51 protein-coding genes and 3 pseudogenes (1 of these 54 only partly in view) are annotated in these 55,437 nt (G+C 67.6%); 29 read left to right on the top strand and 25 right to left on the bottom strand.

Features of this window, described 5'->3' with window-relative positions; translation table 11 throughout:
• On the top strand, positions 1-876 hold an 876-nt coding region (locus CLG85_RS13150; RefSeq protein ID WP_260349059.1), incomplete at its 5' end, for a heparinase II/III family protein.
• Positions 877-895: 19 nt separating this feature from the next.
• The gene (gene purH, locus CLG85_RS13155; RefSeq protein WP_095880562.1) at positions 896-2,485 is read left to right on the top strand and encodes a bifunctional phosphoribosylaminoimidazolecarboxamide formyltransferase/IMP cyclohydrolase; all 1,590 of its coding nucleotides are present in this window, start codon (positions 896-898) and stop codon (positions 2,483-2,485) included.
• 86 nt (positions 2,486-2,571) lie between these two features.
• Here purH and CLG85_RS13160 read toward each other — a convergent pair whose 3' ends face one another.
• Both CLG85_RS13160 and CLG85_RS13165 read right to left on the bottom strand, forming a co-directional pair.
• On the bottom strand, positions 2,572-4,593 hold the full coding sequence (locus CLG85_RS13160; protein WP_260349061.1) for a pyrroloquinoline quinone-dependent dehydrogenase: 2,022 nt from the start codon (positions 4,591-4,593) through the stop codon (positions 2,572-2,574).
• A gap of 58 nt (positions 4,594-4,651) precedes the next feature.
• The gene (locus CLG85_RS13165) at positions 4,652-5,023 is read right to left on the bottom strand and encodes a glucose dehydrogenase (protein ID WP_095882755.1); all 372 of its coding nucleotides are present in this window, start codon (positions 5,021-5,023) and stop codon (positions 4,652-4,654) included.
• 354 nt (positions 5,024-5,377) lie between these two features.
• On the opposite strand from CLG85_RS13165, the gene CLG85_RS13170 reads away from it, so the two are divergent.
• The 5 genes from CLG85_RS13170 to CLG85_RS13190 all read left to right on the top strand — a co-directional run bounded on the left by CLG85_RS13170 (position 5,378) and on the right by CLG85_RS13190 (position 10,541).
• Positions 5,378-6,544 carry a serine hydrolase gene (locus tag CLG85_RS13170; protein ID WP_260349063.1) on the top strand — a complete coding sequence of 389 codons (1,167 nt, stop codon included), beginning with the start codon at positions 5,378-5,380 and terminating at the stop codon, positions 6,542-6,544.
• Between the two features lie 82 nt (positions 6,545-6,626).
• A complete protein-coding gene (gene lspA / locus CLG85_RS13175; protein ID WP_224842957.1) occupies positions 6,627-7,118 on the top strand; it encodes a signal peptidase II in 492 nt (163 codons plus the stop codon).
• Positions 7,119-7,173: 55 nt separating this feature from the next.
• Entirely contained in the window at positions 7,174-7,689 is a 516-nt protein-coding gene (locus CLG85_RS13180) for a DUF3035 domain-containing protein (protein ID WP_311734997.1), read from the top strand.
• Positions 7,690-7,791: 102 nt separating this feature from the next.
• A complete protein-coding gene (locus CLG85_RS13185) occupies positions 7,792-9,210 on the top strand; it encodes a M16 family metallopeptidase (protein ID WP_260349066.1) in 1,419 nt (472 codons plus the stop codon).
• Complete coding sequence (locus tag CLG85_RS13190) at positions 9,207-10,541, top strand: M16 family metallopeptidase (RefSeq protein ID WP_095881951.1); 1,335 nt, start codon at positions 9,207-9,209, stop codon at positions 10,539-10,541. The genes CLG85_RS13185 and CLG85_RS13190 overlap by 4 nt, the downstream gene beginning before the upstream one ends.
• Positions 10,542-10,682: 141 nt before the next feature.
• Here CLG85_RS13190 and dapA read toward each other — a convergent pair whose 3' ends face one another.
• Positions 10,683-11,558: a 4-hydroxy-tetrahydrodipicolinate synthase gene (dapA, locus tag CLG85_RS13195; RefSeq protein WP_095881950.1), complete on the bottom strand. Its 876-nt coding sequence runs from the start codon at positions 11,556-11,558 to the stop codon at positions 10,683-10,685.
• 140 nt (positions 11,559-11,698) lie between these two features.
• On the opposite strand from dapA, the gene CLG85_RS13200 reads away from it, so the two are divergent.
• Positions 11,699-13,648, top strand: a complete 1,950-nt coding sequence (locus CLG85_RS13200; RefSeq protein ID WP_095881949.1) for a lytic transglycosylase domain-containing protein — start codon at positions 11,699-11,701, stop codon at positions 13,646-13,648.
• A 33-nt stretch (positions 13,649-13,681) separates the two neighbouring features.
• On the opposite strand, the pseudogene CLG85_RS13205 reads toward CLG85_RS13200, so the two are convergent.
• The 3 genes and pseudogenes from CLG85_RS13205 to CLG85_RS13215 all read right to left on the bottom strand — a co-directional run bounded on the left by CLG85_RS13205 (position 13,682) and on the right by CLG85_RS13215 (position 15,903).
• Positions 13,682-14,877: pseudogene (locus CLG85_RS13205) on the bottom strand (UbiH/UbiF family hydroxylase).
• Positions 14,878-14,933: 56 nt separating this feature from the next.
• Positions 14,934-15,149 (bottom strand): hypothetical protein, encoded by a 216-nt coding sequence (locus CLG85_RS13210; protein ID WP_095881947.1) that lies wholly within the window; start codon positions 15,147-15,149, stop codon positions 14,934-14,936.
• Positions 15,150-15,258: 109 nt separating this feature from the next.
• Complete coding sequence (locus CLG85_RS13215) at positions 15,259-15,903, bottom strand: pyrimidine 5'-nucleotidase (RefSeq protein ID WP_095881946.1); 645 nt, start codon at positions 15,901-15,903, stop codon at positions 15,259-15,261.
• A 146-nt stretch (positions 15,904-16,049) separates the two neighbouring features.
• Between CLG85_RS13215 and CLG85_RS13220 the strand changes: the two genes are divergently transcribed.
• Positions 16,050-16,694, top strand: coding sequence for a GntR family transcriptional regulator (locus CLG85_RS13220; RefSeq protein ID WP_095881945.1), 645 nt, complete (start codon positions 16,050-16,052; stop codon positions 16,692-16,694).
• 19 nt (positions 16,695-16,713) lie between these two features.
• On the opposite strand, the gene CLG85_RS13225 is transcribed toward CLG85_RS13220, so the two are convergent.
• Both CLG85_RS13225 and carA read right to left on the bottom strand, forming a co-directional pair.
• Positions 16,714-18,504, bottom strand: coding sequence for a glycosyltransferase family 2 protein (locus CLG85_RS13225; protein WP_260349094.1), 1,791 nt, complete (start codon positions 18,502-18,504; stop codon positions 16,714-16,716).
• 204 nt (positions 18,505-18,708) lie between these two features.
• A pseudogene (carA, locus tag CLG85_RS13230) lies at positions 18,709-19,839 on the bottom strand (glutamine-hydrolyzing carbamoyl-phosphate synthase small subunit); the annotation flags it as partial.
• Between the two features lie 212 nt (positions 19,840-20,051).
• On the opposite strand from carA, the gene CLG85_RS13235 reads away from it, so the two are divergent.
• Positions 20,052-20,519, top strand: coding sequence for a GatB/YqeY domain-containing protein (locus CLG85_RS13235; RefSeq protein WP_095884249.1), 468 nt, complete (start codon positions 20,052-20,054; stop codon positions 20,517-20,519).
• Positions 20,520-20,574: 55 nt separating this feature from the next.
• On the opposite strand, the gene CLG85_RS13240 is transcribed toward CLG85_RS13235, so the two are convergent.
• From CLG85_RS13240 to gatC, 9 genes and pseudogenes are all read right to left on the bottom strand, one after another.
• Positions 20,575-21,486 carry a hypothetical protein gene (locus tag CLG85_RS13240; protein WP_260349068.1) on the bottom strand — a complete coding sequence of 304 codons (912 nt, stop codon included), beginning with the start codon at positions 21,484-21,486 and terminating at the stop codon, positions 20,575-20,577.
• Between the two features lie 17 nt (positions 21,487-21,503).
• A complete protein-coding gene (locus CLG85_RS13245; protein WP_224842976.1) occupies positions 21,504-21,998 on the bottom strand; it encodes a DUF2244 domain-containing protein in 495 nt (164 codons plus the stop codon).
• A 47-nt stretch (positions 21,999-22,045) separates the two neighbouring features.
• Entirely contained in the window at positions 22,046-22,351 is a 306-nt protein-coding gene (locus tag CLG85_RS13250) for a metallophosphoesterase family protein (protein WP_260349069.1), read from the bottom strand.
• On the bottom strand, positions 22,300-22,794 hold the full coding sequence (locus tag CLG85_RS13255) for a metallophosphoesterase family protein (protein ID WP_260349070.1): 495 nt from the start codon (positions 22,792-22,794) through the stop codon (positions 22,300-22,302). The genes CLG85_RS13250 and CLG85_RS13255 overlap by 52 nt, the downstream gene beginning before the upstream one ends.
• Before the next feature lie 93 nt (positions 22,795-22,887).
• Positions 22,888-24,561, bottom strand: coding sequence for a cytochrome c oxidase subunit I (gene ctaD / locus CLG85_RS13260; RefSeq protein ID WP_224842981.1), 1,674 nt, complete (start codon positions 24,559-24,561; stop codon positions 22,888-22,890).
• A 251-nt stretch (positions 24,562-24,812) separates the two neighbouring features.
• Positions 24,813-25,473, bottom strand: a pseudogene (locus CLG85_RS13265) (N-acetylmuramoyl-L-alanine amidase).
• A gap of 8 nt (positions 25,474-25,481) precedes the next feature.
• Positions 25,482-26,165: a hypothetical protein gene (locus tag CLG85_RS13270; RefSeq protein WP_095883956.1), complete on the bottom strand. Its 684-nt coding sequence runs from the start codon at positions 26,163-26,165 to the stop codon at positions 25,482-25,484.
• A gap of 46 nt (positions 26,166-26,211) precedes the next feature.
• Entirely contained in the window at positions 26,212-27,699 is a 1,488-nt protein-coding gene (gene gatA / locus CLG85_RS13275; RefSeq protein ID WP_095883955.1) for an Asp-tRNA(Asn)/Glu-tRNA(Gln) amidotransferase subunit GatA, read from the bottom strand.
• The gene (gene gatC / locus CLG85_RS13280; protein ID WP_095883954.1) at positions 27,696-27,983 is read right to left on the bottom strand and encodes an Asp-tRNA(Asn)/Glu-tRNA(Gln) amidotransferase subunit GatC; all 288 of its coding nucleotides are present in this window, start codon (positions 27,981-27,983) and stop codon (positions 27,696-27,698) included. Before gatC ends, gatA begins: the two co-directional genes overlap by 4 nt.
• Before the next feature lie 209 nt (positions 27,984-28,192).
• Here gatC and CLG85_RS13285 point away from each other — a divergent pair, with 209 nt between their 5' ends.
• On the top strand, positions 28,193-28,774 hold the full coding sequence (locus CLG85_RS13285; protein WP_095883953.1) for a hypothetical protein: 582 nt from the start codon (positions 28,193-28,195) through the stop codon (positions 28,772-28,774).
• Positions 28,775-28,777: 3 nt separating this feature from the next.
• Here the strand turns inward: CLG85_RS13285 and CLG85_RS13290 are convergent, their stop codons facing one another.
• Together CLG85_RS13290 and CLG85_RS13295 are read right to left on the bottom strand one after the other, a co-directional pair.
• On the bottom strand, positions 28,778-30,181 hold the full coding sequence (locus CLG85_RS13290) for a helix-turn-helix domain-containing protein (RefSeq protein ID WP_095883952.1): 1,404 nt from the start codon (positions 30,179-30,181) through the stop codon (positions 28,778-28,780).
• A gap of 40 nt (positions 30,182-30,221) precedes the next feature.
• Complete coding sequence (locus tag CLG85_RS13295) at positions 30,222-31,451, bottom strand: multidrug effflux MFS transporter (RefSeq protein WP_095883951.1); 1,230 nt, start codon at positions 31,449-31,451, stop codon at positions 30,222-30,224.
• Between the two features lie 175 nt (positions 31,452-31,626).
• Here CLG85_RS13295 and CLG85_RS13300 point away from each other — a divergent pair, with 175 nt between their 5' ends.
• The 7 genes from CLG85_RS13300 (at position 31,627) to CLG85_RS13330 (ending at position 37,605) form a co-directional block, all read left to right on the top strand.
• Positions 31,627-33,159, top strand: a complete 1,533-nt coding sequence (locus CLG85_RS13300; RefSeq protein WP_095883950.1) for an acyl-CoA carboxylase subunit beta — start codon at positions 31,627-31,629, stop codon at positions 33,157-33,159.
• Positions 33,160-33,172: 13 nt separating this feature from the next.
• Positions 33,173-33,511: a hypothetical protein gene (locus CLG85_RS13305; RefSeq protein WP_095882089.1), complete on the top strand. Its 339-nt coding sequence runs from the start codon at positions 33,173-33,175 to the stop codon at positions 33,509-33,511.
• 90 nt (positions 33,512-33,601) lie between these two features.
• Positions 33,602-33,961, top strand: coding sequence for a DUF6497 family protein (locus CLG85_RS13310; protein ID WP_095882090.1), 360 nt, complete (start codon positions 33,602-33,604; stop codon positions 33,959-33,961).
• Positions 33,962-34,175: 214 nt separating this feature from the next.
• Positions 34,176-34,319 (top strand): hypothetical protein, encoded by a 144-nt coding sequence (locus CLG85_RS13315; protein ID WP_176476574.1) that lies wholly within the window; start codon positions 34,176-34,178, stop codon positions 34,317-34,319.
• 102 nt (positions 34,320-34,421) lie between these two features.
• Entirely contained in the window at positions 34,422-34,784 is a 363-nt protein-coding gene (locus tag CLG85_RS13320) for a hypothetical protein (protein WP_095882091.1), read from the top strand.
• Between the two features lie 451 nt (positions 34,785-35,235).
• Positions 35,236-35,442, top strand: coding sequence for a YMGG-like glycine zipper-containing protein (locus tag CLG85_RS13325; RefSeq protein WP_095882092.1), 207 nt, complete (start codon positions 35,236-35,238; stop codon positions 35,440-35,442).
• Positions 35,443-35,604: 162 nt separating this feature from the next.
• On the top strand, positions 35,605-37,605 hold the full coding sequence (locus CLG85_RS13330) for an acetyl-CoA carboxylase biotin carboxylase subunit (protein WP_260349076.1): 2,001 nt from the start codon (positions 35,605-35,607) through the stop codon (positions 37,603-37,605).
• 90 nt (positions 37,606-37,695) lie between these two features.
• Here CLG85_RS13330 and CLG85_RS13335 read toward each other — a convergent pair whose 3' ends face one another.
• Complete coding sequence (locus tag CLG85_RS13335) at positions 37,696-38,166, bottom strand: DUF4174 domain-containing protein (RefSeq protein WP_260349077.1); 471 nt, start codon at positions 38,164-38,166, stop codon at positions 37,696-37,698.
• A gap of 208 nt (positions 38,167-38,374) precedes the next feature.
• On the opposite strand from CLG85_RS13335, the gene scpA reads away from it, so the two are divergent.
• From scpA to CLG85_RS13365, 6 genes are all read left to right on the top strand, one after another.
• Positions 38,375-40,510, top strand: coding sequence for a methylmalonyl-CoA mutase (scpA, locus tag CLG85_RS13340; protein ID WP_095884182.1), 2,136 nt, complete (start codon positions 38,375-38,377; stop codon positions 40,508-40,510).
• Between the two features lie 346 nt (positions 40,511-40,856).
• Entirely contained in the window at positions 40,857-41,471 is a 615-nt protein-coding gene (locus CLG85_RS13345) for a VOC family protein (RefSeq protein ID WP_224842999.1), read from the top strand.
• A complete protein-coding gene (locus CLG85_RS13350; protein WP_260349078.1) occupies positions 41,468-41,947 on the top strand; it encodes a GNAT family N-acetyltransferase in 480 nt (159 codons plus the stop codon). The genes CLG85_RS13345 and CLG85_RS13350 overlap by 4 nt, the downstream gene beginning before the upstream one ends.
• 98 nt (positions 41,948-42,045) lie before the next feature.
• On the top strand, positions 42,046-42,729 hold the full coding sequence (locus CLG85_RS13355; protein ID WP_095884123.1) for a molecular chaperone DjiA: 684 nt from the start codon (positions 42,046-42,048) through the stop codon (positions 42,727-42,729).
• 4 nt (positions 42,730-42,733) lie between these two features.
• Entirely contained in the window at positions 42,734-43,735 is a 1,002-nt protein-coding gene (locus tag CLG85_RS13360) for an endonuclease/exonuclease/phosphatase family protein (RefSeq protein WP_095884122.1), read from the top strand.
• 55 nt (positions 43,736-43,790) lie between these two features.
• Positions 43,791-44,228, top strand: coding sequence for a hypothetical protein (locus tag CLG85_RS13365; protein WP_095884121.1), 438 nt, complete (start codon positions 43,791-43,793; stop codon positions 44,226-44,228).
• 1 nt (position 44,229) lies between these two features.
• Here CLG85_RS13365 and CLG85_RS13370 read toward each other — a convergent pair whose 3' ends face one another.
• The 4 genes from CLG85_RS13370 to CLG85_RS13385 form a co-directional block, all read right to left on the bottom strand.
• Positions 44,230-45,804 (bottom strand): Ppx/GppA family phosphatase, encoded by a 1,575-nt coding sequence (locus tag CLG85_RS13370; RefSeq protein ID WP_095884124.1) that lies wholly within the window; start codon positions 45,802-45,804, stop codon positions 44,230-44,232.
• Between the two features lie 204 nt (positions 45,805-46,008).
• Entirely contained in the window at positions 46,009-48,183 is a 2,175-nt protein-coding gene (locus tag CLG85_RS13375; protein ID WP_260349079.1) for an RNA degradosome polyphosphate kinase, read from the bottom strand.
• A gap of 80 nt (positions 48,184-48,263) precedes the next feature.
• On the bottom strand, positions 48,264-48,944 hold the full coding sequence (locus CLG85_RS13380; protein ID WP_224843011.1) for a P-loop NTPase family protein: 681 nt from the start codon (positions 48,942-48,944) through the stop codon (positions 48,264-48,266).
• Between the two features lie 2 nt (positions 48,945-48,946).
• Positions 48,947-50,047, bottom strand: coding sequence for an AI-2E family transporter (locus CLG85_RS13385; protein ID WP_095882230.1), 1,101 nt, complete (start codon positions 50,045-50,047; stop codon positions 48,947-48,949).
• A 284-nt stretch (positions 50,048-50,331) separates the two neighbouring features.
• Between CLG85_RS13385 and proS the strand changes: the two genes are divergently transcribed.
• Positions 50,332-51,678, top strand: coding sequence for a proline--tRNA ligase (proS, locus tag CLG85_RS13390; protein WP_095882229.1), 1,347 nt, complete (start codon positions 50,332-50,334; stop codon positions 51,676-51,678).
• A gap of 202 nt (positions 51,679-51,880) precedes the next feature.
• Positions 51,881-52,951: a tRNA epoxyqueuosine(34) reductase QueG gene (gene queG, locus CLG85_RS13395; protein ID WP_095882228.1), complete on the top strand. Its 1,071-nt coding sequence runs from the start codon at positions 51,881-51,883 to the stop codon at positions 52,949-52,951.
• A 338-nt stretch (positions 52,952-53,289) separates the two neighbouring features.
• Here queG and CLG85_RS13400 read toward each other — a convergent pair whose 3' ends face one another.
• Positions 53,290-53,832 (bottom strand): hypothetical protein, encoded by a 543-nt coding sequence (locus CLG85_RS13400; RefSeq protein WP_095882227.1) that lies wholly within the window; start codon positions 53,830-53,832, stop codon positions 53,290-53,292.
• A gap of 314 nt (positions 53,833-54,146) precedes the next feature.
• Between CLG85_RS13400 and msrB the strand changes: the two genes are divergently transcribed.
• The 3 genes from msrB to CLG85_RS13415 form a co-directional block, all read left to right on the top strand.
• Positions 54,147-54,596, top strand: coding sequence for a peptide-methionine (R)-S-oxide reductase MsrB (gene msrB, locus CLG85_RS13405; RefSeq protein ID WP_095882226.1), 450 nt, complete (start codon positions 54,147-54,149; stop codon positions 54,594-54,596).
• Entirely contained in the window at positions 54,593-55,102 is a 510-nt protein-coding gene (gene msrA, locus CLG85_RS13410) for a peptide-methionine (S)-S-oxide reductase MsrA (protein WP_095882225.1), read from the top strand. Before msrB ends, msrA begins: the two co-directional genes overlap by 4 nt.
• Before the next feature lie 144 nt (positions 55,103-55,246).
• Positions 55,247-55,437, top strand: the start of a protein-coding gene (locus CLG85_RS13415) for an exopolysaccharide biosynthesis protein (protein ID WP_095882224.1). 430 nt of this gene lie beyond the right edge of the window; the window shows 191 of its 621 coding nt (coding positions 1-191); it begins with the start codon at positions 55,247-55,249; its stop codon lies off the right edge, out of view.

The following is a 55,437-nucleotide window of genomic DNA, read 5'->3' on the forward strand; positions in this document are numbered from 1 at the left end:
CTGGCGGCTTCGGGGGTGCGCCGACGCCCGGTCGAGGGGCTGGCCATGGGCTGCGCGCGGCTGGCGGGCGGACGCAGCACGGTGATCGTCGACGCCGCGCCGCCGCCGCAGGGGCGGGCCTCGGCGGGGGCGCATGCCTCGACGCTGGCCTTCGAGCTGACCTCGGGGCGCCGCCCCCTGATCGTCAGCTGCGGCGCCGGTTCGGTCTTCGGCGAAGAATGGCGGCGCGCGGCACGGGCCACGCCCTCGCATTCCACGCTCTGCCTTGATGGCACGTCGAGCGCCCGGCTCGGGGAACGCAGGCGCATCGCCGGCATCGAGCGGGAGCTGATCGTCGACGGGCCGCGGGAGGTGCCGGTGGAGCTGGCACAGGAGGCGGCGGGCTGGCGCTTCGAGGCGGCGCACGACGGTTACAAGCGCAGCCACGGGCTGACCCATGCGCGCAGGCTCGAACTGAGCCTCGACGGGCGGGCTCTGGAAGGCGAGGACATGCTCTTCGCGCTCGATGCCAAGGATCGCAAGACCTTCGACAGGCGGCTTGATCGGGGCGGGCTCGAAGGGTTCCCTTACGAGATTCGCTTTCACCTGCATCCCGACGTCGATGCCGAGCTCGACATGGCTGGTGCGGCGGTCTCGCTGGGGCTTCGGTCGGGCGAGATCTGGGTGTTCCGAACCGAGCAGGGGGTGAAAATGTCCTTGGAAGACTCGGTTTACCTGGAAAATGGCCGGCTTCGGCCCCGCGGGGCGCAACAGGTCGTTTTATCCGGCCGCGTGATGGAGTATGCGACGCGCATCCGCTGGTCGCTGGCCAAGGCGCAGGACACCGCCATCGCGATCCGAGACCTTGGGCAGGACGAGCCGGATGTGACGCTCTGAACCATCTGGGACTCTCCTCATGCCTGATCTCTCCCCCGTCGCCCGCGCCCTCATTTCCGTTTCGGACAAGACCGGTCTCATCGACCTGGCCAAGGCGCTGAGCGCAAGGGGTGTCGAGCTGCTCTCGACCGGCGGCTCTGCCAAGGCGATCCGCGAGGCGGGCCTCAAGGTGCGCGATGTGTCGGACGTGACCGAGTTCCCCGAGATGATGGACGGCCGCGTCAAGACGCTGCACCCGCGCGTCCACGGCGGCCTGCTGGCGCTGCGCGACAACCCCGCGCACGTCGAGGCGATGAAGGCGCATGGCATCACCGGGATCGACCTGCTGGTGGTCAACCTCTACCCGTTCGAGGAAACCGTCGCCAAGGGTGCCGACTACGACACCTGCATCGAGAACATCGACATCGGCGGCCCGGCGATGATCCGCGCCGCGGCCAAGAACCACGCCTTTGTCAACGTGGTGACCGATGTGGCCGACTACGAGGCGCTGCTGGCCGAGCTCGACGCCAACGACGGCGCCACCAGCTACGCCTTCCGCCAGAAGCTGGCGCAGGTCGCCTATGCCCGCACCGGTGCCTATGACGCCGCCGTGTCGACTTGGATGGCCGGCGCGCTGAGTGACGATGCCCCGCGCCGCCGCGTCTTCTCGGGCGAGATCGCCCAGACCCTGCGCTACGGCGAGAACCCGCACCAGAAGGCCGCCTTCTACCGCGACGGTTCGGATCGTCCGGGCGTCGCCACCGCCGTGCAGCACCAGGGCAAGGAGCTGTCCTACAACAACATCAACGACACCGACGCCGCCTTCGAGCTGGTCTCGGAGTTCCTGCCCGCCGACGGCCCGGCCTGCGCGATCATCAAGCACGCCAACCCCTGCGGTGTGGCCAAGGGCGCGACCCTGCTCGAGGCCTACCAGAAGGCGTTCGACTGCGACCGCACCTCGGCCTTCGGCGGCATCGTCGCGCTGAACATGCCGCTCGACGCCGCGACCGCCGAGGCGATCACCGAGATCTTCACCGAGGTTGTGATCGCGCCGGGTGCCGATGACGCGGCCAAGGAGATCTTCGCCAAGAAGAAGAACCTGCGCCTGCTGACCACCGACGGTCTTGCCGACACCTCCGAGCCGGGCCTTGCCTACCGTCAGGTCTCGGGCGGGATGCTGGTGCAGGACAAGGACAACGGCACGATCACGCTGGATGACCTGAAGGTGGTGACCAAGAAGCAGCCGTCCGAGGCGGAACTGCTCGACCTGCTCTTCGCGTGGAAGGTCGCCAAGCATGTGAAGTCCAACGCCATCGTCTACGTCAAGGACGGCGCCACCGTCGGCGTTGGCGCGGGTCAGATGAGCCGCGTGGACTCGGCGCTGATTGCCGCCAAGAAGGCCGAGCGCATGGCCGAGGCCCTTGGCCTCGACACGCCGCTGACCCAGGGCTCCGCTGTGGCCTCCGACGCCTTCTTCCCCTTCCCCGACGGTCTGATGGAAGCGGCGGCTGCCGGCGCGACCACGGTGATCCAGCCGGGCGGCTCGATGCGGGACAACGAGGTGATCGCCGCGGCCGACGAGGCGGGCCTCGCCATGGTCTTCACGGGCATGCGCCACTTCCGCCACTGATCCAACTCAGAATGCGGGAATAATTGGGGGAGTCGGGCCGCGGCCCGACTCCCTTTTTCATGCCTGGAATGATGCCCGGGGCGGGTTCAGTCCGGCAGCCGGTAGGCGATGATCGCGTCGCTGACCCCGGTTTCCATCGCGTGATGGCCGGTAGCGGCGATCAGCACGTATTGCCGGCCGTCGACCTCGTAGCTGATCGGATTGGCCTGGCCGCCAGCGGGCAGCGCGTCAGTCCAGAGCGTCTCGCCGGTTTCGATGTCGATGGCGCGGAAGAGGTTGTCGACCGCCGCCCCGATGAAGATCAGCCCCGAGCCGGTGAGCACCGCGCCACCATTGTTCGGCGTGCCGATCTTCAGGGGCAGCCGCGATGGCAGGCCGAAGGGACCGTTGCGTAGTGCCGTGCCGAGCGGCGTGTCCCAGACCGTGTCGCCCGTCGCGAGGTCGATGGCGGTGATCCCGCCATAGGGTGGCTGGGTGCAGGGCAATTCGGTGAGGCCCGATCGCCAGCCCGCGTTGGTCGTCACCCCGTAGGGCGCGCCAACCTGCGGCTGGCCGCGCCCGGCGCGGCCCTCGGGGCTGCCGACGGGGCGCATGCCTTCGGCGTCGGCTTCGGCGCGGGGCACCAGCCGGGTGAGATTGGGGATGTCGTTGTAATTGGCGATGAGCAACCCACGGGACGTGTCCACCGCCACCGAACCCCAGTCGTTGCCACCATAATAGCCCGGGTACTGGATGTAGTTCCGGGTCGAGGGCGGGGTCAGGTAGCCGTCGTAGACCATCTGCCGGAAGCGGATGCGGCAATAGAGCTGATCGATGGGGGTCATGCCCCACATGCGCTTCTCGGTCAGCGGCGGCTTGCGCAGCGTCGCCCAGAGCGACACCGGCTGGCTGTCGGCGACATACTCCGGCTCGATGTCTCCCTGGGGCAGGTCCGTGAGCTCGCCCACCGGGGTCAGCGGCGCGCCGGTCTCGCGGTTGAGGATGAAGAGATCCCCCTGTTTCGAGGACAGCAGGATCGCCGGCTCGCCCTTGTAGTCCAGCAGCGTCGGTTGCGAGCCGAGGTCATAATCCCATAGATCGTGCCGCACGGTCTGGAAGTGCCAGAGCTCCTCGCCCGTCGCGGCGTCGAGCGCGACCAGCGAGGTCGCATACGCATTCTCGGCCTCCGAGCGGTTGGAGCCGTAGTAATCCACCGCGGAATTGCCGAGCGGCAGGTAGACGATGCCGCGCGCCTCGTCGGCGGTGGCGGTGGTCCACATGTTGGGCGTTCCGCGGGTGTAGGTCTTGCCCTCGGGCGGGCCGCTGCGCATCTCCTCGGGCGCGGCGAGATCCCAGGCCCAGACCAGCGCGCCGGTCACTGCGTCGAAGCCGCGGATCACGCCCGAGGGCGCGTCCTCTGCCTGGCCGTCCTTGACCTGTGCGCCGGTGACCACGACGCCGCCGACCACGGTCGGCGCGGCGGTGACCGCGTAGAAGCCGGGCACCTTGTCGCCGATCCCCTCCCAGAGATCGACCTGCCCGCCGTTGCCGAACTCCGTGCAGGGCTCGCCGGTCGAGAGATCGAGCGCGATCAGACGGGCGTCGAGCGTGGCCTCGATCACCCGCACCTTGCAGGGCTTGCCCTCGGCCCTCTCCGGATCGGTATAGGCGGCCACGCCGCGGCAGGTGGCGCCGTAGGGGATCGCCTCGCGCGGGACCTCGGGATCGAAGCGCCACCGCTCTGCGCCGGTCGCCGCGTCGATCGAGATCAACCTGTTCATCGCGGTGCACATGACGAGACTGTCGCCGATCTTCAGCGGAGTGGTCTCGGCGGCGTATTTCCCGGCGCTGCCGCCCGGCGGCAGGTCGCCGGTGTGGTAGACGAAGGCGCGCTCGAGCTGCCTGACGTTGGCGGGGGTGATCTGGCTCAGTGGCGAAAAGCGCTGCGCGGTGCCGTCGCCGCCGTAATAGGGCCAGTCCGCGCCGACAGGGATCGGCATCGCCTTCCGAGATAAGGGCTCTGTCGTGCCGCCGCCCTGGCCCAGGGCAGACAGCGCCGGGACGCAGAGCAGGGCGCCTGCCAGAGCGAGAAGCTGCCGGCGCAGGCGGATGTGGAGAAAGAGGTTCATCGGCTTGTTCCTCGCGCAGAGATCGACGCCCGGGGGAGGCGGGGGCTCGGCCGGACCATCAAGACGGGCGGCGCCCATTTCGGGAAAGGGTGGGGATGCAAGCCAGCATGAGCAGGAGGATCACGGTCGGGGACAGCATCCGCGGCAGCTGCGCCCACCAGTCGCTGCCGCTTTCCCACCACGCCCAGCCGAGCGTTCCGGTCCAGACCAGCAGGTAGAGCCACAGCGCCATCATGCTACCGCGATTGAGCAATGTGCCGGTGAGGATCAGGCCGAGCCCCGCGAGCGCGTAATACCAGCTTCCGCCAAGGAAGATCAGCCAGAGACCGCCGGCCAGCAACACCAGACCGAGGAGAACGCAGACCCATCCAAGGAGTTTGACGCACCAGCCTACAGATGATGGCCGAGAGGGAGAGGAAATGCGTGTCACAATTGGCGCTCGCTAATCGGAACATGAAAAAGGAAAGGCCAAATCGAAGGGCTCGAGAAAATGATATTCAGTCACTGGAATATCGACAAGTATCATGATGCCGCAGGTGCGAAAAAAAATCGCTCCTCGGTAGAGTTGAGGATTTCCGAAGCAACTGTGAAAGATATGGCCCATATGGCCTGCTTTTCCATTGGCGGAGTGGTTTCGCGCTGTGCGCTATCGAGCGGAGCCACCTATCCCCCGGGTTAGGGCGAGTGGGACCCGCCAATTCCGCGCAATTCACCCCGGCGCCGATTCGTGGAAAGATGGGGCCGGCGGCGGCGGAGCGCTGCGTTATTTCAGGGAGTGATTGGCGTGAAAGTTTTCTTCGGGGCTGCCCTTGCGGCGGTCGTGACCGTCTGCCTGCCAGGACCTGCGGCGGCTCAGGAGGCGGAACGCGCGGTTCTGAAAGCTCTGCTGTCGGGTGACACCAGGAATGTCGAGGTCACCGAGGAGTTCGCCCGGGCCGTGCCCGAAGCCCAGCTTGACGGCCTGCTTGAGACCCTGCGGGCGCAGATCGGCCCGGTCGAGGAGATCGAGCTCGAGGGCGGCAGCGGCATACTGCGCAGTGCCACCTACCAGGTGCCGGTGAAGATCACTCTCGATCCCGCGGGGCGGATCGCTGGGCTCCGCCTCGGCGCCCCCGAGCCGCTGGTCGCCGACCTGCGCGCGGCGGTTGCAGGACTGGCTGGACTGGGCGCCGAGGTCTCCTGGCTGGTGACGCGCGAGGGCGAGGTGCTGGCGGCAGGCGGGGCGGCGCATCCGCTGGCGGTCGGCTCGGCTTTCAAGCTGGGGATCCTGTCGGTGCTGGCGCGTGACGTGCGCGCGGGCAAGACCGATTGGGACCGGGTGCTGCGGCTTGGCGAAAGCCATAGGTCGCTGCCCTCGGGGCGGCTTCAGGACTTCCCCGACGAGGCGCCGGTGACGCTGCACACCGCCGCGCTGCTGATGATCGCCGAGAGCGACAATACCGCCACCGACCTGCTGCTCGACCTCTTGGGGCGCGACACCGTGGCCGAGGAACTTGAGATTGCGCCGGAGGCGCTGCTCTCGACCCGCGAGTTCTTTGCGCTCAAGAGCGATCCCGCCGCGGCTCAGGCCTGGCTCGACGCAGAACCCCAAGACCGCCCCGCCATCGCCGCCGAGGCCGCATTGATGCCGCCCGATCCGGCCGCCGCCGCTGCGCGGTCCGTGCCCGGGATCGAATGGTACCTGCCGCTCGAGCGGCTCTGCGCGCTGCTGGTGCCCATGGCCGAGCTGCCGATGCTGCAGCTCAATCCCGGACCCGCCTACGGGCTGGGCCCCGCCGCCTATAAGGGCGGCTCGGAGCCGGGGGTGCTGAATTTCACCGTGGCGCTCCGCGACGCCGAGGAGCGCCCGCTCTGCGCCGCGCTGACGGTGAACGATCCGGGGGTGATCGACGAGCAGGCGGCCACCGGCGCTTTCCGCGCGCTGCTGCGCCGGGCGCTCGCGCAACCCTGAGCCGGGCAGGGCTTTCCCTCGCGGCGCGCAGCCTGTAGACCGGGCGGAAACCCGGGGTGCGGCCCCGGCGCAAGGAGACTTCATGCGGCTGGTACTGGTGACGGCGGCGATCACCTTCGTGGTGGATCAGCTTTCGAAATGGCTCGTGGTGCACGTGATGGGACTGGCGCAGCGCCTGTCGATCGACGTTCTGCCGCCGGTTCTCAACTTCCGCATGGCATGGAACCGCGGCATGAACTTCGGCCTCTTTGCCGATGATGCCGCCGCCGCGCGCTGGACGCTGATCGCCGTGGCGCTGGGAATCGTGCTCTTCGTTTCGGTCTGGCTGCGCCGCGATCCGCCGGGGCGGCTCGGGCTGATCTCGGGTGGCCTGCTGATCGGCGGCGCGCTCGGCAACGTCATCGACCGGCTGCTCTACGGTGCGGTGGCGGATTTCCTCAACATGTCCTGCTGCGGGCTGAACAACCCCTTCGCCTTCAATGTCGCCGATATCGCGATCTTCGCGGGGGCGATCGGGCTGGTGCTCTTCTCCGGCGGGACCGAGACGGGCAAGCGCAGGAAAAAGGCCCCGTGACGGGGCGGGCCGGATCGTATAGATCCGGGCGAAAGGCAAGAACCGGAGAATGGCCATGAAGCTGCCGCATCTCGTGCTGATGCTCGGAATGACCGGGCTCGTCGCCTGTACGACGAGTGATCGCACGCTGCACCAAATGCGCAACAACCGCGGCACCCCCGAGGAGTTCGCCATCGTGCCGAACAAGCCGTTGGAGATGCCGCAGAGCTTCGCCGAGCTGCCGGTGCCGACGCCGGGCAGCGGCAACCGCACCGACCAGACGCCGCTCTCCGACGCCGTCGCGGCGCTTGGCGGCAACCCGGCGCAGCTGGCGGTGGGCGAGGTGCCCTCCCGCGATGCCGCGCTGGTGAACCGCGCCTCGCGCTACGGCCGCGACGGCAACATCCGCACGCGGCTTGCCGTGGAGGACGCCCAGTTCCGCCGCGACAAGTCGGTGTACAACTGGAAGCTCTTCAAGGACGACGAGTACAACAAGGTCTACCGCGACCAGATTCTCGACCCCTATGCGGCGCTGACAGCCTACCGCAAGGCTGGCGCCCGCACCCCCTCTGCGCCGCCCACCGCCGACTGAACGCGCGGCCCATCACGAAAACGCAAGCCCAGCTTGGAATGACTGCCCCCGCCCCGTAGGTTGGGGGCAGATGTCGTTTCAGCGAAGGAATGGGGCTTGCAGATGAAGTCATGGAGCGCGGCGCTGGCCGTGATGGTGCTGACGGCGATGCCGCTGCAGGCGGAGACGGTGGCGGATGCCACCGACAAGACGCCGGTCACCACCTTCTCGCTCGACAACGGTATGGACGTCGTCGTGGTCGAGGATCACCGTGCGCCGGTCGTCGTGCACATGGTCTGGTACAAGGCGGGCTCCGCCGACGAGACTGCGGGCAGTTCGGGCGTCGCGCATTTCCTCGAGCACCTGCTGTTCAAGGGCACCGACACGCTGGCGCCCGGCGAGTTCTCCAAGATCGTGGCCCGCAATGGCGGCACCGACAACGCCTTCACCTCCTATGACCAGACCGCCTACCACCAGCGCGTCGCCGCCGACCGGCTCGGGCTGATGATGGAGATGGAAGCCGACCGCATGGTCAACCTGCAGCTCGACGAAGAGGACATCCTCACCGAGCGCGACGTGATCATCGAAGAGCGCAACATGCGCACCGAGAATGATCCGGGCGCGCTGCTGCGCGAGCAGATGGGCGCGGCGCTCTACCTCAACCACCGCTACGGCGTGCCGGTGATCGGCTGGCGCGAGGAGATGGAGCAGCTTGATCTCGACGACGCGCTGGCCTTCTACCACCGCAATTACGCCCCCAACAACGCGGTCCTCGTGGTCGCTGGCGACACCACCCCGGACGAGGTGCGCAAGTTGGCCGAGGAGACCTACGGCAAGCTGCCCGCCAACCCCGAGGTCGGCGCCCCGCGCGAGCGCCCGCAGGAGCCGCGGCAGATGGCCGAGCGCCGGCTGCGCTTCGAGGACCCGCGCGTCGCGCAGCCCTACGTGATGCGCCGCTACCTCGCGCCCGAGCGCGATCCCGGTGACCAGGAAGAGGCCGCGGCGCTCACCCTGCTGGCCGAGGTCCTCGGCGGCGGGCAGACTTCGGTGCTGAACCAGAAGCTGCAGTTCGAGCAGCACAAGGCGATCTACGTGGGCGCCTTCTACGACGGCACCTCCTATGACGACGGCAGCTTCGGTTTCGGCATCGTGCCGGCGCCCGGCGTTACGCTGGAAGAGGCCGAAGCGGCGCTCGACGCCGAGCTGGCGGCCTTCCTGGAAACCGGCTGCGACGCCGAGCAGCTCGAGCGGATCAAGTTCCAGGCCCGCGCCTCGGAGATCTACGACCGCGACGACGTGGCCAGCGTGGCGCAGCGCTACGGCAATGCGCTGACTTCGGGCCTGACGGTCGAGGACGTGCAGGCCTGGCCCGAAATCCTGCAGGGCGTGACCAACGAGCAGATCGTCGCCGCCGCGCGCAAGGTCTTCGACAAGCGCCATTCTGTCACCGGCTACCTGACCACGCCCGCCGACGCCGCCCCCGAGGCCGCACCCGCCCCCATGTCGCTGCCGCAGACCGATGCCGAAGAGGTGACCCAATGAATTTCCGCATCGTGACCGGCCCGCTCATCGCCGCGGCGGCCTCGCTCTGGCTGGCGCTGCCCGCCGCCGCCGAGATCGACATCCAGCAGATCGAGACGCCGATGGGCTTCAAGGCCTGGCTGGTCGAGGAACCCTCGATCCCCTTCACCGCGCTGGAGCTCCGCTTTAAGGGTGGCGCGGCGCTGGATGCTCCGGGAAAGCGTGGCGCGACCAACCTGATGGTCGGCCTGCTCGAAGAGGGCGCCGGGGCCTATGACGCGCAGGGTTTCGCGGCGGAATCCGAGTCGCTCGCCGCCAGCTTCGGCTACGATTCGAACCAAGACGCGGTCTCGGTCTCGGCGCGCTTTCTCACCGAGAACCGCGACGACGCGGTCGAACTGCTGCGCCAGAGCCTGATCGAGCCGAGCTTCTCCGAGGCCGCCATGACGCGGGTCCGGGCGCAGGTGATCTCGGGGATCCGCAGCGATGCCAAGGATCCAGACAGCATCGCCAATGCAACCTTCGACGCCGAGGTCTTCGGCGATCACCCTTATGGCAGCGATGCCTCGGGCACGGTCGAGAGCGTCAGCGCGCTGACCCGCGACGACATCGTCGCCGCCTGGAAGGGCGCCCTGGCCAAGGACCGGGTCTATATCGCCGCCACCGGCGACATCTCTCCCGAGGAGCTCTCGGCGCTGATCGACAATCTCCTGGGCGACCTGCCCGAGACCGGCGCGCCGATGCCGCAGGATGTCGACGTGCAGACTTCGGCGGGGATCACTGTGGTGCCCTTCGAGACCCCGCAGTCGGTGGCGCTTTTCGGCCAGAAGGGTCTGAAGCGCGACGACCCGGACTTCTTCGCCGCTTACGTGATGAACACCATCCTCGGCGGTGGCGGCTTCGAGGCCCGGCTGATGAACGAGGTGCGCGAAAAGCGCGGCCTGACCTACGGCGTCTATTCCTACATCGTGCCGATGGACCACGCCGAGCTCTACCTCGGCCGTGTCGCCTCGGCCAATGACCGCATCGGCGAGGCCATCGGTGTGATCAGGGACGAATGGGCCAAGCTCGCCGAGAACGGCGTCACCGAGGCGGAGCTCGATCAGGCCAAGACCTATCTCACCGGTGCCTACCCGCTGCGCTTCGACGGCAACGGGCCGATCGCGGATATTCTGGTGGGCATGCAGATGGACGGGCTGACCCCCGACTATATCGCCACGCGCAACGACAATATCGAGGCGGTTACCCTGGACGACGTCAAGCGCGTTGCTGCGAGCCTGCTCAAGCCCGAGGCGCTGCGCTTCATCGTCGTCGGCGAGCCCGTGGGCGTGGAAAGCACCGAAGCCGAGTGAGCCTTTTGCGCACGGCAAGGAAAAAGGCGGGCCCGATCTCGGGCCCGCCTTTCTTCATCTGATCGCCGCCCGGCTCTTTCTTCTAGGGGGAAATATCCCGGGGGTGCGGGGGCAGAGCCCCCGCGCTATCGGTCCTGGAAATCAGTCCAGCAGCCCGGCGTGGCGCAGCGCTGCGTCGATGCGGGCGCGCACCGGTTCGGTCACCGGAACCAACGGCAGGCGCACGTCCTCGTTGCAAAGGCCAAGGCGGCTCATCGCGTATTTCGCGCCGCAGACGCCCGGCTCGGCAAAGATCGCCTGGTGCAGCGGCATCAGCTTGTCCTGCAGGTCCAGCGCCTTGGCGTAGTCGCCCGCCAGGGTGGCGGCCTGCATCTGCGCGCAGAGCGCCGGGGCGACGTTCGCGGTCACCGAGATGCAGCCGACGCCGCCCTGGGCGTTGAACCCGTGCGCCGTGGCATCTTCGCCAGAGATCTGCAGGAAGTCCGTGCCGCAGGTGATGCGCTGCGCGCAGACCCGCGCCAGATCGCCGGTGGCGTCCTTGACGCCGACGATGCGCGGCAGCTTGGCCAGCTCGCCCATGGTGGCGGGGGACATGTCGACCACCGAGCGGCCGGGGATGTTGTAGATGATGATCGGCAGGTTCGCGGCATCATGCACGGCGGTGAAATGCGCGATCAGCCCGGCCTGGGTCGGCTTGTTGTAATAGGGGGTCACCACCAGCGCCGCCTGGGCGCCGACCTTCTCGGCGAACTGGATGAAGTGGATCGCCTCGGCGGTCGAGTTCGAGCCCGCGCCGGCGATCACCGGCACGCGGCCCGCGGCGGTCTTGACCACGCAGTCGATGACCGCTTCGTGTTCCTCGTAGCTGAGGGTCGGGCTCTCGCCGGTCGTCCCCACCGGCACCAGTGCCGAGCTGCCCTCGGCCACGTGCCAATCGACGAGTTTCTTGAGCGCGTCGAAATCCACGACGCCGTCCTTGAACGGCGTGACCAGTGCTGGCATCGAACCTTTGAACATGACACGCTCCTTGAATGTTTATGTGTTCGCTTCGTAGCTGCGCGGCCCCGGGCTGGAGGGAATGTGAATTGGATCGCCCCCAACCACGCGGTAATCTCCGCGGCGTGTCTATTCCTTTTCGTCAAGGAAATTGCAAGCTCATGTCGCGCCTCCGCGCCGCTCTCTTCGTGCTTCTTGCCCTGATTGCCACGCCTGCCCTGCCCGACGAGCGCCCGCTCGCCAAGGCCATGGGGGACATGCGTTCAGGCAACTGGGCCTCCGCTCTCATCGAGTCGCGTGGCGACGGCCAGGCCGCGCTCGACGTTGTGCTCTGGCATTACCTGCGTGCCAGCCGGGGCAATGCCGCCCAGGTGATGGATTTCATTCAGCGCAACCCGGACTGGCCGGGCATGCCCTACCTGCGCGAAAAATCCGAGATTGCGATTTCCGAATCTGATCTCGGCACCATCCGCGCGTTCTTCTCGGGTTACCTGCCGCAGACCGGCGCCGGGGCGCTGGCGCTGGCGCGCGCGCATCTGGCCGAGGGGGAACGCGGCGCGGCCGAGGCCGATATCGTCATGGCCTGGCGCACCCTGCCGCTGAGTGCCGAGGAACGTGCGACCTTCCTGCGCGACTGGTCCGACCTGCTCAAGCCGCACCACCAGGCACGGCTCGACATGGCGCTCTGGCAGGGCTGGGAAGACAATGCGCGCTCGCTGTTGCCGCTGGTCTCGGACGGCTGGCGCAAGCTGGCTGAGGCGCGTCTGGCGCTGCGTGCGATGGATCCGGGTGTCGATACCCGGATCGCGGCGGTGCCCGCTGCCTTGGCGAACGATCCGGGGCTGGCCTACGAGCGCTATCTCTGGCGCATCCGCAAGGGCCGCGACGAGGATGCCATCTCGCTGCTGCTGGAGCGCTCGAGCAGCGCCGAGGCGCTCGGTGAGCCCTGGGCCTGGGCCGGGCGGCGGGACGATCTTGCGCATCAGAAGATGCGCCGGGGCGATGCTGAGACCGCCTATGCCATCGCCTCGCGCCACGGGCTGACCGAGGGCGACCAATACGCCGCGCTGGAATGGCTTTCCGGCTTCATCGCGCTGCGCTTCCTCGAGGATCCGCAGACCGCGCTGCGCCATTTCCGCAACCACGACGGGGCGGTGACCTCGCCGATTTCCAAGGGCCGCTCCGGCTACTGGATGGGCCGCGCGCTGGAAGAGCTGGGGGATACCGAGGGGGCCAAGCAGGCCTATGCGCAGGGCGCGCGCTACCAGACCTCCTTCTACGGGCTGCTGGCGGCCGAGCGTGGGGGCGTCGCACCGGATCCCAAGCTGGCAGGCACCGAGAGCTTCCCCGACTGGCGCGAGGCGCCCTTCACCAAGAGCAGCGTCTACAGCGCCGCGATCCTTCTGCTGGCCTCGGGCGAGACCTCGCTGGGCGAGCGCTTCCTCACCCACCTCGCCGAGGGGCTCGACCGGCAGCAGATCGGCCAGCTCGGGCAGATGCTGGCGCAGATGCAGCGCCCGCATGTCGAGGTCATGGTCGGCAAGCGCGCGGCGCAATACGGGCTGGAACTGGCCGGGCCCTATTACGCGCTGCACCCTGACCTGCTGAAGGTGGATTTCCCGGTCCCGCGCGAAATGGTGCTGTCGATCGCGCGGCGCGAATCCGAGTTCGATCCGCGCGTGGTCTCCGGTGCCGGGGCGCGCGGGCTCATGCAGCTTATGCCCGGCACCGCCAAGGAGGTCGCGGGCTGGCTGGGCGTGCCCTACAGCTTCGAGGGCCTGCTGGACAATCCGGGTTACAACGCCAAGCTCGGTGCGCGCTACCTGCAGAGCCTGTCGGAGCAGTTCGACGGCAACCCGGTGATGATGGCGGCGGGCTACAACGCCGGTCCGTCGCGGCCGCTGAGCTGGATGGGGATCTTCGGCAACCCGCTGAAGGGTGACATCGACATGGTGGACTGGATCGAGATGATCCCCTTCACCGAGACTCGCAACTACGTGATGCGGGTGACCGAGAGCCTGCCGATCTACCGCGCGCGGCTGGGGCTCGATCCGCACCCGGTGCCCTTCAGCGAGGAGCTGACCGGGCACACGCTGCGGGTGGGGCAGTAGGGTTATCCCCCGGCGCGATCCGGGCGAAGGGCTTCAGCCCTTCGCGCCGAGGCCCATCTGCATCAGCGTCTTGCGCACCGACTTCACCCCGTAGAGCGCGTCCAGCGCCGTGGCGCGGGCATCGCGCAGCAGCGGGGTCGACAGCATCGAGGCGCGGTTCAGCGCGGTGATCCCGGCGACGCGGGCACGGATGTCGGGCATGCGCTTGCGGGCGTAGGCGTCGAGCATGGGGGCCTCGCCAAGCGCCTCGGGGCGCGCCACCGCCAGATCGTGCAGCACCTTCATGTCGGCCAGAGACATGTTCAGCCCCTGCGCGCCGATGGGGGGGCACCACATGCGCCGCCTCGGCCACAAGCGCAAGGCGCTGGCCGGTCAGGCTCTCGGCGTGCTGCGCGATGATCGGCCAGATGGTGCGGCGCGAGGCCAGCTTGAGCGGCCCGAAGAGGTGGCAGGAGCGCTCGGACATGGCGGCCTCAAAGGCCTCGGGTTCCAGCGCCATCAGCGCCTCGGCCTTGGGGCCTTCCTCCATCCAGACCACCGCCGAGGAAGGCGAGCCGTCGAAATCGGGCAGGGGGACCAGCGTGAACGGCCCGCCGGTGCGGTGGATTTCCGTCGACACATTGCCATGCGGGATCGGGTGGGTGGTGGCAAAGGCCAGCGCCTTCTGGCCGAAGCGGGTGGTCTTCACGCCGATCCCCGCCGCCTCGCGCATCGGCGAATTGCGTCCGTCGGCGGCGATCACCAGCCGCGTGCGGATGCGGCGACCGTCGCTGAGCGTGACGCGGGCCTCGGCCTCGCGGGTGAAGAGCGCGGTGGTGGCGGTGCCGGGCAGGAAGGTGACCCGCTCCATCCCGTGCAGGTGGTCCGACAGCTCGCGCCGCAGCAGCCAGTTGGGAAGGTTCCAGCCGAAGGGCAACTCGGAGATCTCGGCGCTGTCGAAATCCTTGACGATGCGCGGCTCGGGCAGCTCGCCGCCGGCGTCGACGATGCGCATCACCTGCAGCGGCATGGCGTGGGGGGGCGAGGCGCTCCCACAGGCCCGCCTCGGCGAGGAAGGCCTGCGCGGGCTGCAGGAAGGCGGTGCTTCGCAGGTCGGCGCCCTGCGCCTCGCGCTCGGTCACCGGCGGTGCCGGATCGACGCAGAGCACGGAGAAGCCGGCGTTGCCGAAGGCGGCGGCCGCGGTGAGCCCGGCGATCCCGCCGCCCGAGATGAGAATGTCGTAATCCATGACCGCTCTCCTTTGGGCCCCTATCTAGGGCAGGAGGGCGGCCATGACCATGCGGCTTACTTGCCGACGGTGATCCACAGGATCATGAAGTAGCACACCGGCACCAGCGCCAGCGCGGTCATCGACAGGCCGGCAAGGCCGAAGGCAACGGTGTTGACCACGGCGATCACCAAAAGCAGCGCGGCCACGAGGAAGAGCACGGCCTCGCCGCGAATCTTGCGGGTGGAGGGGGCGTGGGTGTCCTGAACGGTGGTGAAATCGGCTGCGGTCATCGGAATCTCCTGTCTGGGGTCGGGCAGGAGATAGGCAGGGAGCTTGCGCGCTCCCATGGCGAAAAGTGTCGCAGCCCCCGCGCCGCGGTTGCGAGGGGGCCGGGGCGGCTCAGGCGAGCCGTGCGAGGAATTCGGTCAGATCGTTCGTATGGTGCTGGATATGCGCGCCTTCTGCGCGTTCCGGGGCGACATGCACTGTGCGCATCCCCATGGCGTGGGGTGCGGCAAGATTACGCGGATCGTCCTCGAACATGGCGGCGGTGGCCGTCTCGGTGCCGGAGAGGGTAAAAACCGTCTCGAAGGCCAGCGGCTCGGGCTTGGGGCGGTAGTTCGCGTGCTCGACGCCGTAGATCGCGTCGAAGGCCGCCTCGAGCCCGCGCGCCTCGAGCACCCGCGCCGCATAGGGCGCGCTGCCGTTGGTGTAGACGATCTTGCGCCCCGGCAGGTTCGCGATCAACTCGGCAAGATGCGGGTCGGGCTCGAGCGCATCGAAGGAGATGTCATGCACCTCGGTCAGATAGGCGTCGGGGTCGAGCTTGTGGTGGGCCATCAACCCGGCCAGCGTCGTGCCATGGTCCAACCACCAGCGCTTGCGCAGGGTGTTGGCCTCGGCCTGACCGGTGCCGGTCACCCGCATGACCACGTCGGTCATCTTGCGCTCGATCTGGTCGAAGAGCCGCGCGGCGGGCGGATAGAGCGTGTTGTCGAGGTCGAAGACCCAGTGGCGCACGTGGGAGAAATGCTGCTTTACCATGGCCGCAACCTACGCCCGGGCGGGGCGGGCGGCAATGGGCGGCGAGGCCACGGGGCGACGCTGCGCGGCTTGCGACCAAGCGGGGCGTTGATCCCGGCCCCCCGCTACCGCTATCTTGCCGCATCACCTATGAAGGACCACCCCAGATGAGCCAGATCCGGACGCCGAACAAGGACGCCTACACGCTGATCCTCGAGGCCATCGACCAAGGGGTCTATCGTCCCGGCGACCGTCTTGTGGAAAGCGAGCTGGCCGAACGATTCGGCGTCTCGCGCACGCCGATCCGCGAGGCGCTGCAGCGGCTCGAGACGCAGTCGCTGCTGGCACGCGACGGCCGCTCGCTGATCGTCGCCTCGCTCGATCACAACCAGATGGCCGAGCTCTACGTGGTCCGCACCGAGCTCGAGGGGCTGGCGGCCCGGCTGGCCGCCCGCCACGCCACCGAGGAAGAGGTGCAGGTGTTGCGCGACATGATCGAGGAAGACCGGGCGCTGCTCAAGGATCCGGCGGCGCTGGCGCGGGCCAACCGCCGCTTCCATCGGATGATCCAGCTTGCCTCGCACAACCGCTACCTCGTGCAGCAGCTCGACCTGGTGCACCGCTCCATGGCGCTGATGGCGACGACCTCGCTGGCCGCCGAGGGGCGCGGCACCAACGCGCTCGCGGAACATGCCGCCATCGTCGATGCCATCGCCCGGCGCGACGAGGCAGCTGCGGACAAGGCGCTGCGCGAGCATATCTCGGTTGCCTTCGTGACTCGCCTCAAGCTCGACAGCCGCAAGACCGCCTGAGCCATTCCGGCCCGAGCCGTCACGGCGCGTCCATGGGAACATCCGCGCCGGCGTGATCCGGGGCCGAGTGCCCATGGCTGGTCTTGTCCCAGTAAAAGGGCCGGCGCAGCGTCTCCCACAGCGCCTTGTAGAGCGCGAGCGTGGCCAGCGGGTAGTAGAGGAACAGCGTCGGCACAAAGGGCAGCAACCGCGGATGCGGGCTGCGCAGCACGCCGCCAAGGCCGATCACGAGCATCACCGCCTCGGAGCCGAGCAGCAGCACCGTCAGCGCCGGCAGCAGCTGGGCCGTGGCGGGGCCAAGCAGCGGGTAGGTGACCCCGAGCTGGTAGAGCCAGAAGCCCCAGAGCAGCGGCGCCAGCAGCAGCTGCAGCAGCGCGGCGAGGAAGATGAGCTGCAGTCCCAGCATCCGCCAGGCGCCCAGCTCACGCAGGCAGCGGCGGGGATGGCGCATGTGGACCCGCCAAGTGATCAGGTAGCCCTTGAGCCAGCGCGAGCGCTGCCGGATCCAGGGCCAGAGCCGGCAGTTGGCCTCTTCCCGGGTGACCAGCGGCAGCAACTCGGTGCGATAGCCGAAGCGGGCCAGCCGGATGCCGAGGTCGGCATCTTCGGTGACGTTATGCGCATCCCAGCCGCCGACACGGTCGAGCGCCTCGCGGCGGAAGAAGACCGTGGTGCCGCCCAGCGGGATGGCAAAGCCGAGCCGCGCGAAGCCGGGCAACAGGACTCGGAACCAAGAGGCGTATTCGAGGGTGAAGCAGCGCGAGAGCCAGTTTGCCTTGGGATTGTAGAAGTCGAGAATGCCTTGCACGCAGCCGACCTCGGGCGGGGCGCGGCTGAGATGCGCGACGAGGTGGCGCAATTGGTCTGGGGCCGGGCTGTCCTCGGCGTCGTAGATCCCGATGAGCGTGCCACGGGCAAAGTTGAGCGCGTAGTTCAGCGCGCGGGGTTTGGTGGTCACCCCACCGGGCGGCACCTCGACGATGCGCATCCATGGCGGAAGCGCCGCCGCGTCGAGTGTGGCGCGGGTGATCCTGTCCCCGGCCTCGAGCACCAGCAGCACCTCGAGCGCCGCGCGTGGGTAATCGAGCCTGTCAAGGCGCTCCACCAGCGTGGCGGCGATGGTCTCCTCGCGGTGCAGCGGGACCATCAGCGAGACGGTGGGGTTTCCCGAGCGGCCGCCCTTCGGGCCCGAGGGAGTGGGGGGCAGGGGGAGTATGCCGGCGACGAAAGCCGCCAGCTTGGCAAGCTGCGCGACCAGCATCGTCGCCGCGGCAAGCGCGAGGGCGCCGCCAAAGAAAACTGTCGGGAGACTGAAGAGCAGCGTCAGAAGCGCGACCGTGGCCAGGGCGAGCAACGCGGCCCGGGCCGGGGGCAGCCGGTTCATGTCGCGGCAACTGAGATCGGAGGGCAGGCCGGTCTCGGCCCTTAGCGCCATCTCCGCGGCGTGGCGCTCGGTGATCTCGGCGACGATGTCCGCCTCGGTTGCAAGCGCGAGAACCACGCGCCCTTCGCTCTCGGGCAGCAGGGCACGGACCCGGGCAAAGCCCTCGGGATGGGCCATGGCAAGCAGCAGCCCGTCATCGATCCGGATCCAGGGCAGCGCGCTGTGGCGCAGGCAGATGTCTGGCGGGAGCAGATCAGCGAGCGCGGCGGCGGGCGGGGCGGTCAGCCGGGACAGGGCGGGCGCGCCGTGGCTGCGCGCCAGCGCGTCGCGAAGCCGTTCCGGCGAGACGTGTCCCTCGGCCTGCAGCAGGCGGGAAAGGGGAGTGCGCTCGCGTCGGCTGCGGGTCAGCGCCTCGAGCGCCTGCACTTCGTCCAAGACCCCGTCCTCCAGGAGGAGCGTGGAAATGGGACGGCCGAGATCTGGCAGCCCGCTGGCGCGCCGGCGGGTCTGGGACGTCGGAGGCGTGTCCTGCATGACAGACTCCTGAACTCTCTGGATGCAGAGAGTTCAGGGTATGTCGGTAAATTGAGCGTTAAATTGTGGCCATCCGCGAAACAAATCGCGGAAAGATCACATGTTGTTCACGAACCGTTCGAACAGGTAGAAGCTGTCCTGCGGGCCGGGGCTGGCTTCGGGGTGGTGCTGCACCGAGAACACCGGCCGGTCGGTCATGCGAATCCCGCAGTTCGAGCCATCGAAGAGACTCACGTGGCTCTCGACCACACCGGCGGGCAGCGTCTGGCCGTCGACGGCGAAGCCGTGGTTCATCGAGGTGATCTCGACCTTGCCGGTCTCGAGTTCCTTGACCGGGTGGTTCGCGCCGTGGTGGCCGTGATTCATCTTGATGGTCTTGGCGCCGAGCGCCAGCGCCAGCATCTGGTGACCAAGGCAGATGCCGAAGATCGGCAGGTCGGTGTCGTCGAGGATGCCCTTGATCATCGGCACGGCGTATTTGCCGGTGGCGGCAGGGTCGCCCGGGCCGTTCGACAGGAAGACGCCGTCGGGATTGTGCGCGAGCACCTCCTCTTTCGTCGCCGTGGCGGGCAGCACGGTCACCTCGCAGCCGGCCGAGGCCAGGCACCGGAGGATGTTGCGCTTGGCGCCGTAGTCGATGGCGACCACTTTCTTGCGCGGGTTGGTCTGGGTCTTGTAGCCATCCGGCCAGGCCCACCGCATCTCGTCCCAGCGGTAGCTCTGGGCGCAGGTCACGTCCTTGGCGAGATCGAGCCCGGTGAGGCCCGGGAAGGCGCGGGCCGAGGCGACCAGCGCCGCGACGTCGAAGACGCCCTCGGGGTTATGCGCGATGGCGACGTGCGGCGCGCCCTGCTGGCGGATCGCGCGGGTCAACCGCCGGGTGTCGATACCGCCGATGGCGATGCGGCCGCGGGCCGCCAGCCACTCGGAGAGTTGCTGCACCGCGCGCCAGTTGGAGGACTGCGTCGGCATCCATTTCACCACCATGCCCGCGGCGACCGGATCGCCGGTCTCATCGTCCTCGGGGTTCACCCCGGTGTTGCCGATGTGCGGGAATGTGAAGGTGACGATCTGCCCTGCGTAGGACGGATCGGTCATGATTTCCTGGTAGCCGGACATCGAGGTGTTGAAGCAGAGCTCGGCCTGCGCCTCACCCGTGGCGCCGAACCCCTGTCCGTAAAACAGCGTCCCATCGGCGAGCGCGAGGCATGCGGTGGGCTTTTGGGGGGGTGGCGAGCGACATGGCGCGACTCCTGTTCAGATCTGGGCGGGAAGCAAATCGCGCCATGCCTAAGGGAAGCGCTCGAAAGGGTCAAGCGCTGATTTCCTCAAATAAATGAAGCAAAAACAATGACTTCCGTTGGAGTAAGGCGGGATTGCGCCCTTTGGAGCCTTTCTGTAGTCTCGGGGCTTGGAAACGTAAGGGGATATCCTTTCCGATGGATTTGCGCGAACGCATCAAGGCTGCCACCAAGCAGGCCATGAAAGACAAGGACTCCGAGCGGCTCTCGACGCTGCGTCTGATCACCGCCGCGGTGAAGGACCGGGACATCGCTGCCCGCGCCGAAGGCAATGACGACGGTGTCGAGGATGCGGAGCTGCTGTCGATCCTCGCCAAGATGGTGAAGCAGCGCCGCGAGAGCGCGCGCACCTACGAAGAGGGCGGGCGGCTCGACCTTGCCGAGGCAGAACTGGCCGAGATCCCGATCATCGAGGAGTTCCTGCCCAAGCCGCTGAACGACGAAGAGGTCTCGCAGGCGGTGGATGCGGCGGTCCGCGAAGTGGGCGCAAGCTCGATCCGCGACATGGGCCGGGTGATGGGTGTACTGAAGACTCGCTACCAGGGTCGCATGGACTTCGGCGCCGTGGGCCCGATGGTCAAGGACCGGCTCGCCGCGGCGGGCTGAGGCAAATTCGCAAAGGAATTGGCAACTCTCTTCGCAGAGAGTTGCAGTCCAAGCGTCAGGGGGCGGGAAACTTTTCCGCCACCTTTGCCAGCTCTTCGGGATCGCTGATCCGGAAGCGCTGCACGAAGCGGGTCTTGAACCCCACGCGCCCGCGCCGGGCGCCGAAGTTTTCCCCGTGGTTCAGCACGTAAAGCACCGCTGGTTCGCGGAACGCCACCGGCACCCGCCCGGCCAGCGCCGCGAGGTAGGGGAACATCCGGTGCTCGTGCTGGGTCATCTCGCGCATGAATTTGGCGCTCTGCGGCAGTGCCGGGTTGTGATGCAACGCCAGGCAGGAGCCGCAGAGCTTCCAGAACGGCTTGCGCAGCGGCCGCGCGGCGGTCGGCGGACCGGCGAGCGCAACGTCGCCCGTGGCGTGATCCATGACGTAGCCTTCTTCGACGAGGTAGCCCGCCTCCTGCCGCTCCAGCATCTCGGCCACCGTGCCGTCGCGCAGCAGGTCGTCGGCATCGAAGCTCATGACATAGGACGGGCGCGTGACGGTCTCGCCAAGGTGGTCGCAGAGCGCCGCCAGCTTGCGCCACTTGTCGTTGCCGGGGGTCGGATCGTAAAATGGCAGCCAGCCGATGCGCGCGTCTCCGGCCAGTGCCTCGGGCAAGGGCGGGCGCTGTTGGCAGCAGATCACGGCCCGCCACGCGCCCTCCTGCCGCCGGAAGCTCTCGAGCGTCTGCGCCAGCCGGGCGATCACCGCCTGCCAGTCGCCGACATGATGCGGGCCGACCAGCGGGATTAGGAAGACGACGTCTTCGGCGCGGGGCCGCGTCACTCCCGCCGAGGCCGCCCTCAGCGCCAGCGCGGCGCGCTCCGAGGCCACGGGCGACAGGCGCTCGGCCAGCGCAGGGCTCAGCGCGGCTGCAAGGCGCAGGGCGCGGCGCTTCATCTTTTTGGTGGCGGGGACCTGGGCCATGGAAACCTTTCGCGCGGTCAGGGCCGCGCCAGAAGCCGCAGCCGGTCGGAAAGCTCGAGATAGAGCGTCTTGCGCTCCTCTTCGCTCAGAAAGGCGCCGATCTCAACCTCGCGTCCGCTGCCCCTGAGCGTGACGTAATAGGGCACCGGCCCGCCGGCCTCGTGCATCTGCGCGCTGACCCAATAGGTGTTGCTCTGCCAATCCTGCGCAGGGCCGCGGGGATTGTGCCGGATCAGATGGGTGGTTTCGGGCGACAAGGTCAGCACCTCGACGATCTGCCGGTCCCTCTCGTTGCGGCGCAGCGCGTACCAGATGCCCCAGAGCGCGGCGAGCATGAAGGGCAGAAGCCCCCAGAGCAGATGCGTGCCAAGCAGCCCGTAGAAGGGGATCAGCGCCATGAAGAAGAAGATCCCTATGAAGGTGACGAACCCCTTGGCGGAAAGCGATTGGTGCGGCCAGAGCGTCAGCTCGCCGCCCGTGTCGTCCGGGGCTGTCGTCCACCTGTAGGGCATGGGCGGAGAGTAGCATCGGGGCGCGGGCTGTCGACGGGAATTGCCGATCAGAGGCTGATCCAGCCGGTTTCCAGCGCCGTGGCCCAGTCGTCGCGTCCGTGGTCGCGGGCGAGGACCACCATGCGTGACGGATCGTAGGGCACATGGTGGTGCGCCACCTGCCAACCCGCACCCTGCCGCTCGAGCGTGGCGAAGCAGGCGGCGGGCGTACCTGTTTCGACCACATGCGGCAGCGGATGGGTGTCGGTATATCCCGGGCAGCCGACGCTGCCGGGGTTGACGATGGTCTGCCCCTGCCAGCTTACGACGCGGGGCAGGTGAGTATGACCGCAGAGCAGCAGGCCCTGCGCCACCCCGTCGAGATGCCGCGCGACCCGCGCGCGCCCGCGGGATGCACCGTGCCGTGCCGGTCCACTTCGTGCAGCCAGTAGGTCTCGTCGGCGCCGGGGGTGGCGTGGCAGAGGAAGCCGCCCTCGAGCTCCAGCGTCATCGGCAGGGAGCGCAGCCAGTCCAGCGCCGCGCGCGGCAGCTGGTCATGCGCCACCCGGTCCGAAGGGCCCATCTCGCCGGGAGCCTGGGTGATCAGGTAACGGTCGTGGTTGCCGCGCACCGTCGGCATGGGGCGGGCGCGCAGGATCTCCCATGTCTCGCCCGCCGCCAGCGGGCCGCTGAACATGTCACCAAGGTTGACCACCATGCCGAGGCCCATGGCATCGATCCGCGCCAGCACCGTCTCCAGCGCATCGGCATTGCCATGGATGTCGGCGATTGCAGCGAAGCGGTCGGGCAGGGTCATGGCGGTCTCCTCGGAATGCGGTCCGCAAAAGAGAACCGGCCCCGAGGGTTTCCCCGGGGCCGGTGCTTGTCAATCTCTCGAAGCGTCAGGCGCTCAGTGGGCGTGATGCTTGTCCCAGTCCTCGCGCTTCGGCAGTTGCTCGAAGGTGTGCTCGGGCGGCGGCGAAGGCAGGGTCCACTCCAGCGTGTCCGCGTATTCGTTCCACGGGTTTGCGGCGGTGCAGGCGGCGCCTTTGCGCAGCGAGTGCCACATGATCCAGAAGAAGAACAGGAAGGAAGCGAAGGAGATCAGCGCGCCCCAGCTCGACACGTGGTTCCAGAGGGCAAAGGCCTCGGGGTAGTCGATGTAGCGGCGCGGCATGCCCTGGCGACCAAGGAAGTGCTGCGGGAAGAAGGTCAGGTTCGCACCGATGAACATGACGTAGAAGTGCAGCTTGCCGGCCCACTCGGGGTACATCTTCCCGGTCATCTTGGGGAAGTAGAAGTAGATCCCCGCGAAGATCGCGAACACCGCCCCCAGCGACATCACGTAGTGGAAGTGCGCCACGACGTAGTAGGTATCGTGGTAGGCGCGGTCGACGCCCGCCTGGCTCAGCACCACGCCGGTCACGCCGCCCATGGTGAAGAGGATCAGGAAGCCGAGCGCCCAGAGCATCGGTGTCTTGAACTCGATCGAGCCGCCCCACATGGTGGCGATCCAGCTGAACACCTTCACACCGGTCGGTACCGCGATGACCATGGTTGCCAGCATGAAGTAGCTCTGCTGGGTCAGCGACATGCCCACCGTGTACATGTGGTGCGCCCAGACCACGAAGCCGAGCGCGCCGATCGCGATGATCGCCCAGACCATTGGCAAGTAGCCGAAGACGGGCTTGCGCGAGAAGGTCGCGATCACGTGGGAGATGATGCCGAAGCCGGGCAGGATCACGATATACACTTCCGGGTGGCCGAAGAACCACAGGATGTGCTGGTAGAGGATCGGATCGCCGCCGCCTGCCGGGTTGAAGAAGGTCGTCCCGAAGTTGCGGTCGGTCAGCAGCATGGTGATCGCGCCGGCCAGAACGGGCAGCGACAGCAGGATCAGCCACGAGGTGACGAAGATCGACCAGGAGAACAGCGGCACCTTGAACAGGGTCATGCCCGGGGCACGCATGTTCAGGAAGGTGGTGATCATGTTGATCGCGCCGAGGATCGACGAGGCACCCGAGACGTGCACCGCGAAGATCGCGAGGTCGGTCGAGAGGCCGGATTCACTGGTCGACAGCGGCGGGTAGAGCACCCAGCCGATGCCCGAGCCGAGCTGGCCGTTGCCGCCGGGGGCAAAGACCGAGCAGACCGCCAGGGTCGAGCCGGTGACATAGAGCCAGTAGCTCAGGTTGTTCATCCTCGGGAAGGCCATGTCCGGCGCGCCGATCTGCAGCGGCATGAAGTAGTTGCCGAAGCCGCCGAACAGCGCGGGAATGACCACGAAGAACATCATGAGGATCCCGTGGCCGGTGATCATCACGTTCCACAGATGCCCGTTGGGGGTACAATTCTCGACCGAAGTCGGGAAGAGGCGCGCGCCCTCCATGCACATGTACTGCACGCCCGGGCTCATCAGCTCCAGGCGCATGTAGACGGTGAAGGCCACGGAGATGAGGCCCACGAATGCCGCGGTAATCAGGTAGAGAATCCCGATATCCTTGTGATTCGTGGACATGAACCATCGGGTGAAAAACCCGCGGTCGTCCTCGTGCTCGTGGCCGTGAATGGCTGCATCTGCCATTGCGTGCCTCCTGTTGGTCCTTATTAGGTACGTCCCTCGCAAGGGCGCGCACTTACTCCTCCACGCCCCACGTCTGCCAATCCTTTTAGATGCCGACCAACGACCGGGCAATCATCTCCTTTGATCTAGATCAAAATTAATTGTCGCACCCCCCCTCTTGCGCTTTCCGGGGTGCGGCGCGCAGCGGCTCGCAGCCGGGTCTTCCCGTCCTGTCCGAACCTTAGCTATCGGGCGGCTCCCCGTCTTTGGGGTCAGGCGGCGGGCCAGCGCGCCGCGAGCCCGGCCATCAGCGCGCGGTCGGCGTCGTCGAGCGGGCCGGTCACGCCGGGGCGGAATCGGTCGCGGAAGGAGGTCAGCAGGGCGGGCAGGTGCTCGGGCGCAAAGCGGTAGCCGAAGCGCCGGGCGTCCTCGAGGAAATCGCCCGGATCGGCGGGCGCGGCGCTCACCGCCAGGCCCTTGGCGACGAGGCGGGGCCAGTCAAAGAGCGGGCCCGGATCGATCTTGCGGCCCGGCGCCATGCAGGCATGGCCGATGACCCGCTCGGGGGGGAATCGACCAACGCGCGAGGATGCCCGAGAGCAACACCTCCAGCGCAGCCATCTGCGCCTCGGGGAAGGGCTCGGCGCCGGTATTGGCGATCTCGATGCCGATGGAGCGGGAGTTGACCTCCTCCACCGTGCCCCAGGCGCCGAGTCCCGCGTGCCAGGCGCGCATCTCCTCGGTCACCAGTTGCCAGCAGGTGCCGTCGTAGCCGAGCACGTAATGGGCCGAGACCCCGGCCTCGGGGTTGCACAGCCAGTCGCGCGCAGCCTCGGCGGTCTTCATCGCAGTGTAGTGCAGCACAACGAGATCGGGCCGCGCGCCGAAGCGTCGCGGCCCGAAATTGTCAGACGGAAACCAGATCGGGTCCAAGGCCCGGATCAGTAGCCGCGCACCGCGCGGAAGGGCGCGGGATCCCAGCTGCAGGCAAAGCCGTCGCCATCCGGGTCGAGCCCGTTGCGGTCCTTCTCGGGACCGCCGCCCGAAAGGAAGGCTTCCTGCGCGCGGTCGCTGGTCTCGTATTTGGCGCAGTTGCGCTGGCCTTTCTCGGTCGAGGCAAAGGCCGAGCGGCTGTAGAGCGGCGTGCCGACCGGGTTGTTGGTCTGCAGCGCGTAAGCGACGATGTTCGGCGCGTTGGAATCCGGTCGCGCCGGCAGGTCGGTCGGGGTGACCACCTCGTATTGCGCCCGGTTCTGCGCGATCAGCGTCTTGTCGTCCTCGATCGTGCGCTCGGAAGAGACCGCGTCGAAGCTGTTCTCTTCCGACAGGCCCGCGGAATCGGTCACCGACTGCGGTGCCGGGGTGTTCGCCGCCGTGGGCAGCGGTGCGCCCGCGGGCGCGTCGAGCACCGAGGTCGCTGCCGCGACCGCCGGATCGTCGCTCCGACCCGCCGGGGGAAGCTCCGAGGAGGTCACAGCCGGGCTGCTCTCGAGAATGGCGTCGCGCTGCGCGCGCTCGGCCTGATAGCTGTCGTAGTTGTTGAAGCCCGCCCCGCTGTCGGGGATCGGCGTGGTGCAGGCGGCGAGGGCCAGCAAGGCCGCGCCACCGAGGAGAATGCGTGTCATAACCGCTGCCCTAGTCCTTTTTTTGGCGCCTTTTTTTAAAGGGCCTTTACCACCATTTCGCCGGCTTTGCCACAAAACCTGCGGCCTGCTCCAGCGCGTAGGCGGTGTTCAGAAGATCGCCTTCCTCCCACGGACGGCCGATCAGCTGAAGACCGAGCGGAAGGCCCTTGGAATCGAGCCCGGTCGGGACTGCAACGCCCGGAAGCCCGGCAAGGTTCAGCGTGACGGTGAAAACGTCCTGAAGGTACATCTGCACCGGGTCCGCGGTCTTCATCTCGCCGATGCCGAAAGCCGACGACGGGGTGGCCGGCGCGAGGATCGCGTCGACCCCGGCGGCGAAGGCATCCTCGAAGTCCTTCTTGATCAGCGTGCGGACCTTGCGGGCGCGGTTGTAATAGGCGTCGTAGAAGCCTGCCGACAGCACGTAGGTGCCGACCATGATGCGGCGCTGCACCTCGAGGCCGAAGCCTTCGGCGCGGGTCTTCTCGTACATGTCGTTGATGCCCTCGCCCTGCGCGAGCTTGGCGCGGTGGCCGTAGCGCACCCCGTCATAGCGCGCGAGGTTCGACGAGGCTTCCGCCGGGGCGATCACGTAGTAGGCCGGCAGCGCGTACTTGGTGTGCGGCAGCGAGATCTCGACGACCTTCGCGCCGGCATCGGCCAGCATCTTCGCGCCTTCGTCCCAGAGCTTGGAGATCTCCTCGGGCATGCCCTCGACACGGTACTCTTTCGGAATACCGATGGTCTTGCCGCGGATGTCGCCGGTCAGCATGGCCTCGAAATCGGGCACGGGCAGGTCGGCCGAGGTGGAATCCTTGGGGTCATGGCCGCACATCGCCTGCAGCATGATCGCCGCGTCGCGCACGTCCTTGGTCATCGGGCCGGCCTGATCGAGCGAGCTGGCATAGGCGATGATGCCCCAGCGCGAGCAGCGCCCGTAGGTCGGCTTGATGCCGGTGATGCCGGTGAAGGCGGCGGGCTGGCGGATCGAGCCGCCGGTGTCGGTGCCGGTGGCCGCAAGGCAGAGATCCGCCGCAACCGCCGAGGCCGAGCCGCCCGAGGAGCCGCCGGGGGTCAGCGGCGTGTCGTCACCGCTGCGCTTCCACGGGTTCACCGCCGGGCCGTAGCACGAGTTCTCGCTCGAGCTGCCCATTGCGAATTCGTCCATGTTGAGCTTGCCCAGCATGACCGCGCCGGCGTCGAAGAGCTGGCTGGTGACGGTCGACTCGTACTCGGGCTTGAATCCCTCGAGGATCGCCGAGGACGCCTGCGAAGCGACGCCCTTGGTGCAGAAGAGATCCTTCACGCCGATCGGCAGGCCGCACATCGAGGGCGCGTCACCGGCCTTGATCCGGGCATCGGCGGCCTTGGCCTGCTCGAGCGCGATCTCGGGGGTCTTGTGGACGAAGGCGCCGAGCGCATCCGCGCCCTCGATCGCCGAAAGGCAGGCTTCGGTCAGCTCCACCGAGGTCACGTCGCCCTTGCGCAGCGCGTCGCGGGCCTCGGCCAGTTTCATCTTGGTCAGCTCGGTCATTCCACCACCTTCGGCACGGCAAAGAAGCCTTCTCGGGCATCGGGGGCGTTTGCGAGGATCTTGTCCTGCATGCTGCCATCGGTCACGCCGTCGGCGCGACGCTTGAGCCGCATCGGGGTCACCGAGACCATCGGCTCGACGCCCTCCACGTCCACCTCGTTCAGCTGCTCGATGAAATCGAGGATATTGCTGAATTCCTGTGCCAGCGCCGGGAGCGCCTCGTCTTCCACGCGAATGCGCGCCAGCTTGGCGACACGTGCCGCCGTCTGAATGTCGATCGACATGGGTTCCCCCTGTCCGTCAATGTCCGTCAAAGTCCCGTTGCCTTTACCCCCCCCGAGCATCGCCCCGCAAGGCGCAGAGAGGGGCTGCAATGGCTGGTCGCCCGAAATCAGGACGAAACCGCCGGGCGAACGCTGCCTGCTCGACAGGCCTCCTCGCTCGCGCTAGGTCAGACCCAGTTCCATTTCCCAGCAACAAGACCTTCCGAGCCGTGCCCCAGTTCCTCTCCCGTCTCTCTCTGCTGCCGCTGCTGCTGGCTGCCTCGCTTCTCTCGGCCTGCGCGGGCGTGCGCAATCCGCAAGTGCCCGCCCCGCCGCCCTCGGAATACGCCGCGCTGGCGCAGTCCATTCAGGCCCTCGGCCCGGGTGTCGATCCCGAAGAAGCGCGGCGCATGGCGCGCATCTCCCTCGACTATCCGCGCGAGCTTGCGGTGGCCTGGAACGTCACCGACCCGGCCTACATCCACAACATCAAAGTCAACAACGGCACCCGCCCGCGCGGCCTGTGCTACCAGTGGGCCGATGACCTGCAGGCGCGGCTCGAGCAGGAGAAGTTCCGCACCATCGACCTGCATCGCGGCATCGCCAATGCGATGAAGACCTTCCGCATCGAGCACAGCTCGGTCATCGTCAGCCAGAAGGGCGGGACCATGAGGGAGGGCATCGTGCTCGACCCTTGGCGCTACGGCGGCGAGCTCTACTGGGGACCGGTGGTGGATGACCACAAGTACCCCTGGGTCGAGCGGCAGGAGGTCTTTGCCACCAAGCGCGCGCTGCGCCTGCAAGAGGGCTGAGGCCTACTCCAAGGAATAGGGCAGGATGTCCCGTCGCTCGGGGTGGATGGAGATCCGCTTCTCGAGCGGCGGGACCGAGCGCTGGTGGCAATCGGTGCGCTCGCAGATCCGGCAGGAGATGCCGATCGGCTCGAAGGCACTGTCCCTCCCCAGGTCCATCCCGTCGGCATAGACCAGCGCGCCGGCGTGCTTGACCTCGCAGCCAAGCGCGATCGCAAAGCGCCGCACCGGCGCGCCGAAGCGGCCCGCGGGCTTGGTCACGTCGCGCGCAAGCAGCACATAGCGCACCCCGTCGGGGGTCTCGGCCAGCTGGCGCAGGAACTGGTTCGGCGTCTCGAAGGCCTGGTGCACATTCCACAGCGGGCAGGCGCCACCGAACCGCGCGAATTGCAGCCGGGTCGAGGAGTGGCGCTTGGTGATCGTCCCGGCCTGATCGACCCTGGCGAAGAAGAAGGGAATGCCCTTGGCCCCGGGCCTTTGCAGCGTCGAGAGCCGGTGCGCCACCTGCTCGACCGAGGCGCCGAAGCGTGCCGCCAGCAGTTCCAGATCGTGCCGGGTCTCCTGCGCGGCCCCGAGCAGCCGCATGTAGGGCATCATCACTGCCCCGGCGAAGTAGTTGGCCAGCCCGAGCTTGGCGATGGCGCGGGCGGTGTCGGACTGGAAGCGGGCCAGATCCAGCGTTGCCTCGAGCAGCTTCTCCTGCCGCAGCAGCGCCACCTGGATCAGCATCTGGAAGGTCAGCGTCTCGGGCTGCGCCAGCGAGGACATGGTCAGCACCTGCCGCTCGGCGTCATAGCTGCGCAGCGGCGCGGATTGCGAGAATTCCACGGTGATGTCGCGCTCGCGCAGGTGCGCGAGGACCGCGCCGCGCAGGTCCGCGCCGCCCTCTCCCAGCCCGTGGGCGTAGTGCTCGGCGGCGCGGTCCACCGCATCGATGTAATTGTCGCAGTAGTGGAAGAAGTCGCGCACCTCTTCCCAGGGCGAGGGCTGCATCTGCGTGCCCTCGCGCCCCAGGGCCTCGTCGAGCGAGGCCAGCCGCTCGTGGGTCTGCCGGTAGGCGCGGTGCAGCTCGAGAAAGGCGCGGGCAAGGGCAGGGGCATTCGAGGCGGTGAGCCGCAGGTCCGCAAGTGGCGGCGCGTGCTCGCCGAACACCGGATCGGCCAGCGCCTCGCGCATGTCCGAGATCAGCCGCTCGGAATCGCCCTGGCCCAGCTCGGTGACGTCGAAGCCGAACTCCTGCGCCAGCGCCAGAACCACGGTGGTCGAGACCGGGCGGTTGTTGTTCTCCATCTGGTTCAGATAGGGCAGCGACACGCCGAGTTTCCCGGCGAAATCCTTCTGCGTCAGCCCCAGCCGCCCGCGCAGGTCGCGCAGCTTCGCGCCTGCGTAGAGTTTGCGTGTCGCCATGTTTGCACCTTTGCCCCCGCCTGGGGGTAATTTTGCAAACTCACTCGGCGGCGTCCAGCCCTCCGAGGCGCCGCTCGCGCCGGATCACCAGCAGGATCGAGATCACCGCGCCGACGGCGGTGGCCAGCATGAGCCAGAGCAGCGGCCAGGCGCCGGTTCCGGGCCTGAGCAGCGCGCCGGCCAGCGCCGAGAGCGCCGCGCCACCGCCGATCATGATGGCCCCGCCAAGCCCCGAGGCGGTGCCTGCGAGATGCGGACGCACCGACAGGGTGCCGGCCGTGGCATTGGGGATGGTCATGCCGTTGCCAAGGCCGACGAAGCACATGAAGCCGAAGAAGATCAGCGCCGAGCCGCCGGTGAGGGCAAAGGTGATCAGCGCCGCCGAGAGCCCGCAGGTGAGGATCAGCGAGCCCCAGAGGATCATGCGGTTGAGCCCGACCCGCGCCGAGAACTTCCCCGAGATCCAGTTGCCGAGGAAGTAGCCGACCGCCGGCGCACCGAAGTGCACGCCGAGCGAGGCGGGGCTCAGGCCGAAGACCTCGGAGCCGACGAAGGGTGCGCCGCCGAGGTAGGAGAAGAAGGCGCCCGAGGAGAGCGCGCAGGCCATGGCGTAGCCCCAGAAGCGCGGGCTTTTCAGCAACTCGGGGTACTCGCGGAACTGCGCGGCCAGCGACAGGCTGCTGGCGGTCGAGGTCTCGCCCAGGTCGCGCCAGCTCAGCCAGAGGACCGCGCCGCCGAGCGCGAAGAGCATCCAGAAGATCGCCTTCCAGCCCAGCACTTCGCCGAGCGCGCCGCCGATCACCGGGCCCACCATCGGTACCACCGCGACGCCCATGGTGACATAGGCGATCATCGAGGCGGCCTCGTCCTGGCCGACCATGTCGCGCACCACGGCGCGGCTCAGCACCATGGCGGTGACGATCACCGCCTGGCACATGCGGAACAGCAGGAATACCCAGACATCGGTGGCGAAGATGCAGCCCAGAGTGGCCAGCATGAACAGCGCGACACCCCAGAGAATCACCGGCCTGCGGCCCAGCTTGTCCGAGATCGGCCCGATGAGGATCTGCAGCGCGGCGTTGACCCCGAGGTAGATCGCCACCGAAAGCTGCATCAGCCTGTATTCGGTGTCGAAATACGCCGTCATCTGCGGCAGCGATGGCAGAAATACGTTCATCGCCAGCGCCGAGAGCCCGGCAAGCAGGACAAGCGTGACAAGATGCGGTGGGGTCGAGGGGTCGAGAAAGCGCCCGCGCGATGATCTATTCATGGTGTTTCCGTATGTCGGGACGTCCTCAAAGTCCACGCGTATCACCTGCGTGAAACGATATTTGCGGATTTGCTATTTGCTAATGAAGGTATTTTCAGAGTTTGCAAATTTGCCGAATTTGACTTGAGCGGAAGGGCCTCCACTGTATGGTCCGGGCAAACGGAGAGGACTGGCCATGAAAGACATTCTTCACGAACTGGAGGCGCGCCGCGCCGATGCACGCCTCGGCGGCGGGCAGAAGCGCATCGACGCGCAGCATGCCAAGGGCAAGCTGACCGCGCGCGAACGCATCGAGCTGCTGCTCGACGAGGGCAGTTTCGAAGAATACGACATGTTCGTCTCGCACCGCTGCACCGATTTCGGGATGGAGAACAACCGTCCCAGCGGCGACGGGGTGATCACCGGCTGGGGCACCATCAACGGCCGCATGGTCTATGTCTTCAGCCAGGATTTCACCGTCCTCGGCGGTTCGGTCTCGGCCACCCACGCGATGAAGATCTGCAAGATCATGGACATGGCCATGCAGAACGGCGCGCCGGTGATCGGTCTCAACGACTCCGGCGGCGCGCGCATCCAGGAGGGGGTCGACAGCCTCGCCGGATATGCCGAGATCTTCCAGCGCAACATCATGGCCTCGGGGGTGATCCCGCAGATTTCCGTCATCATGGGGCCCTGCGCCGGCGGCGCGGTCTATTCCCCGGCGATGACCGACTTCATCTTCATGGTGAAGGACACCTCCTACATGTTCGTCACCGGCCCCGACGTGGTGAAGACGGTGACCAACGAGGTCGTCACCGCCGAAGAACTGGGCGGCGCGACCACCCACACCCGCAAGTCCTCGGTCGCCGATGGTGCCTTCGAGAATGACGTCGAGGCGCTGGCCGAAGTGCGCCGCCTCGTCGATTTCCTGCCGCTCAACAACCGCGAGAAGCCGCCGGTGCGGCCGTTCTTCGACACGGTGGAGCGGGTCGAAAGCTCGCTCGACACGATCATCCCGGAAAATGCGAACCAGCCCTACGACATGAAGGAGCTGATCACCAAGGTCGCGGACGAGGGCGATTTCTACGAGATCCAGGAAGAGCACGCCAAGAACATCATCACCGGCTTCATCCGGCTCGAGGGGCAGACCGTCGGCGTTGTGGCCAACCAGCCGATGGTGCTCGCGGGGTGCCTCGACATTGACAGTTCGAAGAAAGCGGCCCGCTTCGTGCGCTTCTGCGACTGCTTCGAGATCCCGATCCTGACCTTCGTCGACGTGCCGGGCTTCCTGCCGGGCACCTCGCAAGAATACGGCGGCGTCATCAAGCACGGCGCCAAGCTGCTCTTCGCCTTCGGCGAGGCGACGGTGCCGAAAGTGACCGTGATCACCCGCAAGGCCTATGGCGGCGCCTATGACGTGATGAGCTCCAAGCACCTGCGCGGCGACGTGAACTACGCCTGGCCCACCGCCGAGATCGCGGTGATGGGCGCAAAGGGCGCGACCGAGATCATCCACCGTGCCGACCTCGGCGACGCCGAGAAGATCGCCAAGCACACCGCGAACTACGAGGACCGGTTTGCCAATCCCTTCGTCGCGGCCGAACGCGGCTTCATCGACGAGGTGATCCAGCCCCGCTCGACCCGCCGCCGGGTCAGCCGTGCCTTCGCGATGCTGAGGAACAAGAGCCTTAGCAACCCGTGGAAGAAGCACGACAACATCCCGCTCTGAGCCGGAGGCGCCGATGCAGGTGAAGGGATGGCACATGGTACGCGAGGGTGGAGCGGTGACGCTCGCCCGGCGCAGCCCGGCACGTTTCGATCTGAAGGTCGAGACGCTGCTGCCGCCGGTGGGCCGTCCCGAACGGCTGGCGCATCAGGTGCGGCAGGACATGTGGCGGGCGCTGCGCGACCTGCGCGGCTTCGCGCCCGTGGTCCGGGTGCAGCCCTGCGCCGGCGGGGTGACCGTTGAGGCTGGCGGAGAGGTGGCCGGCGCGCTGCCGCGCAAAGCGGTCGAGACGCGCATCGCCGAAGTTCTGGAAGACCGCGCCAACCGCGCGCGCTGGGTGACCTGGGCGGCCTGAGCCGCCCCGCGAGATGAGGAACGGGAGGTCCTTGTGAAGCTCCGTTGGACGAGGGTGAGGAGAAACGGGATTCTGGCTCTGGCGTTTGCCATGACGCCGGGCCTGGCCACGGCGCAAGAGGAGAGCGTCGTGGCAGTGCCCTCGGGCATGCCCGTCACCTTCTACGACGCGCTCTGGGATGACTCGGCGGCGGTCGAGCGCTTCCGTTTCCTGGCGCCGGAGATCGGCGGCTTCGCGCCCCGTGGTTTCGACGAGGTCTCCGCCGACATGCAGCATTTGTGCGACAGCTTTGCCCTGTCACGGCTCGGAGAGGTGGAGGTGATTCCATCCCTGATCGTGATTTCGCTCATGGCCGAACCGGTTGCCTATGGGGAAAGCAGACCCGAGATCCGTCAATACTTCGAGGCCTATAGCCCCCGAAACGGGGCCTGCGTCTGGGAGGCGTTCTGATGTTGTTCTCGGCGTGCGCGGAAATCCGCTCAGATTTTTCCTGTTTTGGGGCCCTTCATCGGAAAAAAATGCCGGCGAAGCGAGTTACGTATTTCTTTTTCGTAACTTGCGCTATGTTGGGGGGTGATTGCACCTTCGCAGTCGAAACACCCGAACGAGGGCAGACCGGGCCGCAAGGTTCCGTAGGGCCCAAAGAATCTGACAGGAGAATAAGATGTCCAAGAGCATCCATCTGCTTGCAATGCTTGGCTTCGTCGCAACCCTTTCCGCTTGCGGCGGCCAGCAGGAAGAAGAATACGTGGTTGTGGAGCCGGAGCCCGTTACCGCGGAGCCCGTTTACACCGGCAAGTACAAGTAACTTGTCGCCGGGGCGGGCCTTCGGGTCCGTCCCGCACTCCCGGCCCGGCAGGGCCGCATCTCACCGCCCGCTTCCACGGGCCCTTATAGAGGGGGGCCCGGTATGCTGAAGCACCGTGGCTTTCCGAGCCGACTTCCCGGCACGGACTTTCAATTCACCATCCGTCGCGCGAACCCCAAGGGGATCACCGCCATCATCCGGCGGGAGCGCTTCCGCGACCGCAAGGCGGCGGACAAGCGCGCCGACCTGGCCTTCATGGCCTCGCTCTGGGCGCATTTCGGCGACGAGCCTTTCGAACGCGGCAATCTCGACGCGGGGCGCCTGTCCTGGCTCTTCGGGCGCGAGGTGTTGCCCTACGACGAGCCCTTCGATCCCGCGAGCTACGAGGCGATGCTGGTGATCAACGAGGCCGCTGCCCGCGCGTCCTTCCCCGAGGCATTCGACGAGAACGACGAATGGGCGTAAACTCGCCCCTCCTTTCGTGCCATGCGCGAAAAGAGGCCGGTCCGGCCTATCCGTTCGGATATGGCTTTGACCGGCCTGGCGAGACGTGCACTATCAACATGTTGCGGGCAATGACGCAGCCTTCGGTTGCGCTCATTGCTCACCGTTACCCTTCCCCTCGCGGGCGCTGCGGCACATCCCCTGACCGCACGCCCGCTTCTTTTTTCTCCCCGCCCGAAAGACTTGACCAGCCGGTTGCCCAAACCGGCATCCTTGCCGCACCCAAGGCGGCGAATGGCCGAATTCCGTCGCGTCAGAAGGGCGGGGAATGCGCGGGGTTGCGCCCGCAGGAGGCCTGCGATCGGCGGAGCGGCGCGCATGCCGCGACAAAACGAAATGATGTATGGAACCTTCACCAAATCCGTGGCGTTGAAGAGCAAGTTCAACTTACACAAATCGGGGAGTGTCCCTCATGCAAAACGTTATCCGTATTCTTGCCGTCCTTGGTGTCTTTGGCGTCGCAGCTTGCGAGAACTCCGACCTCCAGCGCGGCGCAATCGGCGCAGGCAGCGGCTACCTCATCGACCGCGCGGTCGGTGGTGACGGCATGGTCGGCGCAGCCGTCGGTGCGACCGCTGGTGTGGTCTGCGACGACGTCACCCCGCAGTACTGCAACTGATCTGACGCGGCGCAGCGGCGGGTTTCGCCGCACGCCAGCTTACACGTTTTCCAGGGCCACCGGAGCATTTCGCTCCGGTGGCCCTTTTGCTGTCTACAGCCAGCCTTCTGCCGAAGCCGCGGCGCCGTCCGTCGGCCAAGAAACGCAACGAAAGGGAGAGACATGTTCGACAAGATCCTGATCGCCAACCGCGGTGAGATCGCCTGCCGGGTCATCAAGACCGCGCGCAAGATGGGCATCAAGACCGTGGCGGTCTATTCGGATGCCGACAAGCACGCGCTGCATGTCGAGATGGCCGACGAGGCGGTGCACATCGGCCCGCCGCCGGCCAACCAGTCCTACATCGTGATCGACAAGATCATGCAGGCGATCAGGGACAGCGGTGCGCAGGCCGTGCACCCGGGCTACGGCTTCCTGTCGGAGAACCCGAAGTTCGCCGAGGCGCTCGAGGCCGCCGGCGTCGCCTTCATCGGCCCGCCCAAGGGCGCGATCGAGGCGATGGGCGACAAGATCACCTCGAAGAAGATCGCCCAGGAGGCGGGCGTCTCGACCGTGCCCGGGTATATGGGGTTGATCGAGGATGCCGACGAGGCGGTGAAGATCTCGGGCGAGATCGGATACCCGGTCATGATCAAGGCCTCCGCCGGCGGCGGCGGCAAGGGCATGCGCATCGCCTGGAACGACGAGGAGGCGCGCGAGGGCTTCCAGTCGTCCAAGAACGAGGCGGCAAGCTCCTTCGGCGACGACCGCATCTTCATCGAGAAATTCGTCACCCAGCCGCGCCACATCGAGATCCAGGTGCTCTGCGACGCCCATGGCAATGGCATCTATCTCAACGAGCGCGAATGCTCGATCCAGCGCCGCAACCAGAAGGTCGTCGAAGAGGCGCCGAGCCCCTTCCTCGACCCCGAGACGCGCAAGGCGATGGGCGACCAGGCGGTCGCGCTGGCCAAGGCGGTGGGCTACACCAGCGCCGGTACCGTCGAATTCATCGTCGACGGTGAGAAGAACTTCTACTTCCTCGAGATGAACACCCGCCTGCAGGTGGAACACCCGGTGACCGAGCTGATCACCGGCGTCGACCTCGTCGAACAGATGATCCGCGTCGCCAACGGCGAGCCGCTGTCGATCAGCCAGGACGACGTGCAGATCAACGGCTGGGCCATCGAGAACCGCCTCTATGCCGAGGATCCCTATCGCGGATTCCTGCCCTCGATCGGCCGCCTCACCCGTTATCGCCCGCCCGCCGAGGGCGAGCTTCTGGGCGGCATCGTGCGCAACGACACCGGCGTCTACGAAGGCGGCGAGATCTCGATGTACTACGACCCGATGATCGCCAAGCTCTGCACCTGGGCGCCGACCCGCGAACAGGCCATCGAGGTGATGCGAAACGCGCTCGACGGCTTCGAGGTCGAGGGCATCGGGCACAACCTGCCGTTCCTCGCCGCGGTCATGGACCACGAGCGCTTCATCTCGGGCAATATCACCACCGCCTTCATCGCCGAGGAATACCCCGACGGATTCGAGGGGGTGACGTTGGGCACAGAGGCGCTGCGCGATGTCGCTGCCGCCTGCGCCGCGATGAACCGCGTCGCCGAGATCCGCCGCACGCGCATCTCGGGCACGCTCGACAACCACGAGCGCAAGGTCGGCGATGACTGGAACGTCGCGCTGCAGGGAACGAGCTTCGACGTGGTGCTGGCCGCCGACAAGGCGGGCACCACGGTGAAATTCGAGGATGGCGCCGAGGTCCGCGTTACCGGTGACTGGACGCCGGGCCACGCGCTCGCGCACATGCAGGTCAACGGCAAGCCGCTGGTGTTGAAGGTCGGCAAGATCTCGGGCGGCTTCCGCATCCGCGCCCGCGGTGCCGATCTCAAGGTCAACGTGCGCACCCCGCGCCAGGCCGAGCTGGCGCGGCTCATGCCCGAGAAGCTGCCGCCCGACACCTCGAAGCTGCTCCTCTGCCCCATGCCGGGTCTCATCGTGAAGGTGAACGTCTCGGAGGGCGACGAGGTGCAGGAGGGCCAGGCGCTCTGCACCGTCGAGGCGATGAAGATGGAGAACATCCTGCGTGCCGAGCGCCGAGGCAAGGTCTCCAAGATCAACGCGGGCCCCGGCGACAGTCTCGCCGTGGATGACGTGATCATGGAGTTCGAGTGATCTCATGACGCGAGAGGGGCACATGGCGACACGGAGGGCAGGGGCAGAGTGCCCCGGCCCGCGTGGCGCCATGCGCGCCTCTGTTTCCGGCTACTGCCGCTCGCGCAAGGCGTCGCGGCGGTCGCGGACCTCCTGCTGGCGCAGCGGCTGCTTGTCGATTGAGCGGGTGATCTCGCGCACGTCCCAAGGGCTGGCCTTGCGGATGATCACCGAGCCGTCCTTGGCAAGCTGCATCAGCATGAAGCCGCGCGGCCGCATCGCGCGGCGGATCGGGCTGCGCGCCGCGGGGTCGGTGTCGGTGATCACCACCACATCGCGCTCGACCAGCGCGTCAATGCGCGCCTCGATGAGCTGCATCTGCTGGACGTACCGCGGATCGTTCGGCGTGTCGGCGAAGACCAGAAGCGGGCGCTTGACCCAGAGGAATTCGTCGAGAGTCGCCTCGCCGGCGGGGCGGATCGGGGGCTCTTCGGGGGCGGGGGTTTCCGCGCCCTGTGCCGCGCCAACTCCCGCGGTGAGCGTGAAAAAACCGATCAGGGCAAGGGCGGTACGGCGGATCATGTCCCCAGATATAGGCGCGCTTGGCGCGGCTGCACAGGCCCCGATGCCCGGCTGTGCCAATTTTTCGCGGCGCGCCCAACCCGCGCGGCGCCGCGCGCCAGACAGATTTCAACCATCCCGCGCCCCCGGCGCGCCGGATGAGGCACGACAGGGCCGCGCGCACCGGGACCGCCCGGCGACCGGCCCGCAGAGGAGAGAGGACCAGAGGATGACGGCGAAGAAGGACGAGTGGCGCCAGCTCGCGGCGAAGGAACTGCGCGGACGGACGCTGAACGATCTGACCTGGCACACGCTCGAGGGGATCGAGGTGCAGCCGCTCTACACCGCCGAGGACACAGCGGATCTGCCGCATATGGGTACGCTGCCCGGTTTCGGCCCCTTCACCCGCGGGGTGAAGGCGACCATGTACGCGGGCCGTCCCTGGACCATCCGGCAATACGCGGGCTTCTCGACCGCCGAGGACTCGAACGCCTTCTACCGCAAGGCGCTGGCGGCGGGTCAGCAGGGGGTCTCGGTGGCCTTCGACCTCGCCACGCACCGCGGCTACGACAGCGACCACCCGCGCGTGGTCGGCGACGTCGGCAAGGCGGGGGTGGCGATCGACAGCGTCGAGGACATGAAGATCCTCTTCGACGGCATCCCGCTCGACAAGATCTCCGTCTCGATGACCATGAACGGCGCGGTGATCCCGATCCTCGCCAGCTTCATCGTCGTGGGCGAGGAGCAGGGCCATGACCGCGCCGTGCTCTCGGGGACCATCCAGAACGACATCCTCAAGGAGTTCATGGTCCGCAACACCTACATCTACCCGCCCGAGCCCTCGATGCGGATCATCTCGGACATCATCGAGTACACCTCGAACGAGATGCCGAAGTTCAACTCGATCTCGATCTCCGGCTACCACATGCAGGAGGCCGGCGCGAACCTCGTGCAGGAGCTGGCCTACACTCTGGCCGACGGGCGCGAATACGTGCGCGCCGCGATCAACGCCGGGATGGATGTCGACAAGTTCGCCGGGCGGCTGTCGTTCTTCTTCGCCATCGGCATGAACTTCTTCATGGAGGCCGCCAAGCTGCGCGCCGCGCGCACGCTCTGGCACCGCATCATGACCGAGTTCGGCGCCAAGTCCGACCGCTCGAAGATGCTGCGCACCCACTGCCAGACCTCGGGCGTGAGCTTGCAGGAGCAGGACCCCTACAACAACGTCATCCGCACCGCCTACGAGGCGATGAGCGCGGTGCTCGGCGGCACCCAGTCGCTGCACACCAACGCGCTCGACGAGGCGATCGCGCTGCCCACCGAGTTCTCGGCCCGGATCGCGCGCAACACCCAGCTCATCCTGCAGGAAGAGACCGGGGTGACCAACGTGGTCGATCCGCTGGCCGGCTCCTACTACGTCGAGAGCCTCACCGCCGAGCTGATCGACAAGGCCTGGGCGCTGATCGAGGAGGTCGAGGAGATGGGCGGCATGACCAAGGCCGTCGCCTCTGGCATGCCAAAGCTGCGCATCGAGGAGACCGCGGCGCGCCGTCAGGCGCAGATCGACCGCGGCGAGGAGGTGATCGTCGGGGTCAACAAGTACCGCAAGGACCGCGAGGACCCGATCGACATTCTCGATATCGACAATGCCAAGGTGCGCGACAGCCAGGTCGCCCGGCTGGAGCATGTCCGCGCGACCCGCGATCAGGCGAAATGCGACGCGGCTCTGGCCGAGCTGGAACGGCGCGCGAAGGAGGGCGGCAACCTCTTGGAAGCCGCGGTCGAAGCCGCCCGTGCGCGGGCCTCTGTCGGAGAGATTTCCATGGCCATGGAAAAGGAATTCGGACGTCACCGCGCCGAGGTGAAGACCCTCGCCGGGGTCTATGGCGCGGCCTATGAGGGCGACGAGGGCTTTGCCCAGATCCAGCGTGACGTGGAAAGTTTTGCCGAGGCCGAGGGCCGCCGCCCGCGGATGCTGGTGGTGAAGATGGGGCAGGACGGGCACGACCGCGGCGCCAAGGTCATCGCCACCGCCTTTGCCGACATCGGCTTCGACGTCGACGTCGGCCCACTCTTCCAGACCCCGGAAGAGGCCGCGCAGGATGCCATCGACAACGACGTGCACATCGTCGGAATCTCGTCGCAGGCGGCGGGCCACAAGACGCTGGCGCCGCAGCTGGTGCAGGCGCTGAAGGAGCAGGGCGCAGAGGACATCATCGTGATCTGCGGCGGGGTGATCCCGCAGCAGGATTACGATTTCCTCTACAAGGCCGGGGTGAAGGCGATCTTCGGCCCGGGCACCAACATCCCCTCGGCGGCCAAGCAGATCCTCGGCCTCATCGGCGCGCCCCGCGCGGCGGAATGAGGGGGGGGCGGCTCACGCGACCTGCGTGAGCCATCCTGCCGCCCATGCTCGCGCAGGGCGGCAGTTCCGTACTCAGATGAACGGCACGAAGGGCACGCCGCAGGCGGCCAGGCCAAGCGTTGCGGCGAGCATCAGGAGGAGCGTGCGGGTTTTCATCGGGACTGTCCTTGCCTCGGGGCCCGGTCGTGACTGCCGGGTCTTCGGGCGGCACCCTAGCGGCGGCGCGCGCGATTGACCACCGCCAGACGCGCTGACCATGCTGCCCCGCAGCAAAGGGGGCCATTTCGCCATTGCACGCCCCGCGCCCCCGGCTATCGTGATCCGATGCAGTCACATCGGAGGGACGATGCTCGAGCTTGATCACGTGGCGGTTCTCGGCGAGACGCTGGCAGAGGCGGTGAGCCATGCCGAAAGCGCGCTCGGTCAGCCGCTGTCGCCGGGCGGGGCGCATCCCGACTTTGGCACCCACAACTTCCTGATCGGGCTGGAAGACGAGCTCTACCTCGAGGCCATCGCCGTCGATTTTTCCGCCCCTGCGCCGGGGCGGGCGCGCTGGTTCGGTCTTGACAGCTTCGCGGGCCCGGCACGGCTCGACAAGTGGATCTGCCGGGTGCCCGACATCGCGGCGGCGCTCGAGCGTTTCCCCATGGCCGGAGAGGCGGTCGCCGTCACCCGCGGGTCGCTGAGCTGGAAGATCTCGGTGCCGCGCGACGGGATGCTGCCCTTCGACGGGCTCTTCCCGGCGCTGATCGAATGGGAAAGCCCGGTCCCGCCGGGGGTTTCGCTCGCCGGGGCCGGCCTCCGGCTCGAGCAGCTCACCGTCGCCCACCCGCGGGCGGACGAGCTGCAGGCTCTGCTCGGCCCGGTGCTGGCGAGCCCGCAGGTCGGTTTCGCGGTCGAGGCCAAGCCCGCCCTGCGCGCCACCTTCGCCACCGCGTCGGGCCGTCGGGTGCTGCAATGATCATCCGCCCCGCGGTCGCCGGGGACGCCGCCGCCGTCGCGGCGATCTGGAACCCGATCATCGACGACAGCGCGGCCACCTTCACCAACCTGCGCAAGACCCCCGAGGGGCTGCAGGCCGACTTCGCCGCGCGGGGCCCTGCCTTCCTCGTCGCCGAGGACGCGGGGCTGCTGCTCGGCTTTGCCACCTTCTTCCAGTTCCGCGGCGGGCCGGGCTACGCCAAGACGCTCGAGCACACGGTCATCCTCGGCCCCGCGGCGCGCGGGCGCGGCGTCGGACGGGCGCTGATGGAGGCGCTGATGAACGAGGCGCGGGCGCAGGGCGCGCACAGCCTCTTCGCCGGCGTCTCGGGCGAGAACCCGGCGGGCATCGCCTTTCACGGCGCGCTCGGCTTCAGGGAAATCGCCCGCCTTCCCGAGGTCGGGTTCAAGTTCGGGCGCTGGATGGACCTCGTGCTCATGCAGAAGTTCCTCTGACCGGGGGCACCGCCACGATCCGCTGACGCGCCGTAGAATTTTTCGTGACTTCTCATTGTCGCACTGACAGTTGCGGCATTGCCGCGTAAACTGGGCGCATGTCGATCTGGTCCCGTATCTCCGAAGCGCTTGCCGCCCTTGCCAAGGGCGAGGGGCTCGCCGCTGTCTTCGAGCGCCTGCGCCAGCCGCCCGAGCGCAGCGTCGCCTTCACCATCGCCGTCATCGCGCTCTCGGCCAAGATGGCCAAGGCCGACGGGCAGGTGACCCGCAACGAGGTCGCCGCCTTCCGCGAGATCTTCACCATCGCCCCCGAGGACGAGGGCGCGGCGGCGCGGGTGTTCAACCTCGCGCGGCAGGACGTCGCCGGCTACGAGGAATACGCCCGCCGTATCCGTCGCATGTTCGACGGCAACGCGCAGCAACTCTCGGACCTGCTCGAGGGGCTCTTCTACATCGCCATGGCCGATGGCAACTACCACACGGCCGAGAATGCCTTCCTCGAGCGGGTCGCCGAGATCTTCGAGATGCCCGACACCGCCTTCCGCGCCCTGCGGGCGCGCTTCGTGCCGGATTGCGCGCCAGACCCCTTCACCGTGCTGGGCGTCAGCCCCGAGATGCCGATCGAGGACATCCGCAGGCACTGGCGCCAGCTCGTGCGGGAAAGCCACCCCGACGTGATGTGCGCCCGCGGCCTGCCGGAAGAGGCGATCAAGCTCTCGGAAAAGCGCCTCATCGCCATCAACCAGGCATGGGAAGAGATCTCGGCCCGCGAACAGGTCTGAGGCCATGCGCCTTGCCACCTACAACGTCGAGTGGTTCGACGATCTCTTCAGCAACCGCGGCGAGCTTCTGATGGATGATCACTGGTCCGGGCGGCGCGACATCACCCGCGGCGAACAGGCCGAGGCGCTTGGGATGGTCTTCACGGCGATGGACGCCGACGCGGTGATGATCATCGAGGCGCCCGACACCGGCACCCGCCGCGACACCCGCCGCGCGCTCCAGAGCTTCGCGCAGGCTTTCCACCTGCGCGCCCGCGAGGTCCTTGTCGGCTTCGTCAACGAGACGCAGCAGGAAATCGCGCTGCTCTACGATCCTGACAAGATGAGCGTACGCCATGTCCCGGGTGAGGGCCCGCGCGCGCCGCGGTTCGACGGCGAGTTCCGCATCGATCTCGACATCGACGCCACCGAGGACCTCGTGGTCTTCTCCAAGCCGCCGCTCGAGGTGGAGCTGACCACCGCTGCGGGCAAGGTGATCCGGCTGATCGGCGCGCATCTGAAATCCAAGGCGCCGCATGGCGTGCGCGGGCATGACCAGATCATGCGCGCCTCGATCGCCAACCGCCGCAAGCAACTGGCGCAGGCGATCTGGCTGCGCCGCCGGGTCGACACGCTGCTCGACGAGGGCGAGAGCGTCATCGTGCTTGGCGATCTCAACGACGGTCCGGGGCTGGACGAATACGAGAGCCTCTTCGGGCGCAGCTCGGTCGAGATCATCCTCGGTAAGGGCGACACCGCGCTCTACGACCCGCATGCGGCGCAGGCACTGCGCGGCCGCCTCACGCCGCAGCCGAGCACCGCGCGCTTCTACATCGAGCCGGAAAAACGCTACCTGCAGGCGCTGCTCGACTACGTCATGGTCTCGCGCGATCTGCGCGCAGCGGCGCGCGAGTGGCGGATCTGGCATCCCTTCGAGGACGCCCATTGCTGGCAGACCCCCGAGCTCTGCAAGGCGCTGCTGACCGCCTCGGACCACTTCCCGGTCACGCTGGATCTTGCCGTCTGACCGGAGCTTCGGGGTTTCGCTGTCGCGACTCGCACAAGCCGCCTATAGTGCCGCCATGAGCCGGATTTTCCCTTTTGCCCTAGCGGCATGCCTCATCGCGGCGCCTCTTGCGCCGCTTGCCACGCCCGCCTTCTCTCAGGCGGCGGACACCCCCGGAGAGAGCGAGGACACGCTGGACAACGGCCCCGGCCTCATGGAGCGCGGCGCCGACATGTTCCTGCGCGGGCTGCGCGACGAGCTCGACCCGGCGCTGCAGGATCTCAAGGGGCTGGCCGACCGCATGGGCCCGGCGCTGCAGAGCTTCGTCGACGAGATGGGCCCCGCCATGGCGCAGCTTTCGGAGCAGATCGAGGACTGGACGCTCTATGAAGCGCCCGAGATGCTGCCCAACGGCGATATCCTGATCCGCCGCCGCGAGAAACTCGACCCCGAGGCACCCGAGGCGGCGCCGGAGATGCCCGAGGCCGGGCCCGGCGGCGAGATCGAGCTCTGATTCACAGCAGCTCGCGCGGGGGCGCGCCGTCAATCTCTAGCACCAGCGCCTTGGCCGAGAGCGCCTTGGCCAGCGACAGCAGCCGCGCCTCGGCAACCTCTCCGTAGAGCGGCGAGGCGTCCCGGGTCAGGTGTAGTCGCAGGCGGCGGTCGTCGGGTTCCCAGTGGAATTGCGCGCCGTCCTCGTGGCTGACATCCGACATCCAGAGCATCGAGCCGAAGCGCATCGCCTTGCCGAGGATCTCGGCCTCCTGCGTGCGCTCCTTGTCGAGCAGCGAGTAGAAATCCTCGAACCGGGTGCCCTCGCGCTTGTTGCGGTAGCGGTGCAGCAGTGCCAGCCCGAGGTAGACCCGTTCGGGATGGTCGAGCCCGCCCAAGTTGGCGCGGGTGGCATTGTCGAAACAGGTCTCGGCGCGGTAGTCTGGATGCGCACGCCAGCTCACGTCATGCAGCAGGCAGGCCGCCTTGACGATGCGCAGGGTGGCCTCCGAGGCGCCCGGAAAGAGCGGCAGCACGAAGCGGAAGAGCTTCTTGCCGAAGCCGGGCAGGCGGGCGTCCTTGGCCTCGGCGAAGCGGCAGGCCTCGATCAACGGGTCGCGGTCACGCAGCATCTGGGGCATCTGCTCGTAGAGCAGCCCCTCGCGGATGCCGTAGCTGGAGATGGCGATGCCGGTGGGCTTGAAGACCTTCAGCAGCTCGGCCAGCACCTCGGAGGCATAGGGCACGAGGCTCATCCGCGCCGAGGAGATGCCGCAGGCGCCTCGCAGCGCGTCAAGATCGGCGTCCTCGATGAACCTCAGCGTCTCCTCGGCCGACTCGACGGTCATCCGGTACTCGTGCAGCACGTGAAGCGGGTAACCGAGCCGCTCCATGTCGATGCGGGCGATGGCGCGCCACGACCCGCCGACGAGGAACAGCGGCGCGGGCTCGGTGCCCATGCGCTCGGCGAGCCCAGCGATCGCCTTGGCGATGTATTTCTCGCGCGCCTTCTTGCCGCCCTCCATGTCCTTGAACTTCAGGGGTCCGAGCTCCGAGGTGGCGCGCTTGCCGATCTGCCCGCCGCGAATCTCGGCGAGCTCCATCGACGAGCCGCCGATGTCGCTGACCAGCCCGTTGGCGCCCGGCCAGCCGAGCAGCACGCCCTGCGCCGAGAGCCGCGCCTCCTCGTCACCGTCGATCACCCAGATCTTCAGCCCGGTCGCCTGCTCGATCTCGGCGCGGAAGGCGGGGCCGTCTTCGGCCTCGCGCATGGCGGCGGTGGCGACGGCGGTGAGCGGCGGCAGGTCCATGCCCCGCGCCAGCGTCTGGAAACGCTGCAGCGCCGCAAGCGCCCGCGCCTTGCCCTCGGGGTTCAGCCGGCCGGTCTCGGACATGCCGGCGCCGAGGCCGCACATGATCTTTTCATTGTAGAAATAGGCGGGACTGCGCGCCGCGCCGTCGAAGACGACGAGACGGACGGAGTTGGAGCCGATGTCCACCACGCCGACTTTCGACAGGCGCCGCGCGCGGGGATCGTCGAAGAGCGGCCGCCCGAAAAGCCCTGCATCGCCCTGGCTGGAGTCGCCGTTACCGTCCATCTGCTCCTCCGGCATTGGTCTCGCCCCTCCCTCTAGCATGGAGAGCCCATGGCGCAAAAGAGGTTAGGGCGCACCTCGTGCGGGGCAAGCGATGGATCGGGGGCTCTGCCCCCGCGGCACCTGCGTGCCGCTCTCCCGGGATAGTCTCGCCTAGAAGAAAGGGGGCCGAAGCCCCCTCTCGCCAGCGCGCGCCCGGCAAGGCCGTCAGTCGCCGGCGTGGGTGAGCTTGGGCACGTCCTTGGCCCCTGCCGAGCCGCGGCCCGAGAGCGAGGGGTTCTCCATGAAGAAGCGATGGCAGTTGAACGAGAATTCGCCCTCCGGCACCGGGTGGCGGGTGAACTTGCCCGAGGGCTCCATCACCCAGCTCTGCGCCGTGTCGGCGAGATTCGCCGCCATGATCTGGCTGACGATCTGCGCCTTCACCGTGGAGTTCATGATCTCGACGCCGGTCTCGATGCGGCGGTTGAGGTTGCGCCCCATCCAGTCCGCCGAGGAGATCAGCACCCGCGCCTTGCTGTGCGGCAGCCCGTGGCCATTGCCGAAGCAGGCGATGCGCGAATGCTCGAGGAAGCGGCCGACGACGCTTTTCACCCGAATGTTCTCGGACAGGCCGCGGATGCCGGGGCGCAGCCCGCAGATGCCGCGGATCACGCAGTCGATCTTCACGCCCGCCTGGCTGGCGGCGTAAAGTGCGTCGATCATGTCGGGCTCGATCAGCGAGTTCATCTTCAGCCAGATCTGCGCCGGCCGGCCGGCCCGGGCGTGCTCGGCCTCGGCGGCGATCAACTCGAGCATGCGCGGCTTCAGCGTGTGCGGCGAGATGACGAGGTTCTCCAGCCCCTCGGGCATGGCGTAGCCCGACAGGTAGTTGAAGATCTTCGAAGCATCCCGGCCGAGCTGCGCGTCGCAGGTGAAGAAGCTGAGGTCGGTGTAGATCTTGGCGGTGATCGGGTGGTAGTTGCCGGTGCCCCAATGGGTGTAGGTCACCAGCCTGTCGCCCTCGCGGCGCACCACGCTCGAGATCTTGGCGTGGGTCTTCCAGTCGAGGAAGCCGTAGACCACATGCGCGCCGGAGCGCTCCAGCCGCCGCGACTGGCGGATGTTGGCGGCCTCGTCGAAGCGCGCCTTCAGCTCGACCAGCGCGGTCACCGACTTGCCGTCCTCGGCGGCCTCGCAGAGCGCCTCGACGATGGGCGAGTTGCGCGAGGTGCGGTAGAGCGTCTGCTTGATCGCCACCACGTCGGGATCGAGCGCCGCCTGGGTCAGGAAGCGCACCACCATGTCGAAGGTCTCGTAGGGGTGATGCAGCAGCATGTCCTTCTGCTTGATCGCCTCGAACATGTTGCCTTCGTGGTCCTGCACCCGCTCGGGCACCCGCGGGGTGAAGCTGGGCCACAGCAGGTCGGGGCGGTCGTCCGAGACCAGTTCCTTGAGGTCGGCCATGCCGATCATCCCGTCGAGCTCGATCACCTCGTCCTCGCCGACCAGCAGCTCGCGCATGACGATGCTGCGCAGCTGCTTGGGCGCGCCGGCGGTGATGGTCAGCCGGACCACCTCGCCACGGCGGCGGCGCTTCAGCGCCACCTCGAATTCGCGTACCAGGTCCTCGGCCTCTTCCTCGACCTCGATATCGCTGTCGCGCAGAACCCTGAAGCCGAAGTGGTCCTTCACCCGGTAGCCGGGGAACAGGCTCTCGATGTGCAGCAGCAGCACGTCCTCGAGGAAGATGTAGCGTTTCGCGCCCTCGCTGGCGGGCAGGGGGATGAAGCGCGCGATCTGATGCGGGATCGGCAACAGCGCCTGCCGGGTGCGGCGGTCGCGCTTGCGCTCGAGCTCGAGTGCGAGGCAGTAGCCCATGTTGGCGATGAAGGGGAAGGGGTGCGCCGGGTCGATGGCCAGCGGCGAGAGCACCGGGAAGACCTGCTCGAGGAACTGCCTTTGCAGGAACTCGAGGTCCTCGGGCTGCAGGTCGTCGCGCAGCACGAGGCTGATGCCCGCGGCCTCCAGCTCGAGCTGCAGCGCGCCGAGCACCCGCTGCTGGTGCGCCATGAGCTGGCGCGCGTCCTCGTCGATCAGCACCAGCTGCTCCGCCGGGGTCAGCCCGTCGGCGGCGGGGGTGGTGTTGCCCGCATGGGCGAGCTCGCGCAGGCCGGCGACGCGCACGGTGTAGAACTCGTCGAGGTTGGTCGCCGAGATCGACAGGAAGCGCAGCCGCTCGAGCAGCGGCACCCTGGTGTTCTCGGCCTCTTCCAGCACCCGCCAGTTGAAGCCGAGCCAGCTGAGCTCGCGGTTGAAGAAGCGGCCCGGGCCGGACAGGTCGATGTCAGGCAGGTCCTGGGGCTCGGGGATCGGGGCTTTGAGAAAATCGGCGATGGTCATGGGGGGCATATGCGTCACGAATTGCAACAGCTTGATGAAAGGGCAAGGATGACCGACCGGCGCGGGCGGCGCAAGCTCCTCTAGCCTCGGCCCGCGAGCGAGAGCAAGACGTCGCGCGCCAACGCCCGGGTGATGCCCCTGGCGCGGCCGAGCGCGCGGGCATCGAGCTCGGCGGCGACGCGCTGCGCCATGGCGAAGCTGCGCGGCATCTGGCGCAGCAGGTAGGGGATCACGTCGGGTGCCGGGATGCAGTGGCGGTCGGCCAGCAGCTTGGCCAGCACCGCCGCCAGCAGCGCGTCGTCGGGCTCGCGCAGGGTGGCGGTCTGGGTGGCCTCCATGCGCGACTTCAGATCCGGCAGCACCAGCGGCCAGTGCCGCGGCGCGGTCTCGGCGCTCAGCAGCAGCGGCTGGCCCTGCGCCAGCACGAGGTTGTGCAGGTGGAAAAGCGCCTCCTCGGCGGGGCGGTCCCCGGCGATCCGCGGCACGTTCTCGATGCAGATCGGGGCGGCGGCAAGCTCCGGGATCGGCAGGCCGGGCAGGGCGGCGGCGGGCAGGATGGTCGCGCCGCTCTCGGCGGCCCAGACATGCGCGAGATGGGTCTTGCCCGAGCCCGCGGGGCCGACCAGCAGCAGCTTGCCGGCGGGCCAGCTCTGCCAGCCGTCGAGCATAGCCACGGCGAGGCTGTTGGAGGACGAGACAAAATAGTCCTCGCGCCCCAGCGCCGCGCGGACCGGCAGGGGCAGGGCAAGCTGCCGGGCCATGATCACCGGGCCTCGGGGTCTGTCGCCCTGCGGCCTTCATGGTAGCTGTCGACCTCGAGCCCGCGATAGAGCCGGCTCTGCTTGTACTGGTCGATCACGAAACGCATGATCACCCCCAGCGCGGCGGCGAGCGGCACGGCCACCAGCATGCCGACGAAGCCGAAGAGCGTGCCGAAGACCGAGAGCGCGAAGATCAGCCAGACCGGGTGCAGGCCGATCGAGCTGCCGACCAGTTTCGGCGTCAGGAAATTGCCCTCGAGGAACTGGCCGAGGAAGAAAATGCCCGCCACCGCGGCGATCCAGTACCATTCGCCCCAGAACTGGAAGAGCGCGAGCCCGATGGCCAGCGCGCCGCCGATGATCGCGCCGACATAGGGGATGAAGGTCAGCAGACCGGCGATGACCCCGACCACCAGCCCGAAGTTCAGCCCGACCAGCGCCAGCGCGATGGCGTAGTAGCAGCCGAGGATCAGGCAGACCGAGCCCATGCCGCGCACGAAGCCGGCGAGCGTGGCGTCGATCTCTCGGGCGAGCTGGCGCACCACCGGCGCGTGGTCGCGCGGCAGCAGCTCGTCGATGCGCGCCACCATGCGGTCCCAGTCGAGCAGCAGGTAGACCGCCACCACGGGCACGATGACGAAGAGCATCAGGATGTTGATCACCGACATCGCCGAGCTGAGCGCGGTGTTCAGCAACTCGGCGCCACGTTCCTTTACCGTCTCGCCGATCGACGAGAGCGCCTCGCGCATCGGGCTGCCCTCGACCACCAGCGAGGGGAAATGCGTGCCGAGGAAATCGCGCAGGTCGCGGAAAAGCTGCGGCGCGGTCTCGATCAGGTCGGCCGCCTGCCGCACCAGCGTCGGGATCACGGCAAGGGCGAGGATGATGAAGATCAGCATCGCGCAGAGGGTGATCACCAAGGTCGCCATGGCGCGGCTCAGCCCCATGCGTTCCAGCCTGTCGGCGACGGGGTCGAGGAAATAGGCGATTGCCCCGCCCAGGATGAACGGCAGCAGCACGTTGCCGAGGTACCAGAGCACCACGGCAAAGACGATGGCGGCCACGCCCCAGTACTTCATCTGATCGCGCACGGGCAGCGCCATGGGAATCCTTTCCTTGCGGTCTGTCCTTGATCGCCGCTCCGCGGCTTTTTTTTCAAGTCCGAGAGCCTGTTGCGACGCGTCCAGCCGGGAGTGACGCCCGCCACCGGTGCAAAGCCGCCGGTGCCGCAGGGCGGGGGGCGGATCTCGGCGCGGGCCCGGGCGCGTGATGCGTGCGCCGTTTCGTCCGGTGGGCGGCTCAGGGCCCCTGTCAGCCGTGCAGGGCACTTGCTCTTGGCGCGGCCTTCGCCTAACCCGGGCGAAACGCCAATTTCCGGGAGGCCCGCATGCGTCTGAGCCGTTATTTCCTGCCCGTTCTGAAAGAAACGCCCTCCGAGGCGCAGATCGTGTCGCACCGCTACATGCTGCGCGCCGGCATGATCAAGCAATCGAGCGCCGGCATCTATTCCTGGCTGCCGCTCGGCTTCAAGGTGCTGCGCAAGATCGAGGATATCATCCACGAGGAGCAGAAGCGCGCGGGGCATATCCCGATGCTGATGCCGACCATCCAGTCGGCGGACCTCTGGCGCGAGTCCGGGCGCTACGACGATTACGGCGAAGAGATGCTGCGCATCCGTGACCGGCATGATCGCGACATGCTGTTCACCCCCACCGCCGAAGAGCTGATCACCGACATCTTCCGCAGCCACGTCGGCAGCTACAAGGACCTGCCGCTGACGCTCTACCAGATCCAGTGGAAGTTCCGCGACGAGATCCGCCCGCGCTTCGGCGTGATGCGCGGCCGCGAGTTCTACATGAAGGACGGCTACAACTTCGACCTGACCAAGGAAGACGCGCTGCACGCCTACAACCGCCACCTCGTCAGCTACCTGCGCACCTACGAGCGCATGGGCCTGCAGGCGATCCCGATGCGCGCCGACAGCGGCCCGATCGGCGGCGACGACACCCACGAGTTCCTTGTGCTGGCCGAGACCGGCGAATCCGAGGTCTTCTACGACAGCCAGATCACCGAGCTGAAGTTCGGCGACCGGCAGATCGACTACGACTCGGTCGAGCAGTGCCAGGCCGTGCTCGAGGAGTTCACCTCGCGCTACGCCCGCACCGACGAGACCCACGACGAGGCGATCTTCGCCGAGGTCCCCGAGGAGCGCCGCCGCACCGCGCGCGGCATCGAGGTCGGCCAGATCTTCTACTTCGGCACCAAGTACTCCGAGCCGATGGGCGCCACCGTTGTCGACAAGGACGGCAACCGGGTGCCGGTGCACATGGGCTCGCACGGCATCGGCGTGTCTCGCCTGCTGGGCGCGATCATCGAGGCCAGCCACGACGACAAGGGCATCATCTGGCCCGAGGGCGTCACCCCCTTCCACTGCGGCATCGTCAACCTCAAGCAGGGCGACGCCGAGGCGGACGCGGCCTGTGACGCGATCTACGCCTCGCTCACCGCGCTGGGGCTGGAGCCGCTCTACGACGACACCAACGAGCGCGCCGGCGGCAAGTTCGCCACCATGGACCTCATCGGCCTGCCGTGGCGGATCACCGTCGGCCCGCGAGGGCTGAAGAACGGCGTGGTCGAGTTGACCTCGCGCCGCACCGGCGAGAGCGAGGAGCTGCCTCCCGAGGCGGCGGTCGAGCGCATCGCGCAAATCTACGGCGTGGTCGCGAAGGGCTGACCCGGACGAGGGGGCGCTGCCCCCTCTTCGCCTTCGGCGAAATCACCCCCGGGATATTTTTCCCTAGAAGAAAGGGCCGGTCCCGGGGTTCCGGGGCCGGCCCTGTCGCATCTCGCGCGGCGTCCACCCGGACAGAGGCGCGAAAGTCATTGACTGGGCCGCTTCCCGTTCCGATGTCTGGGGTCCAGAGGAAAGGGGTCTCATGAACGATCTGAAGGCACGGCTGGTGGACGAGGCGGCGGAGGTGGGCTTTGCGGCCTGCCGCATCTGCCGCCCCGGCGACGTGCCGCAGGTGGCGGAACGGCTGGCGGCCTTTCTCGAGGCCGGGTACCACGGGCAGATGGGCTGGATGGCCGAGCGCACCCATTGGCGCGGCAACCCGGCTGCGCTCTGGCCCGAGGCGCGCTCGGTGATCATGCTGGCCGAGAACTACGGCCCCGAGCAAGACCCCCGCACGGTGCTGGCGCAACGGGAGCGGGCGGCGATCTCGGTCTACGCGCAGAACCGCGACTACCACGACGTGGTGAAGAAGAAGCTGAAGCGCCTCGGGCGCTGGCTGATCGATGCCGCCAGCCGCGAGGCGGGGTCCGAGGCGCCGCAGATCAAGGTCTTCGTCGACACCGCGCCGGTGATGGAGAAACCGCTGGGACAGGCGGCGGGGCTGGGCTGGCAGGGCAAGCACACCAATCTTGTCAGCCGCGAGCTGGGCTCGTGGTTCTTCCTCGGGGCGATTTTCACCACGCTTGAGTTGCCGGTGGACGGGGGCGAGCGCGACCATTGCGGCTCCTGCCGGGCCTGTCTCGATGCCTGTCCGACGGCGGCTTTCCCGGCGCCCTACCGACTCGATGCGCGGCGTTGCATCTCCTATCTCACCATCGAGCACGACGGCCCTGTCGACACGGACCTGCGGGGCCTGCTCGGCAACCGCATCTACGGCTGCGACGATTGCCTTGCGGCCTGTCCCTGGAACAAGTTCGCCGAGGTCGCGTCGGAGGTGAAATACCACGCCCGAGAGGACCTGCTGTCGCCGCCGCTGGCCGAGCTGGCGGGGCTGGACGATGCGGGCTTCCGGGCGCGCTTCTCGGGATCTCCGATCAAGCGCATCGGGCGGAACCGCTTCGTGCGCAATGTGCTCTATGCCATCGGCAACTCGGGACGGGTGGAGTTGCGGGGCGTGGCGCAGGGGCTGTGCGGAGATGCCGACGAGACGGTATGCGACGCGGCGCGCTGGGCGGTGGCGCAGTTGGCGGACGCCGGGGGAGCTGGCGGGTGAGGATTTGCCGTCCCCGCGGGGACACGAGAAAAAGCGTCGGTGCCGAGGGATGGCACCGACGCCCACGAGGGTTCCTGGGATCCAGGAGGTTCTGACAGGAGTACGTGCCTCCTGCTGCAAAGATGGGCGGGGCTGGGGTGTCCTGCAAGGAAAATCACGCGAACGGGAACGGGGGTGTTCGCCATGTGCGTGTGCCGTGATCAGCACCGCGTCTCACGCGTGCAATGGGGCTCCGCTACGGGAGCTTGCCACGTGCAAACGCCCCCTGCGCTGGAGAACGCAGGGGGCTTCCGGAGCCACGAGGCAAGCCCCGGACCGCACCGGCTGGGCGCGGATGGTCAGCCGCGGTCGTCGACCAGCAGCTCGATATGGTCCTGCGCGGCGTAGACGCCGATGACGTCGTCGGGTGCGAAGCCCTGCTGGTCCAGTTCTGCCGTCAGCTCGTCATTGTCCGACAGCAGACCGCGCAGCGCGTCGAGTTCCGGGGCGGCGGCCTTCAGCGCGTCATCGAGGGCCTCGGCGCTTTCGTTGGCCTGCCCTTTCAGCGTGCTGAGGGGCAGGATCTCGACCTTCGAGGCTTCGACCACGGTTTCCGGGTCGGCCATGGAGAGATCGGCATTGCGCAGCGAGGAGATCGCCTGCCCGTAGCTTTGCGGCACCTCGGCGCGCAGCGCTTCGGCGGTCTGGGGCGAGACAGGCGCGGTGTCGGTCATGCCCGATCCGGCGGCGCCGGTGCTCTGGGTCATCTCCGAGCTTTCGAGCGGCGCCTGGTCCTGTGTCGCGGGATCCGCGGCAAGCGAGGTCTGAGCATGGGCCGCGGCGGAGAGCGAGGCGGCGGTGAGAACGGCAAGGCCGAGTCTGGTGGTGGAACGGAGGGTCATATCGGGTCTCCCTAGCATCCTTGGTCGGTGGCTCCGGAGCGCATCGTTGCGCCGGTCATGGAGCTAATGCGCAGGAGCGGTCTTCGGATCCCACTGTCGCCGCAAGGTGACGGCCGCGTGAGAAAACGGCATGGTCTTGCCGGAAAGGGCCCCTGTGGGGTGGCGGGACACCGCCGGTTCCCACGGCTTGCGCGTCTCGGCGGCGGGGCGCCTCGGATGGACATGCACGCAGCGGCGGGGCGCCTGCGAAGGGGCCTTTGCTTTGCCGTCGCGGGACCCCATCTTAGGGCCAAGACCAAAGACCGGAGGATTCCATGGCGACATATGAACGCAATCCCGACGTGATCGCGGCACTCGATGCCGAGCAGTACCGCGTGACGCAGGAGAACGGCACCGAGCGGCCGGGCACCGGCAAGTATCTCGACAACAAGGCGCCCGGCATCTACGTCGACATCGTCTCGGGCGAGCCGTTGTTTGCCTCGTCCGACAAGTACGAGAGCGGCTGCGGCTGGCCGAGCTTCACCAAGCCCATCGAGCCGGCCCATGTCGCCGAGCTGCGTGACACCACCCACGGGATGATCCGCACCGAGGTGCGTTCGACCCATGGCGACTCGCACCTCGGGCACGTCTTCCCCGACGGGCCGGTGGACCGTGGCGGGCTGCGCTACTGCATCAACTCCGCCTCGCTGCGCTTCGTACCGCGCGAGGATATGGAGGCCGAGGGCTACGGCGCCTACCTTGATCAAGTGGAGGACGTGGCATGAGCACTGAACGCGCAGTTCTGGCCGGTGGCTGTTTCTGGGGCATGCAGGATCTGATCCGCAGGCTGCCGGGGGTCGAGGGCACCCGCGTCGGCTATACCGGCGGCGATGTCCCCAATGCCACCTACCGCAACCACGGCACCCATGCCGAGGGCATCGAGATCCTTTTCGATCCCGAGACCATCAGCTACCGGCGGCTCCTCGAGTTCTTCTTCCAGATCCACGATCCGACCACGCTCAACCGGCAGGGGAATGACCTTGGCATGAGCTACCGTTCCGCGATCTACTATGTCGACGAGGCGCAGAAGGCCGAGGCGCTGGAGACCATCGCCGATGTCGACGCTTCGGGGATCTGGCCCGGCAAGGTGGTGACCGAGGTGGCGCCGGTGGGCGATTTCTGGGAGGCCGAGGCGGAGCATCAGGATTACCTGGTGCGCTATCCCGGCGGCTACACCTGCCACTTCCCGCGCCCGGACTGGGTGCTGCCGCGCCGCGATGCGGCGGAATGAGGCAGGGCTGGTAACGTTTGCGGGGGCGGCGCGGCGGGGGCCGCGCCGCCCCTCGACATGCCGGAAGGGAACCGTCAAAGCTTCGCCGGCGTTCGCCCAGAGTTCGTTCACCCAAAGTTCGCCAGCCTCGAAGGACCGCCCCGCATGAGCAGCGCCGCCGCGCCCGAGACCGTTGCCGGGTCTTCCACCGATCGTCCTGTGGGCGAGATCGTCGACCGCCTGCAAAAGGCCGCACAGGACCCGCGGGTATCGCTGCGCGACATGGTGGAGAGCTTCGGCGAAAGCTCTTTCATCCCGGCACTCATGGTGCCCGCGCTGCTGGTGGTCTCGCCGCT

Origin of the sequence: Alloyangia mangrovi, from assembly GCF_002300555.2 — a bacterium.
Classification (GTDB): domain Bacteria; phylum Pseudomonadota; class Alphaproteobacteria; order Rhodobacterales; family Rhodobacteraceae; genus Salipiger; species Salipiger mangrovi.

Excerpts from the sequence above, each read along its gene's own strand:
- purH (WP_095880562.1), top strand. The coding sequence starts at position 896 with ATGCCTGATCTCTCCCCCGTCGCCCGCGCCCTCATTTCCGTTTCGGAC.
- CLG85_RS13160 (WP_260349061.1), bottom strand. The coding sequence starts at position 4,593 with ATGAACCTCTTTCTCCACATCCGCCTGCGCCGGCAGCTTCTCGCTCTG.
- lspA (WP_224842957.1), top strand. The coding sequence starts at position 6,627 with ATGCGGCTGGTACTGGTGACGGCGGCGATCACCTTCGTGGTGGATCAG.
- CLG85_RS13180 (WP_311734997.1), top strand. The coding sequence starts at position 7,174 with ATGAAGCTGCCGCATCTCGTGCTGATGCTCGGAATGACCGGGCTCGTC.
- CLG85_RS13185 (WP_260349066.1), top strand. The coding sequence starts at position 7,792 with ATGAAGTCATGGAGCGCGGCGCTGGCCGTGATGGTGCTGACGGCGATG.
- CLG85_RS13190 (WP_095881951.1), top strand. The coding sequence starts at position 9,207 with ATGAATTTCCGCATCGTGACCGGCCCGCTCATCGCCGCGGCGGCCTCG.
- dapA (WP_095881950.1), bottom strand. The coding sequence starts at position 11,558 with ATGTTCAAAGGTTCGATGCCAGCACTGGTCACGCCGTTCAAGGACGGC.
- CLG85_RS13200 (WP_095881949.1), top strand. The coding sequence starts at position 11,699 with ATGTCGCGCCTCCGCGCCGCTCTCTTCGTGCTTCTTGCCCTGATTGCC.
- CLG85_RS13210 (WP_095881947.1), bottom strand. The coding sequence starts at position 15,149 with ATGACCGCAGCCGATTTCACCACCGTTCAGGACACCCACGCCCCCTCC.
- CLG85_RS13215 (WP_095881946.1), bottom strand. The coding sequence starts at position 15,903 with ATGGTAAAGCAGCATTTCTCCCACGTGCGCCACTGGGTCTTCGACCTC.
- CLG85_RS13220 (WP_095881945.1), top strand. The coding sequence starts at position 16,050 with ATGAGCCAGATCCGGACGCCGAACAAGGACGCCTACACGCTGATCCTC.
- CLG85_RS13235 (WP_095884249.1), top strand. The coding sequence starts at position 20,052 with ATGGATTTGCGCGAACGCATCAAGGCTGCCACCAAGCAGGCCATGAAA.
- CLG85_RS13240 (WP_260349068.1), bottom strand. The coding sequence starts at position 21,486 with ATGGCCCAGGTCCCCGCCACCAAAAAGATGAAGCGCCGCGCCCTGCGC.
- CLG85_RS13245 (WP_224842976.1), bottom strand. The coding sequence starts at position 21,998 with ATGCCCTACAGGTGGACGACAGCCCCGGACGACACGGGCGGCGAGCTG.
- CLG85_RS13255 (WP_260349070.1), bottom strand. The coding sequence starts at position 22,794 with ATGACCCTGCCCGACCGCTTCGCTGCAATCGCCGACATCCATGGCAAT.
- ctaD (WP_224842981.1), bottom strand. The coding sequence starts at position 24,561 with ATGGCAGATGCAGCCATTCACGGCCACGAGCACGAGGACGACCGCGGG.
- CLG85_RS13270 (WP_095883956.1), bottom strand. The coding sequence starts at position 26,165 with ATGACACGCATTCTCCTCGGTGGCGCGGCCTTGCTGGCCCTCGCCGCC.
- gatA (WP_095883955.1), bottom strand. The coding sequence starts at position 27,699 with ATGACCGAGCTGACCAAGATGAAACTGGCCGAGGCCCGCGACGCGCTG.
- gatC (WP_095883954.1), bottom strand. The coding sequence starts at position 27,983 with ATGTCGATCGACATTCAGACGGCGGCACGTGTCGCCAAGCTGGCGCGC.
- CLG85_RS13290 (WP_095883952.1), bottom strand. The coding sequence starts at position 30,181 with ATGGCGACACGCAAACTCTACGCAGGCGCGAAGCTGCGCGACCTGCGC.
- CLG85_RS13295 (WP_095883951.1), bottom strand. The coding sequence starts at position 31,451 with ATGAATAGATCATCGCGCGGGCGCTTTCTCGACCCCTCGACCCCACCG.
- CLG85_RS13300 (WP_095883950.1), top strand. The coding sequence starts at position 31,627 with ATGAAAGACATTCTTCACGAACTGGAGGCGCGCCGCGCCGATGCACGC.
- CLG85_RS13305 (WP_095882089.1), top strand. The coding sequence starts at position 33,173 with ATGCAGGTGAAGGGATGGCACATGGTACGCGAGGGTGGAGCGGTGACG.
- CLG85_RS13310 (WP_095882090.1), top strand. The coding sequence starts at position 33,602 with ATGACGCCGGGCCTGGCCACGGCGCAAGAGGAGAGCGTCGTGGCAGTG.
- CLG85_RS13315 (WP_176476574.1), top strand. The coding sequence starts at position 34,176 with ATGTCCAAGAGCATCCATCTGCTTGCAATGCTTGGCTTCGTCGCAACC.
- CLG85_RS13320 (WP_095882091.1), top strand. The coding sequence starts at position 34,422 with ATGCTGAAGCACCGTGGCTTTCCGAGCCGACTTCCCGGCACGGACTTT.
- CLG85_RS13325 (WP_095882092.1), top strand. The coding sequence starts at position 35,236 with ATGCAAAACGTTATCCGTATTCTTGCCGTCCTTGGTGTCTTTGGCGTC.
- CLG85_RS13330 (WP_260349076.1), top strand. The coding sequence starts at position 35,605 with ATGTTCGACAAGATCCTGATCGCCAACCGCGGTGAGATCGCCTGCCGG.
- CLG85_RS13335 (WP_260349077.1), bottom strand. The coding sequence starts at position 38,166 with ATGATCCGCCGTACCGCCCTTGCCCTGATCGGTTTTTTCACGCTCACC.
- scpA (WP_095884182.1), top strand. The coding sequence starts at position 38,375 with ATGACGGCGAAGAAGGACGAGTGGCGCCAGCTCGCGGCGAAGGAACTG.
- CLG85_RS13345 (WP_224842999.1), top strand. The coding sequence starts at position 40,857 with ATGCTCGAGCTTGATCACGTGGCGGTTCTCGGCGAGACGCTGGCAGAG.
- CLG85_RS13350 (WP_260349078.1), top strand. The coding sequence starts at position 41,468 with ATGATCATCCGCCCCGCGGTCGCCGGGGACGCCGCCGCCGTCGCGGCG.
- CLG85_RS13355 (WP_095884123.1), top strand. The coding sequence starts at position 42,046 with ATGTCGATCTGGTCCCGTATCTCCGAAGCGCTTGCCGCCCTTGCCAAG.
- CLG85_RS13360 (WP_095884122.1), top strand. The coding sequence starts at position 42,734 with ATGCGCCTTGCCACCTACAACGTCGAGTGGTTCGACGATCTCTTCAGC.
- CLG85_RS13365 (WP_095884121.1), top strand. The coding sequence starts at position 43,791 with ATGAGCCGGATTTTCCCTTTTGCCCTAGCGGCATGCCTCATCGCGGCG.
- CLG85_RS13370 (WP_095884124.1), bottom strand. The coding sequence starts at position 45,804 with ATGGACGGTAACGGCGACTCCAGCCAGGGCGATGCAGGGCTTTTCGGG.
- CLG85_RS13375 (WP_260349079.1), bottom strand. The coding sequence starts at position 48,183 with ATGACCATCGCCGATTTTCTCAAAGCCCCGATCCCCGAGCCCCAGGAC.
- CLG85_RS13380 (WP_224843011.1), bottom strand. The coding sequence starts at position 48,944 with ATGGCCCGGCAGCTTGCCCTGCCCCTGCCGGTCCGCGCGGCGCTGGGG.
- CLG85_RS13385 (WP_095882230.1), bottom strand. The coding sequence starts at position 50,047 with ATGGCGCTGCCCGTGCGCGATCAGATGAAGTACTGGGGCGTGGCCGCC.
- proS (WP_095882229.1), top strand. The coding sequence starts at position 50,332 with ATGCGTCTGAGCCGTTATTTCCTGCCCGTTCTGAAAGAAACGCCCTCC.
- queG (WP_095882228.1), top strand. The coding sequence starts at position 51,881 with ATGAACGATCTGAAGGCACGGCTGGTGGACGAGGCGGCGGAGGTGGGC.
- CLG85_RS13400 (WP_095882227.1), bottom strand. The coding sequence starts at position 53,832 with ATGACCCTCCGTTCCACCACCAGACTCGGCCTTGCCGTTCTCACCGCC.
- msrB (WP_095882226.1), top strand. The coding sequence starts at position 54,147 with ATGGCGACATATGAACGCAATCCCGACGTGATCGCGGCACTCGATGCC.
- msrA (WP_095882225.1), top strand. The coding sequence starts at position 54,593 with ATGAGCACTGAACGCGCAGTTCTGGCCGGTGGCTGTTTCTGGGGCATG.